The organism is [Borrelia] finlandensis, assembly GCF_000181875.2.
Taxonomy (GTDB): domain Bacteria; phylum Spirochaetota; class Spirochaetia; order Borreliales; family Borreliaceae; genus Borreliella; species Borreliella finlandensis.
Genome location: NZ_ABJZ02000006.1, coordinates 1 through 47,744 on the forward strand (window position 1 = coordinate 1; position 47,744 = coordinate 47,744).

Genomic DNA, 47,744 nt, shown 5'->3' on the forward strand with positions numbered 1-47,744 from the left:
ATGCATGCTATTGGAAAAGCTTTTATTAAATACTATGAGAATTATGTGCTATCGGGTCAAGTTGTGCCGGGCTTAAAGGATAGTACAATTAAAAGCAAATTAAAAAAAGGTAGCGGTACTGCATCAACCCCACTTGTTGATACATCCAAAATGCTATCAGAACTCACTTATAAGGTGCTTAAATGATTGTAACTTTAGATTCAATTTTAAATCATTTAATCCAAATATTTAGGGGGTTTAAGGCCTATGCAATTGCAAATAATTTTAAATGCGATATCATAAATACTTACAATCATCCCTATCTTTCAAAAATTACAACTGCTAGCCCTAATATAATAGCATTGAAGTTTGATGGTACTCAGCATTTATTTGATCATAACTGCAAAACTGGTGCATTTTATGAAAATACTTTGGAATTTAGTGTGAATTTCCAAATATATATTATTTCAATAGTGTTAAATGCTAAAGATTTTGATGCCAATTCTCGGATGCTAATACTTTATGATATGCTTAGCGAGTTTCTACATAATAGAGCCCATAAGTATACTTTAGAAAATCAATCCCAACCCGAATATATCAATAAAATTAACTTTTACATTTACCCAATATCTAATATGCAAACAATTGGACTAATTAATTTAGGTACAAAATATAGCAACCATGCATACAGTGCCTCTATAGCATTCAATGCTAGTGTAAAAGCAATCGAAATTTTAAAGGAGGAATACGAAATTGCCGCAAGATACAATTAGTGTAAGTTTAATTGACTCTAGAATTCAAGCAAGCAAGCCCAATTATTATAATCCACTTTTGGTCTATAAAACGGCCAAAATCAAAGTTAATAAAGATAATACTAACTTTAAAATATTGAATTTAACCGTTAATAACTATGAACAACAAATTGAAAATTTAGAAAAAGATAATGGAAATGGAGACGATCAGTTTGGAAAAGAAAAAACACTGCTAAAAACCGCAATGTCGGATTTTTTCAATTCAAGTGAAGAGTCGTTAAAGGTTGCTGTTCTTTTCATTTATAAGGATAAGCCTGAAGAGTTAAAAAAATATCTTAAAATACATAGACACTCCTTTGTTGTGCTTATTAATACTGAGGGGAATAATTCAGAAGATGGGCTTAAGGTTTATAAAGATGACTATGCTAAGTTTAAAATGCCCTCAACTTTTTTTGTATTCTCAACTAAAGAACAAGAAATAAAAGAACCTTTTAATGATAAGGGGAATACTGAAAAAGCAAGAAATATTGTTGTTTACAGCAACAATAAGGATAATTTACACCTCAAATTTGTAAGTGGATATTTATATCAAGCAAGTATTTTCCATTCTGTAAATCCTTATGGTATGCCACTTTCTGCTTTACCACTTGTTGACGATACTGTAATTGGAAAGTTAAGAACTGCAAATATCAACTTTTATTCACTTCTTAATGAAACTGGTCTTGATGGTATGCCTGCTTTTAAAGAGGGTGTTGATCTTGCTGGAAATCCAATAGACACGCTTTTTACTTATCATTATATAAAAAACGAGGCAATTGTTGAGCTTATTAGAATTTGGAATAAAAACAATAGACAAAACAGTAAATTATCTGAACTTCAACTTAATGGAGCTAGAGATAATGCTTATACTTCAGCGATAGAATGCCTGCTTAAAAGATTCATCGATAGAGGACTGATTATAGAGTATAAAAACTTAAAACTTGTTCTATCAGCGTCTTCGCAGCTTAAATTAGAACTTAGTGTGAATATTACTTATAACTTTAGTATTAATGCTGTTGCTTTAGTAATTACTACTCAAGATATAGTTGATTATCAAAACAGTTTAAGCGTATAAGGAGTTAAAAATTATGCAATTTTATGATTTAAGAGAAGTTTATTTCTCAATAGGCGGTAGACAACTGCACAGTGGTAAGTTAGAGCTTACAAGCGAGCCTACAACACGAGCGGTGGTTAGTGCTGAAGATAGGGGGCTACCCGTAATAAGCTTAAGAGATCCTAAAACTATAACTTATATTTTTAATATTGAAGTCACTCTAGGTAGTCATGACTATATTTTACTAACCGAAATTTCAGATGATCAATTTTATAACATGGATGTTAGCAAATATGAAAAAATGCTTGATTTAGTATTTAATGATAGAATTGCTACTAAAATTATTACTAACTATGCAATTTTTACTGAAGAGCCCTCAAGAAGTTATTCAGCAGAGGCTGAAAAAGTTACTTTTGAAATTAGGGCTATTAATTGCCAAAAAACACACCCAAACAAAAACTAAAAGGAAATTCTTATTATGATAATGCGATATAAAATGAAAATTTTAACTAAAAACAAAACCTATGAATACCCACTAAAAGTATTACCAGTCTATGAATGGGATAGAGTACTAGGATTTAATCAAAGTGACGCTGTTTTTAAACTTAATGAAGTGAAATATCTAAAAGAAATTACAAACTTAATGATAAGTCCAAAATTTTTAGACGAGTTCTATGTAATTCTAGATGCAAATAGAGAATTTATTTCTTACTATAAAGACTATCTTGTTGCTATTATTTACACCGCGCAATTCAATACTTTTCATATAGATAATGATCTAAAAAAACCCGCTTTAGTATATTTGAGTGAATATGAAAATAACGTTGGTGATTTTGTTACTTTTGACTATATCGATGATAATTTTGACTATGAAAAAATAACCGTCTCACTTACATCAAATTCTAATGAATTGGTTGCTAAATGAGCAAAAGAAATAAGGAGATTGATAAAACTATTGCAAATCTTAATGAGACTAGAAAAAAGTATTTTAACTTGCTTGACGAGATAAAAAACGATAAATACTATTTTCCAGTAATTATGAATATTTGCTCATACAACACGGTTAAAAAATTGCCTTATGACGAGCTTTTAGAGGTCAATCGAATTGCTGATCTTAAATTAGAAAAAGAATTGTATGAATTAATTTTAAGCAAATGAGGGCTTAATGAGCGACAAATTCACCATTAAATTTAAAGGCATTCTTGATCATGCAGCAACAAAAAAGGCTATCGAACAAGATATTACCAAAATGGAAAAATATCTTAAACCTAAAAAATCTAGTTTAGGTAGTACTAAAGATATTGTAAAAAATAATTTGTCGGATAAGAAAAAAGAATTAAGCAGACAATCTAAGTTTGAAAACTTACGAGAACGTGTTGAGAAATATAGGCTAACACAAACTAAAAAGCTGATGAAACAAGGCATGGGTTTTGAAAAAGCTAGAAAAGAGGCTTTTAAAAGATCCTTAATGTCGGATAGAGATAAAAGGCGCCTTGGGTATAAAGAACTTGTAAAAGAATCAAAAGCAAAAAGTAAAATGCTAGCGGCCTCTCAAGGAAAAAGACTTGTTGCCAAAATTGCTATAGGTAGCGCCCTAGGAAATATCATTAGCAACGCTATAAGTAAAATTGGGGGCGGAATTTTAGGATTTGCCAAAAAAGCGGTTGAAGAAACATCTAAAACTAATAAAAAGAAACTTCTCAATAGTGCATTTTATACAGGAAAAGAACGAGATATGCTGATTAAGGGAACTGAAAAGGAGAAGGGAATTTTTAGCGGATTGAAAGGATTTGAGCGCAACTTAGAAAAAGAAGAGTTTTTAAATCAAGCAAGTGTTTTTAAAGGGACTCTAAGAGACTTGGGGAAGTTAAATTTTCATAATTTGAAAAAATCAATGGAGTTTGCAGCCGTGCTTAAATCCAGCGGTGCTATGAGCAGTGAGGATGCTGTAAAAGCCGTTAATAGTCTTCTTAGTGGAGATGGAAGTGAACTTTATGATATATTAAAAAATACATGGGGCGAGGAAATTGCCAATAAATATACAGAAGATGCTAAAAAAGCTTGGCAAAGTGGAGCTGAAGTAGATCTAGAATCCAGAATTAGTAAGATGCTTGAAATGTTAGGCGATTATAAAAGCTACGGTCTTACAAAAAAAGCGGATACAAAAGAAGAGATTGATAGCAATTTAGCCTCAGCTGAACAAACTCTTTCAAACTTGACAACTAATGTTTTAGAGCCGATACTTGATTTAGTTAAAAAAATCACTGAGTACTTAAAAGGTTTTACTTTTCAAACACATGTTATTGAGCCTTTTTTTAAAGGTCTGAAGAGTCTTTTTGCCAATATTCCTGTGATTAAAAATTTTTTTAAGGATCCCGAAACTATCCCTAATCCACCTAACTCAGGCCCAAAACGTAAAGAAAATGAAGATAATAATAACAATACTCCATAAATTTTGGTGAAAAGGTAATTACTTATGGCTATTAACAGTGAAAAAATTATTAAAAATGAAACTATTAATAATGAAAAGAAAATGTCTCAGGAAGAGATTTTCCAAATAATAAAAGATGTCACAACTCAAATATTTGCTCTTTTTGGAGCAGATAACTTTTTAGTACTATTTCCAAGACCAGATTTTAGAGGTTTTGGCTATGTGCCACAATTATTTTTTATAAAACCCAAAACCCAGCTAATATCGCGGACCTACAATACTACTTGCTCTAAAAGACCGGTTATCAACTATTATGATAGAAAAGCGGAATACGTAAGCTACAACCCCGTAATGACGGGAGAACATATCTCATTAAACGGAGGAGTATTAACATCTCTATATAAAGAAATGCTTTCCCCACTCAAAATGACTGTTTTTGGAAATTCTCTGCTGCGCTTTGACGTGCATCTTGTAAAAGAACAACTAGCTAATAGACTACAAGCCCAAGTTCCTTTTACTATCTACAGTCCAACTTTTGGCCTTAAAGAATTAGCTATAATTACAAGTCTTACATTTACAGATACTCCCTTTATTGATGAGGTTGAAGTTAGCCTATCAATAGAAGTAGTAAAAACATTTTCATTTGCATTGGGAAAATATAAAGGATAATCAATGTTACTAAGTTATGATTTTAAAATTGAATTTTACAATGTAGATAAATCAAAAAAATCAATTGATGGAATTCCTTTTCCAGAAGAAACTCCTAAAATTATAATAAATACACAAGATGGAATTCATGTTGATATTTCTATATCCAACGTGTATTCAAATATTCTTACTATAAGTTCCAAACAAGCTAAAATTGTACTTTGGAACTTACCTCTAGACTTCACCGACCGCATTAAATTTGGAGATATAGTAAAGATATATTATAAGAAATTTGCTCATGAAAAAAATTTTGATTTCATAATGGCGGGAACTTTAGGGCCCCCAATGAGCACTGATTATCCCGGTGGAGATTTTAGTGTAGAGCTTGATGTTCGTTTATTAACTAAAAGCAACTTCTTCAATCGCAAATTAGAGGGCGAAAAGGGAAAAAGCTTTAAAGGAAAGACGGTGCAAGAAGCAATAGAATCTGTATTTCCTAATCGCAATATCATTCGTATGGATGAAAAAGATAAACTTAAAGTGATTGACAAAAATATTTATGCCTCAACACCAAAAGAGTTTATTGATAAAATAAAAGGAGTATATGTTCATAGCGTAATAGCTGATATTGGTACCGGGTTAAAGGGGATTGAATGCAATATTATATTTACCAATTATAAAAAGGCGGGGGGAAATGCACACTATAAGGCACTAGAAGATTATGGGCTTGAATTTATTCCACAACAAGAAATTACTTTAGGCACCACACTTAAAATAAATCTTATATTTTGGAACGCCAAAACATTTTACACACATAAGCTAAATGTCGGCGATAAAGTTTCATTTATTGATGGACTAGGAAAAATGATAAAAACCACCATAAAAGAAACAAGTGCCATACTTAGCAATGTAGGAGAGTGTTCATTGATACTTAAATTATATGACGATTCTAATAGTATAAGTATTAGATAAAGGAACTTAAAATGAGTCAAGACTATGAAATTTATAGAATGCAACAGCGTCTTTATGGCCATGCATTAACACAAGAAGACATAAAAAATTGGATTTATTCAAATATTTTCATAACTCGAATTGGCACTATAAAAGAATTTAAAAAACAAACACAAGAGGCTGTTGTTACAATACCCGAATTTGAAGATCTAGAAATTCAAACAAGAAATATATCCAATATCAATTTTGAACTATCAAAAGGTGATACCGTTTTACTACTTCAATCAAACATTAATATTTTTGATAAAAATGACAATATTCATTTTGACAAGCACCATTTTTACATACTTAGTGTAATTGGCCCAAAAACTTTAAATTTAATTTCTGATACTGTTAAGATCAAAACAAATAGTACCATTGAAATAGCTAACCAAACAACTAGCTTAAAAAAAATTCTAGATAATATCGTAAATGCTATTAACGGCATAACTATCATAGGAGACTCAACTATTAACTATGCAAGCCTAAGAGCTGTAACTTCTAGAATTACCTCCGATATCAACAGTTTGTTTAACTAATTTTTGCTAAATATGATATAATTACTAGTATGGATTTAAGAATTGGCAATAATTTTGAATTGGTATTTAATAATGATGTATCGCTTGTTGATGGAATTGATGAGCCAAAACAAAGGTTATTCATATTCTTAAAAACCTTAAAGGGTAGTCTAAGTTATGCCCCTAATTGGGGACTGGACTACTTCTTGCTTTTGAAACTTTTAAAAATTAATAATCTTCAAGCTGTAAAAAACTATTTTCATGAAATATCTAAAGAACTTAACTTAGATTTAAGTAATATTTCAACTACTATAAAAGACCACAAAGTACATATATCATTTTTTTTCTCAGGCGACGTTTTGAATATGGAGTTTGATTTATGAGCATAGTTTTTGATTCTGATTTTGGCATTCTAAAACGTACAATTAAGGATATAGTAAAATCTAAAAGAGAATATTTGCGCGCAAATTATGGAATTAATATAGATGATAATAACAGTTCAATTTATAACATTATTGCATCTTCTTTAGCATTAATTGAAGAAGAAATAATTAATGAACTTAATCTGTTTTTTTCTAAAATGCGACCGGGCGGTACTTATTGGACCACTATTGAAGAACACATTTCTTCTAAAAGCACAACTTACAGCGCAGTTAAATCCGCTTTACTTAATCTTGATGGGGTTGAGTACACTAATATTAAAAGTTCAGCTGGAAAAGCCAATATATATCTAATTCTAAAAGAAGATTTATTAGACACTAGTAAAACTAATATTAGTAATTCTGAATTTAAGGCAAAACTTTGGGAGACATTATATCTAACAACTCCTAGTGGCACTTTGCTTGAAGGAAATATAGAAATTGATGGATTTAACTCAACTGGACAACGTAAATCCTATAAAATATCACTAGGAAAAAGAAAATATGTTTATATGAAAGTAAAGTACAAACTTGACCTTAAAAACTATCTCTACTTAAACATAGACTCTCAAATTAGAAACATATATTCTAGGATTATTTCAAATAACTATTCTGATATGGGAATTAGTTTTGAATATCAAGACTTTTTTGCTCCCGTTAATGAAGTAAAAGGTATTAGGTCTATAGAAATTAAAACTTGTGTTAAAGATACAGACACAAACAGTATTTCAAGCATTACTGAAAGCGATTTTAAAAAAAATGAAGACATTACCATTGATGATGATACGCTCCTGCTTTTCAATATAGCGGATCGATTGCTTATTGACATTGATAGTTGATAAATATGGAAATACCTAATTTTTTTAAAGGCACTGAAATTCATAAGTTTATACTTACAGAAACTGAATATGCACAAAAACTGCTTAATGAGCTTAAGTCCCTCAATTCTAACTTTATTTCCATTGATGTAAAAGAAAATATAAAATCAAGATATATTGCTATATGGCTATCTCAAGTCTTATCCATTTTTTATGCACAAACTCAAACTTTACAAAGTATTACAAACAATATTAATAGCGTTATTTTTGCTTTACGGCATATTGGTACTGATGAGTCATTTAGACTGATTTTTAAAGCGTTTTTGACCGTGGATATTTTAGTTACCACACCTCAAGCGGGTGTTATTGATATCTCTTTAAAAGGAGTAATAAAAACAAACTTTACTACATTTATTTCCCCTAGCACCGCAAAAGGCAAAAGGCCTAAAAAGATACTAATTAGAGAAAAGAAAGCTGGGTATACTACATCTAAAAAGGCTTTGGTATTCAATTCACTTCCTAAGGGATATGACCATTCAATTTATGCTTTTATCAAAAGGATTATTCCCATAGGTAGAGTACTAAAAATCAATGATAAAGATAGCAAAAATATTATCACTTTTAACAATTAGGAGGCTTAATGTCTGAAGAAGAGAAAGAAAAATTACTAATTGATGAGGAAGAAACAGTTCAAATTAAAGACTTAAATAGAGTTAAGGATGTAAAAAATACTGATCTTTTGCTGCTTGATGATGGAGTGGCAAACAGCAACGCTATTACTTATGAAAACTTTTTAAAAACCACTAAAGATAAGACATTTAAAGGAGAAGGACTAAGCTATTTTAAAGAGATAATTAAATCTACAATTGCCGAAGAGCTTGCAGCTGATACAAGTTTTGTAGAAAAAATTTACAATAAAATAATAAACAAGCTAATTAATAATGACCCAAATAATATTTCTAACCTTTTTAGTAAAATTAAATCACGCCTTACAAATAGCATATCATCAGCTACTCTATCTAAATATGATAATCTTTTAATAATGCCTAATTCAAGCACTATTCAAAAAACACCCGTTCCCAAACAACTACTCGGAGTACCGGCAGATTATGAGTACAGTGGTACAACCTATGGCAATACGCTTTATCCATATGAATACAAAAATAAATCAATATATATTGATTTAGAGTACGGTGGTGATATAACTCTTATTTTTTATAAAAATAATGATGATGACCCCATTTACCTTGATATTCAGATTCACGCAGAACACCATGCGCATCTTATTCCGAAAATGATATATCTAAGGTATTCCGATGAATCTAAAAAAACCATACTATATGAACACACGGGGGTTAATGGATCATCTACCATATTTCCTTTGCTCCAAGGATGGTATGTCCAAAAAAGAAGAAACAGATCAGGGGGCGCAGTCCCCAATCTTTTAAAACTGTGAACTTTTTTAGCAAAAATTATAATTTTGGTATATAATATAAATATAAAAATTAAAATCGAGGATTAAAAAATGGATACTATTAAAATAACAGAACTTCTAATTAATTTAAACGAAATAAAACTTATAGCCGTAATGATTTTTGTAACAGTACTAGTTCTAGGAGGGTTGATTCTTCTAAAACCACTACTAAAAGACATATTATCTATAGTAATAGGTAAGATTTTTAGAAATGGAAATGGCAATAATCATATTAAAAAAAGAGATTAATTCGTGAAATTATCTAAAGACAATCTTGAGATTGGACTTACATCCATATCAACCCTTATTGACGTATTCTCTAAATTTGAAGATGAATTTGACGAAATTGCACATAAAGGATTTTTTTTGGTTTATGAATTGTATTCTCATTATAAATTAATCTATAAAGCAAATATGGAAAGACTTGAGAATACATTAACTCCAACAATAGCTGAAACACTAGCTCCAGTGAATGACAAAATCAATCAATGTATCGATCTAGTTAATTCTGATGAGAAAAACCTAAAAATATCTAATCAGCTCAAATTCAACCAGGAAGGAAAACCTATCTATCAAGAAGGAATAAATAATGCAAAATAACACTATTAGTTTAGGCCTTAATTTACTATCCAACTTAACCAACATAGCTAAAGCTAATACAAACATAAATCATAATTACATCAATACTTTTGGTAGAGTAATAGATTTTTTCTACAAAACATATATTGAGACACTAAAATCCATAGAAACAGCTGAATCAATGAAAATATTTGAAGAAATACAAGACATTTTAAAATACAATATTGAAATAATAGAGGCTACTTCGAGTGACAAAAATAAAAGAATTATCTCCTCAATTAAAGCAAAACGTAACAAAATCATGAAAGAATATATCAATACTCTTAAAAGAGGTGAAAATGCTTAAGAAAACAAAGTGTCTACTAATTGCTGTACTACTATGTTGCACTACTATTGCTAGCCTACCAGAAGAACCAAAACCGCCAATTATTCAAACACTAAAATCTTTAACCAAATATGAAGCACAACTTTCAGAGTATGTTATGTACCTAGTAACATTTTTAGCTAAAACAAAAGTTAAAGTTAATGACCCAAATTATCCAGAATATACTTATCCAGACTTATCAACACTAAAAGACGAACACTCCATAACTGCGGTAAAATATAATATCAACATACTTTTAGAGTATATTAAAAAAACACAACCCATAGCAAAAAAAGTCTATAATCAATATTCAAAGTTAAAAATGTGAATTACAAAAAGGTTTTTCTTGCAAGAAATTCTATTTTACATATAAAAATCTCTAAAGCCAATTAATCTAAAATAGTGTATAATATGACTATAAGGGAAAATTTTATGGAAACAGTGTCAACAAATATTGCAAGTGTAACTCAAGAACAAATATATAAAGAATTTATTAGACTGGGCATGGAACAACTAATAGCACAAGATTTATCTAAAAGATATTATCACAATGAGCTAACATATAGAGATTTAGAAAATTTAGAAAAACAATTTGATATAAAATTTGATAATCTTGTTTCTAAAATAGATAATGCCAAAAGTGAACTTAATACCAAGATAGATAATGTAGAGAAGAATTTACAAAAGGATATATCTAATTTAGACATCAAGATTGATGCCGTAGAGAAGAATTTACAAAAGGATATATCTAATTTAGACATCAAGATTGATGCCGTAGAGAAGAATTTACAAAAGGATATATCTAATTTAGACATCAAGATTGATGCCGTAGAGAAGAATTTACAAAAGGATATATCTAATTTAGACATCAAGATTGATGCCGTAGAGAAGAATTTACAAAAGGATATATCTAATTTAGACATCAAGATTGATGCCGTAGAGAAGAATTTAAATGCCAAAATAGATACTGTAGAAAAGAATTTAAACACTAAAATAGACAATGTTGAAAAGAATTTAATGTCTCTTTCAGAAATGCTTAAATGGGTATTGGGAATCATGGGAGCAATGTCTATCACAATGATAGCGGGGCTAATATTTGCTTTCATTTCTAAATAGCTACTACCTCACTTAAAGAATATCAATTCAAATAATAATTGTTTATCCAATATTTAATATTAATAATTGATTAAGTGAATATTAATAATAAAAAAAGGAATAACAATGAAAATTATCAACATATTATTTTGTTTATTTTTACTAATGCTAAACGGCTGTAATTCTAATGATACTAATACTAGCCAAACAAAAAGTAGACAAAAACGTGATTTAACCCAAAAAGAAGAAGTACAACAAGAAAAACCAAAATCTAAAGAAGACCTGCTTAGAGAAAAGCTATTTGAAGACCAAAAAACACATCTTGACTGGTTAAAAGCCGCTTTAACTGATGCTGGAGAATTTGATAAATTTTTAGGATATGGTGAAGATAAAATAAAATCTGCACTTGATCATATAAAAAGTGAGCTTACTAGCTGTACTGGAGATAATGCAGAAAATCAAAAAACCACTTTCAAAGAGATAGTTAAAGGTGCCCTTAAAGGGGGTATAGATAATTTTGAAAATACTGCAAGTAGTACGTGCAAAAATTCATAATATATAGCAGCCCCCAAATAGGGGGCTTTAATATTGCTATGCTGCAAATATCTCATCAAACCGTTCATATTCTTTTAAGACACTAAAGAATATTAATGGACTAGGACCATAAGCAGTCCTCTTAAACGCCACAAACTTTTCAAAATCTTGTAAATCCTTTAATTTATTGTTTTTCTTGAAATAGTTTTTTATAATCTCCGCCCAATAGTTTATACTCTTAAAATCACTGTTTTTCTCAAAATACGAGATTAAATCAGATTCAATTTTCTTGATATCATCAACATTATTGGGGTCTATATTCTGAATAAAGCTTATTTTTTGAATAATTGAGTTTATATTATCTTTTGTTGTAGGGCTATTTACCCAATCTTTTATATTAGACAACGCTTCTTTAAAAACACTGTAATAATAAAACCTATCTTTTTTTTGTTCTTGATTAATGCCTCTTTTCTGGTTTTGAATAGTGTTATTTTTCTGAATTTGATTAATCTCTTGTTTTTGTTCCCTTTTTTGTTCTTGCTTTTGATTAACACTAACTTGCTTGCTAGGCATAGAATTTTCGTTTTCGTGATTATTGTAAATAGGTGCTGCATCAGTATCAAATTCACTTTTTATGTCAAGATACGCAACTAAAGCATACCTTTTAAAATAAGTAATAGCTGCACCAACAAGTTGTGGCATTGTATTCAAATTTTTAGACCCATTTTCACCGTTCCATTGTAATTTATCTGTATGAATTAATGTATCAAGCGACTCTTTGTATCCAGTACTTTTACTGTAAAATGTAGTCCTAACAACAGGAACTTCACCATTTTTACCATACACAAAAGTTGGAAATTGCCAAAAACCAAGCTTTAAATTGTGATTTTTTATAACATTTTGAATTACTTCTACTATGACATTGAAATCTTGATACTTATATCCGTATCCTTTAAGACTTTTGTCAATACGTGGCAAGTTCATTCTTAAAGTATCCATATCATTTAAAAAGTCTATTTCTGCTTGAATATTATTTTGTATTTCTTGATTATTATTGTTTGATATGTTTGTCATTTTTTTTACTCCTTTTATGATAATAAATATTATTTTATAGCAAAAACTATTTTTGCCAACTTTTTTACAAAAATTTTTACAAAAAATTAGGGCTTAGCTAAATTCTCTTGCTAAAGAACTTCGCTAAACCCTTATATTATTTTTTGCAAATTATCATAAAAGGTAGGTAAAAACATGAAAATATTTTCCTACACTGTTTGTAGTGTAGCCCAATTTAGAATTAAAATCAATTTGTATTTTTACCAAATTACAAAAAGTGTATTAATTTAACAAAATTAATAATTAAAAATTAATATTTTTTTAGAAAAGTATTTACTTTTAAATCAAAATTTTGCATTATAATAGTAATTATTAATAATCATAAAAGGAGTAAAAAATGAAAGGTTTTTTAAACACCCCAAAAGGGCCAGTTTGCCATAACAAACACCAACATAAATTAATATCTCTTACTTCAACACTAGATTTTCTAAACAAAAAAGATAAAAAATATAACCAAAAAAACATACTCTATTACTATAATAAAAATCTAAAAAGAAATGGTTTGGCTCCCACTACTTTAAGAACAATGCAAAATTATCTTTATAAATTAGAAAAAGTATTAAAAGTCACAACGAATTACTACCAACACATGGGTGTAAATTGTGGAACTGAAATTTATTATAAACTAAAGTATCCTAAAAAAGAATGTTACCAGAAAATCAACAAGTACTTTAAAGAACAAAAAAACTCTAGATTTAAATCTAGAGTCAATAACCATTTTAAAGATAATGTTTCCAAAAATAGTAGTGTAAATTCAGTGGAGTGTTTAAGTAATAAAAATAATATAAAAGAAGAAAGAAAGATTAAAGAAATAGAAAAATATCAACTAAGAAATTATTTCAATAATTGTAACTTTAAAACAGAAGAAGCTCTTTCTATTTTGTATTTAAATATTGATAAAGATACTAAGATTGAGGCAATAAATATCTTAAAACAAAATGAAATTGCCCTAATAAAAAAATTCAATATAAAAAAATCTTGCATGAAAGAAAAACAAAAAAAATTAAAAGAAATTCTATACAACACTAGGAAAGAATTAGAAGAAAACGGGTACAATCCCAAACAATTAGAAATAAATTTACAAAAAGTATACGAAAATTACAAATATAAGCCCCACTTTATTATTAAAAATCATAAATATAGCGATTTAAACAATATAAAGCGTAAATTAGAAAAGTCGATTGAAAGAAAAAAAGAAAATTCTCAACAAGATTATGAGAACTTAAAAACAAACATTTTCAATATCCTTATTGAACAACTAAAAAAAGAAACAAATATTGAAATTCTAAAGCCAATTATCAAAAAATATTTGAATAACCAAAAGAAAATAGAATACAATAAAGTATTTGGTATATATCATCTTGAATTATTAGAAATAATAAAAAATGAAAAAAATTCTTTAACCACAGAAGAATTTAGCATAAAGGCCGTATGAGGATTTAACATGGAAAATGCACTAGAACCTATTGAAACTGTAAAAAAAGGTAAATGTAAAGTTGAATGCCAAAATAAAGAACGTTTTATTTTGATTGAAAAAGAAAATGGTAAAGCAATGTACCATACAAAAATAATGATGGACATTTACAAATTTGGAGTGTATGAGAAAAAACACGAATTTAGATTATCATTGAGGGCCTTATTTAACGGGGAAAGAATTGTTGAAGAAACTCATTTATACCCAATTAAAGAAGGAGATAAGTTCATTGGTATTTTTTATGGTTATAGAAAGCCGATTAAAAAGCCGTTAATAAAGTATCAAATAAACGGGGCTAGAAAAGCATATGCATTAGCAAGGGCATATTATATGGAATTTAGATTTAAAGCCGGAAGTGTCTTTTGCTATTTCAAGGGATTATATCGATTATTAGATAAAAAAAGAACAAATAATCATTACAACAAAGTTTTATTTAGTATGTTTACAGATTTAGAACAACAAGTATATAAATTTTATGGGAAAAAATACCCGGAACAAGGACCACTAATAAAATGGATAATAAAAAACCTAAAATAATAACAATAGCGTCAATCAAGGGCGGTGTTGGTAAAAGCACAAGTGCAATTATATTTGCAACCTTATTGGCTCAAAAATATAAGGTATTATTAATAGATATAGATACTCAAGCATCCACCACTAGTTATTATTATGATGATATACAAAAATCCAGTATAGATTTAAGAAAAAATAATATATATGAAGTTTTAATAGAAAAATTAGATATTAATCGATCAATCGTTAATGTAGCGAATAATTTAGATTTAATACCTAGTTATTTGACTTTACATAGTATAAATGCTTTTGGTTATAAGCACACTTTTGATGAATTTAGATTAAAAAAAGAGCTTAAACATATAGATGTTGGATATAATTTTATTATAATTGATACTCCCCCAAGTTTGGATTTTACTTTAACTAATGCTTTAGTTTGTTGTAACAATGTAATTGTCCCCTTGACAGCAGAAAAATGGACAATTGAAAGTTTTGACCTTTTGAAATTTTTTATGAAAAAAATAGGTGTAGAATTGCCTACTTATTTTATAATAACGAGATTTAAAAAAAATAATACACATAAGCAATTGTTGGAAATGCTAAACTCCAAAGAAAATTTTTTAGGAATGATATCAGAAAGAGAAGATTTAAATAGAAGAATTGCTAGTAATTCTTCTTTTGATTTTCAAATGGATTATATAAAAGAGTATAAAAATTCATTAATGAATTTTTATGCAAAATTAAAATAATTATAATTATAAGTTCGACGCGTTGAACTTATAATTAAGGAGGCTTGTTATGAAAAATAATACAAAATTAATAATCAATAAAAGGGATATTGATTCTGAGGGGAATGCATTACTTGTAGATTCTTCTAATGTTAGTAAAAATGGTGTTGAAACAGATCGTTATAATACTTTGAAAAAGAAATTGTATGTAAACCTTAGAGAAGGAGTTTCTAATAGAGTAGAATGTATGAAAATCTTAAAAGAAATTAAAGATAATGAATACTATAAGCTTGATGGATACAAAAGTTTCGATGCTTTTATAAAGGATTATGATGTTGCAAAAACTCAAGCGTATAACTATTTAAAAATTGCCAATGCAATAGAAGCAGGAGTTATTGAGGAACAATATGTATTAGATAATGGATTTAGATTAATATTAAGTGTATTGAAAGATAAAGAAAGTCCAGTATTGAAAAAATCTAAACAAAACTCAATAAAACCATTGAGATTTCAACTTAAAACTCAAGAAAGTTATGATTTTTACAAAAGCAATGCTAAATTTACAAGTTTTATGATGCAAGAGATTTTTGAAAATCAAAAAGATTTGATTAGTAAACTTTTAAAAATGTATAAACAATTAAAAGGATAACCTATGAACAATTTAGCATACAAAACATATAACATAGAAAGTATAAAAAACGAATTTTTAAATATAGGGTTTAGCAAGGAAGCAATAGATTTTGTTTTTCTGCATAATGATAATTACAACTTTGAATTTTTAAAAGAGAAAATAATTGATATAGAGAAGAATTTGCAAAAAGACATATCTAATTTAGATGCCAAAATAGACAATGTGGAAAAGAATTTAAATTTAAAAATAGATGGTTTGAATATCAAAATAGACAATGTAGAAAAGAGCTTAAATGCCAAAATAGATAGTTTAGACACTAAGATAGATAATGTAGAGAAGAATTTAAATATTAAAATAGATAGTGTTAAAAATGAACTTAATTCTAAAATAGATAGTTTAGACGCCAAAATAGACAATGTAGAAAAGAGCTTAAATGCCAAAATAGATAGTTTAGATACTAAGATAGATAATGTAGAAAAAACTTTGCAAAAAGATATATCTAGCTTGAATACTAAAATAGATAGTGTAGAAAAAACCTTACAAAAGGATCTATTTAACCTAGATAATAAAATAAATGTTTTAAAAAACGAACTTACTGCAAGTAATAGAACAATACAAGTAATTTTAATAATGGGAATAACACTTGCTCCAATTATTTATTCTATATTCAATAAGTATTTTTTAAATTAAGAATGATTAAAATTTTATAAAGTAATAAGTTAGTATATAGCTTTAAAGTAGAACTTATTTGAATTTTTTAACAAGATAATTTAAATAGGTTCTTTTATTTTAACAAATACAAAATAATTTTAATTCTAAATTGAACTGAATTTAATCGTTTAGTGAGTTTATCTAAAATAAATTGAGCTAAGCCCGCGGCTTTATTGAGCTCTTTAACATGAGAATTTAATAAAGCTTTTATTTATTATAATAATTTCTGTAAAAAGCCTGACAAAAATAGTTTTTGTTATACATATGTATATGTATAGCTAAAAAAATATATTGCTATCAAAAAAATCCAATTAAGTTGGGTTTAGCTAAGTTCTTTAACAAGAGAATTTAAATAAGCCCAACTATTTTTTTGTAAAAATTTTTGTAAAAAAGCCTGACAAAAATAGTTTTTGCTATAAAATAATATTTATTATCATAAAAGGAGTAAAAAAAATGACAAACATATCAAACAATAATAATCCACAAGAAAATATTCAAGGAGAGCTCAAAATGATAAGTGTTAATCAACAAAGTTTTACTGGTTGTGAAATATTTGAGGAAAAATCTTCTCCCATTAAAGAAAAAAGTAAATTAAGTAAGATAGGCAAGAAATTGCCAGGAATAAGTAGTCAAGAGTGTTTTAGATTTAATCGTAATATTGATTTTAGTTTGCAAAGAAGCAAGCTAGATAAATATGGAGCTAGTGAAGTGGGGACTGTTGTAATTGGTGGCGCTGGTCTTAAAGACGTAATGATAAATAGTGTGCTTAAATATTTTGGCATGAGTTTGCCTTTTAAAGAGAATTTATACATGTTAAAAGGTAAAGAGTTGGAAAATTTAGGATTTAGAGAATTTGTTAAGGCGTATGGTGATAATATTGCCGTTTTGTATAAAAATAAATATGCCAACGGCGTTGACAAATATAATTATTTCAAAAAAATAGACAATTGTTGAGCCTTTAGTAGGCTCAACAATTGATGGATGGTTTATGAATATTTATGGTGATATAGAGCTTTTAGAGATTAAGAGTAGTGATTCTACTTATATAAGTAGTGCTATTGAAGAGTACAATAAAAATGGCAATTTTTTAAGTAGTAAGTATTTTTTCAAATACTATGTTCAGGCGCAAATGCAACTAGCATGTACTGGACTTGAGTATTGTAATTTATTCTTTTTAATAGACGCTGCACCAGTTAATTGTAAGATAAAGAGAAATGATTCTTTAATATCAAAAGTTCTTAATTTTGTTCTTAAATGTGAACGTGAAGTTTTTAATATAAGAGCCGAAATTGTTAAAAACAATCAGGTTAAGTTATTAATATCCAATAATATTGATAATGATACGTTTAATAAGCTTGTTGAAGAGATTGAAGAGTTGGTAGTAAAGAGTGATTTTTATCAATCTGGAGTTGAGTTTGATTGGATAAATGAATTTGTAGAGTATGTTGAGTGTGTAAATTTTGAGATTAAAACCGAGCAGTCTGCTATAAATCTTGAACACAATCTTATTGAGATTAATAACTTAAAAGTAGAACTAAATAAAATTCAAAATGAAAACAAAAAAAGAGAAAAACCTATAAAAGATTTGCTCAAAATTAAAATTGATAAGATTATGGATGAGTATCCACTAATAAATCATAGGAATTACAGATTCAAACAATTTGTATTCACTTATGATCCTAAAAAAAGAGCAATAGCAGATAGATTTAAAGAACTTACACCAATAAATAATAAAGTCTTTGTGCCGAGCAATATGAGTAATATAGCATATGCAAATAGTGTCCCCTTTTGAATGGGGCACTAAAAATAAAAAAATTAAAAAAATTATTTAACATAGGAGGTTTAAAAAATGCTTATTAGTAAAATAAAACAAAACAATAGGAGTTTACTCGGAGAAATACAGAGATGGGGATGCTATTTTTTATGCTTACATTATTATACAAGTGTGTTTAAGAATATTGAATTTAATGCTTTTGGCATAAATGTGGCTTATCGCAGATTTTTAGGACTTGGGTACATTAAAAGCAATTGTTTTATTATAAATCCATGTATGATACTAAATTACTACGGAATTAGAACTAGTGTGAGATATGAATCTTTTGGTTACTTTGCAGCTGCAAATGAATTTGAAATAAGTGAAGTTAAAATCACGGGGGTTAATGGATCTCACTTTATTGCTACAAAAGAGCAAGAAATATTATATGATTCACTTGATTTAAGGACTCGTGGAAAAATATTTAAAGTAACTTCAAAGCGAATATTTAAGCTTAAGTAGTTATACTACAGCTTTAAGCTATTTTTGGCGTATTTATAAGCTTGAATTTTGTTAGCAGAAGAGAGTCCGTAGATATTATCAATTTCATGGGTTGAAGAGTATTTCATAAGTTCTTTAATTTGAAAAGAATTATAACCATTGGCTTTTAAATTTGAAATAAATAAATTTCTGCATAAATGAAGTGATTTATTTACTTTAAATCCTGATTTTTTAAGAAGATTTTTGAATTTTCTAGAAATATTGATAATGCTAATTTGATTATCTTTAAACCTATGTTTGGTTTTTTAAAAAAGATAAGTACGCCGTGTATCGATATTTTTTTCTTCAAAATGATTCTTATGAGCTATTTGAATAGCGTCGTACTCTTTAGAGCTAATGACAATTTCTCTAATGCACGCGACACTTCTTTTTTTTGCCACATTCACTTTTATATTATAAAGAATTTCTCCAGTTTCGCTGGTTAGAGTAGTAATATTTTGCAATTTTACTTTTTGAATTTCAGTACCCCTACATCCACTTATTGAGAGTAGATGTACGAACCAGCCAGATATTGGATCAATTTGTTTTAATTGTTTTATACATTTTTCAATTAGTTTGCTAGTTTTTGGAGTTATATAAAACTTAGGGCTAGGTTTTAGATTTTCTTTTTTTGTTTTAGTTGAATTTTTTAGAGTATTTTTAAGAATTTTATTTTCATCTATAACTTTTAGATAATCTTTAAATATTTTGAGGAAAAAATCTGTATCACCTTTATTTAAATTAAGATAATTATTAATGTCCATAAAATCCTCTCCTTATAAGTGTTACTTTTAAATTAAGTAAAAGTAATAAAAATGTATAAAAATTGCAATTTATATTTTACCAAAAACTTAAAATTTTAGTCAAATTACAGTGCTTCTCATTGCATGCGGAATTTGGGATGTAGAGTGGCTGTAAAGAGTAGAAGTGGTAATTTTTAAGGGGGTCGGATAAGAAAGATAATATGCTTTAACTGATATATAGCAAAGACTATGAAATTTGATTTGTATGTGTTTTGTAATCTTTTGCAATGAGCTTGCCATTTGCAATGGAGGGATTTTCGAGAGTTGATTAAAATTACATTTGAGTTTTGTTACTATGTAATCCTAAATGTAACAAAATTAATTATTTAAATTTGTAAAAAATTGTATTTATTAGAGATTGTGTTATGCTTAGCCTTACGGAGTAGCTTATGAATAAAAAAATGTTTATTATTTGTGCTGTTTTTGCATTAATAATTTCGTGTAAGAATTATGTAAGTAGTAAAGATTTGGGAAATCTAGAACAAAATGTAGAAGGAAAAGTTAAGGGATTTTTAGATACAAAAAAAGAAGAATTGACCGAAGGCATTAAAAAGCTCGGATCAGAAGTTTCTTCAAAAGTTAAAGAAGAATTAATGCAAGCTGATGGACAACCACAGGGCCAAGTTGAAGAGCAGGTATTTCAAGGGGCTGATGAGGATTTGAAATTAAAAGAAGAAATTGAAAAAAAAATAAAAGAATTGAAGGAAAAATTAAAAGATAAACTAAAAGGTAAAGAAGAAGACAAGAAAAAACTTGAAGACGAATTAGAAACCCTTGAGAAAACTTTAAAGGAAATAAGAGAAAAAAGAAAAAAAGAATTAGAAGAGGCTCAAAAGGAATTTGCAAAGTTAAAAGAACAGGCTGAATCTACAACAGGGGTAACTCAAGGTGATCAAGCCAAGGGTAAAGGCATTGTTGGAGCACAAGCTTGGTCAAAAGCTAAAAAATTAGGTTTAAATGTAAGTTATTCTAGTGATAATGGGACTGATAGTAATGATTTTGCAAAAAAAGTTATAGGTGATTCGCTTAAAAGGATTGATGAAGAACTGAATAATAGTATAGAAGATGGTGGGGAAGTTTAAAAAAAAAGGAATAAAAAAATGGTTTTTAAAAACACAAATTATGAAGAACAAGACTAATAATCAGCCTTGTTCTTTTATTTTAGTCAAAATATGAGCCGTATTTTTTGTATAATCTTTGGAAACCATCAAGATCAAAAGTTATAGATGAAGTTTGTTTGTTAGGATCTTCACTTTCAGGAACTTCAATTGTTATTGTCATAGTCTTATGTTTTAATAATTTTGGAAGCAAATTTTCTATGCCTGGGTCAGAAGTTTTTAAATGAATCCTAAAAAACTCTTCACGGCTATAGAAATGTGTTTTATGAAGTTCCCACATATTTCTTCCATCTATAAATCCTTCATTTAATTCTCTTATAATTTCTTGTGGTTCATCATCAAAAGAAAATTTAATTTTTATTTGGTTAATATATTTATCCCTTAACATAGGGTATCTATAATCATCATTTTCATTTTCTCTGTAAAAGTATCTTACAGTAAACATTTTATAATAATTTTTTTTACCGTATTTAATATACCTTGAATTGATAAAACCAAGACCACTAAACTTTTCATCTTCTCCTGTATAGATAGTAGATAAAGTTCCTTTGCCCCAATATGGACTTTCTTTTACTATCCTTGAAGTATGAAAATAGGAAAGCTCTACAGCTGTTTTTCCTTTCTTATGAAAATATTTTTCCATATACCCATCGTCTTTAGATTGATTATATGAAAACCCCCCGGGTCCTTTTGAAAGCAATAAAAATAATATAAATAATAAAAATATTATAAATATTTGTTTTTGAAACATATAAATTCTCCTTTTATATATTTTGAATGTTTGATTTTTATAATAATAAGCATTTTAAATATAGATCAGCAGTTAATAGATGTAAATAATTTAACGGGTTGTATTAACAATTTATTAAATTGGTTTATTATTTAGAGTAATAATTTGTTAACTTTGTTACTTTGGAGAAATTCTTTTGAAAAAAGTTAAAAGATCTTTTGATGATTATGTTGCATATTTTAGAGAAGGATCATTAAGTGATAAAGAAATAGCAACTAGACTGGGAGTTTCTAGAGTAAATGTGTGGAGAATGAGACAAAAATGGGAAAGTGGGGAGATTTCAGTTAATGAGGACTCTAGAGTAACAATTAGTGAAGATACTTTTGAACACCTTGTAGCACAAACTTTTAAATCTGAAGTTAAAGCTAAAAAAGTTAAAGGCGAATTAGATTTAGAGCGCTCTAATTTAGAATTAGGATTTATACGTGCATTCAAGCAATATTCTAGCATTGAGCTTGCTAGTATGATTTCAAAAATAGAAAATTTAAGATTCAAAATTGATTCTTTATCTAAAGAGTGTAACAAACAAAATGCAAAAGGTGTTAATGAAAATATTAATTCTTTGAAAGTTGAGCTTAATGAACTTATAAAAGAGTGTTCAATAAGAGAAATGGAGCTTTACTATGAATGTATGAAAAGACTTGCTGCTGCTCATGAAGTTGATAGTAAAAGTAACTATAAAAGTAATAAAGGACACAAGTGAACTTATATCAAACTAAACTTTTTACAACACTTCAAAAACAATACAAAAATCAGTTTGGAATTGATATATCACAATTTGTTAAGCCAATAAACTCTTTAATCAATTTTGATCAGCTTGAAGAGAAACATTTAACCCTAAAGCAAAAGAATGTGATTAAAAGCATTCAAAAGAACAATGAAAAGAAAATTATACTCAGTGGTGGTATAGCTAGCGGCAAAACATATCTTGCATGTTATTTATTTATTAAAAGTTTACTTGAAAATAAAAATTTATATTCTAGTGATACCAATAATTTCATTATTGGCAATTCTCAACGTTCAGTTGAGGTTAATGTTTTGGGTCAATTTGAAAAGCTATGTAAACTTCTTGATATTTCTTATATGCCAAGACATACAAACAATTCGTATATAATGATTGATTCACCTCGTATTAATTTATATGGAGGGGATAAGGCAAGTGATTTTGAAAGGTTTAGAGGTAGTAATTCGGCACTTATTTTTGTTAATAAGGCTACTACTTTACACAAACAAACTTTAGAGGAAGTATTAAAAAGACTTAGATGTGGGCAAGAAACTATTATTTTTGATACCAATCCGGACCATCCAGAACATTATTTTAAAACTGATTACATTGATAATGTAGCAACTTTTAAGACATATAATTTTACAACTTATGATAATGTGCTACTTAGCAAAGGATTTATCGAAACACAAGAAAAACTCTATAAAGATATACCATCATATAAAGCAAGAGTTTTGCTAGGAGAATGGATAGCAAGCACCGACTCAATTTTTACACAAATTAATATTACTCAAAATTATGTGTTTACTAGTCCAATAGCATATTTGGATCCAGCATTCAGCATTGGGGGCGACAATACTGCTTTATGTGTTATGGAGCGGGTTGATGACAAATATTATGCTTTTGTATTTCAAGACCAACGACCAGTCAATGATCCTTATATTATGAATATGGTCAAGACTGTTTTAGGAAATTTCAATGCACACACACTTTACTTGGAGGATAGAGATAATACTAAGGGTGCTGGTGCATTGACGCGTGAATATATGGCTCTTAGAAACAACATGAGCCAATATTTTAGAATTGTGCCGGTTAAACCCAAATCTAATAAGTTTGGTAGAATAGCATCGTTAATTACACCGTTTACTTACAAGAAACTTTATATTGCAAAATACAGTAGTTCTTCTGTATTTAATGATATTTACGCTTATAAAGGGAATAACAAAACTCATGATGATGCACTTGACGCAATATCTGCGGCATATTTAATTTTGTCTTTAGGATATAAAGAGAGAAGTATCCATTTTGGTAATCAAATATTTTTGTAAATTTTATTGACAAAAATATTAGTTTTTGCTATTATACACGTAATTTAATTAAGAAAATTAAGAATAAGAAATAAAAAAGTGTGTAATTTAAGAAAAGCAAAACTAGTAGATAAAGTAAGTGCATTAGAATTATATCGATATTCGATATTTTTTAGAAATTACATTGAAAATGTAGCAGAAGACTGCCTCAAGAACGGACTTGTTCTTGAGAGCACTGGTCGCAATGTTAGTAAGGCAGGACTTTCTAGATTAAAGGTGCAACTTAAGAATGCGCTTTTAAATTGTATTATAAGCTTCCGTTTTCATGGAATTGGATATGTTTTAGTAAAAACTAAAGATACACTACTAGACCTTGAAGAACCTGTCAATATAGAGCTACCTATTGGATTTGAATACCTTGATCATGAATCTGTAAGAGATTTAGGGGTTGATTTTGATCATATAACTTATAAAGTAAAAGCCAATAATAATGGCAATTCTTTAGATGCAGTTAAAATACACAAAAGCCGACTCATAATATATGAAAATTTCGATTATATCTTAAAAAGATATGTTCTGTGTTATATCTGGATTTTTAAGAAAACAGAATTCAAACAATTATAGTAAAGATATTTCTAATTTACGCAGCCTTAATGACTCGTTAGCTAACGAACTTGCTAGGTTTAAAAGCAATCTTAACAATGAGGGGATGTTTTATACAGCAACTCCTAGCGCCAGTTTGGAGATTATTAAGTATGATCTTAGCTATCTAAAAGAAGCCCTAGCATTAATTAAAGCAAAAATTGGTGCTGATACTAAAGAACCACTAACTAGAAGTTTCAATGAGCAGGCTAAAGGACTCGGAAATGATGGTAAAGGTGATAGGAGCAATTATTATGATTTTCTAAAAGGCGTACAAGAACAAGTTGAGAATTCTTGTAATTTGAAACTTGCTAAATATTTTGGCCTTGATATGAGATTTAATTCACCGATTATGTTAAGTGAAGATCAAAATGTGGAAAGAGACATAAAGCTAATTGAGCTTTATAGCAAATATAACGAGCTTATACAAAGCAGTTCTTTTAATAACGAGGAGCTAGCTATTTTAAAAGAAAAATTATTCTCATTTTGAGAAAAGGAGTTAAAAAGTGATTGAAAATGAAGAAAAAGAAGACTTGCAGGTACAAGTTAAAGAAGAGCAGCAAGTTAAAAAATCTGATACTAAGATTATAAGTTCTGGTGAATATGAAGAATATATGCGCCTTAAAGAACAAGCAAATAATGTAAAACCTAAAGAGATAAACCGTGATTTAAGTATAAATGAGCGAATAACAAAATAACTTGCAGAAGTTGAAGAGAGAGAACGCGTTGAAAAGCAATTATTACTGGAGGCAGATCGTATAAATGAAATTGATACGCTAGCAAAAGCACATCTTAGCAACCATTTTAATAAAGAAGTTCTTTTAGCAAAAGGATACACTCTAAGAGACATTATGCAAGCACAACGAAGAGAACTTGTTCGCAAATTTGTTCCAATTGAGCAAATTAAAGCTATTTCTAAAGTAGCAGACATAACCCATATTGATGGGGAGATACTAGAACAACTTGTTTCTTTAGCTAAAGTCAATATCAAATTAAGAAAAAACGCCAATGGGAATTCTTCATCTATTGAGTCTATAAAAGGGAATATTATTGCTAAATCAGAAGAAAGAGTAAGCTTGCTTGATTCTAATTTTGTTCCAATTAATTTTACAGAATTTGTACAAGCTATTAGTAATACGTATAAACAAAGATGATTGCAGTTTTATGAAAATCTAAAAAGAAACAAAAAGAACAAGTATTGCTTAAAGGACTTTTAAATGAGCGATATTACAAAAATTAAACAAGAGTTTGATAAAAAAGTTGCCGAAATACGTGCATTAATGAAAAATCCTCAACAAGATGCTGGTTTATTTGGTAATTCTATTGAATTTAGAGACAAAAACCTGATTTTTTCAAATTCTGATGGCGTTTGTACTAGTAGTAAAGACAAAATAGAAAATTATCCTGCTAAGGGTTATCCATACAAGCGTGGAGTAAAGCTTAGTTTTAGTGCTGATGGTACAACAAAGCTTGAAGTTGAGGCTGGTGGTGGTGAAGACTTATATGGAATATGCACTAATATATATGAATATACTGGTATGGCAACTGTAATTCCAATTACAAACAATTTTACCGGGTATTTAACTTTTAAGAAAAATGGAAACGGTGTAAACCCCGGGGGACAAGCTGCATTTTAATCAACATGGTGAGCTTGAAAAGACTACTAGAGCTGATAAAACTATTAATGCCATAGCGCTGTCAAAAGTACAGAAATTAACCGAAGAGTTATACATAGTACTTGCTAGTGTTTTTGGAAATAGAGCTATAAAGGGGTAGTAAATTATGGTAGCAAAAGGTAAGGGGCAAGGGAAAAGTCTTGAGATTGATGATATTTCACAATTGAGTTTAGAACCAGAAGTTTCATCGGCTGCTCCCAGGGCTAAACGCCAAGCAAGACAAGCTGAAGATGAACAAGCAAAAGATCCTTATCTGGATTCAGGTAAAGAACTTGATGATATCCTTTTGAAATTCAAAAAATATGCAAAATCAATGAGTTTGATTGAAAATAAAGTTTTTAGCAGTTCTAATGGTTGTTTTCAGTCAAAAAATGAGCGAGCCGATGCTTATTCATTTTCATGTTTAAGTTTTACAGACAAAATAGAGAAATACTTTCACGATCTAAAAAATAGTTTTCCATACAAGCGCGGGGTCAAGCTTGTTCCAAAAGAAAATTCTTTATATGTTGAGATTGGTGCTGATACTGATCTATATGGCATATGTGTTGATGTATGTGAGTTTAGTTGCATAGCATATGTTTTACCAATTACCATGTAAGACGTGATTTTATTTTACTAAAAAGGTTAGAAATATTAGTAGAATCATTGTTAATTAGTTTGTTTGTTATTTTATCATAAATTTTTTCTACAAAACTTGTGTCAGCTGCAGGCTCTTCTGCAATTGTAGACTTAATTATCTCTTTAAAATAGCTTAGCCCTTTTCCTTTAAATGTCTTATCTTTAGTGGTTTTCAAAAAATTTTCATAAGTAATAGCGTTGCTACTTGCAACTCCATCATCAAGTAGTAAAAGATTAGTGTTATTAACGGTTGTTACTTTATTATTTCCAATTCTTAAATCCATACTAATAATTATACCATATTTAGCAAAAATTACTTAAACAAGCTGTTGATATTAGCAGAAATTCTAGAGGTTGTTATTCTTAAGCTCGCCTCGTCAATTACTGAATCTCCTATGATAGTTATACCGTTGATAGCACTTATAATACTATCTAGAATTTCTTTCAAGCTAGTTGTTTGGTTGGCTATTTCAATTCTACTATTTGCTTTTATTTTAACAGTATCAGAAATTAAATTTAAAGTTTTTGGACTAATTACACCAAGTATATAAAAATGATGTTTGTCAAAATAAATATCATCATTTTTATCAAAAATATTAATGCTCGATTGAAGCCCTTAAAGACACTTGCTTGATTTAAAAACTCTTCTTTTTCTAAGTCGCGCTCAAATCCTTTCATCCCCTTTACTTCGAGTTCATCATCAAGGAGATATGCTTTGTGCACCAAACTCAAATATACATAAAGAAAATAAAAAAGAAACCACAATTAATACTCTAAGACCGGACTTAAGATTTTTAGTTAAGCTAAAAGCATTAGAAAAAAGAATACTAATATTTGCAAATAGCTTTAGAGAATTCAAGGGAAAATTTTGTTTATACAAGGTACCACCTATTGCACATAAATTGATTGATGCATATTTTAGTATCACTAAAGCAGACTTAGTTAAAAAAGTAAAGGATGAAAAAGATACTTTAAGGAAAAAGAAAGAATCTTTTAAGCCTAAAAATATCACTAAAAATATTGCTGTATGTAATAAACAAGACATAAATATATAGAATAAGAATTCTATAGAAAACTCTTTCTTTAAAGAGATTAAATCAATAATCTCTAATACCCAAAAACCAATTAAACCACTAAAAATTACTTTATTAAACTATAAAGATTTTAAAAATTATCTAAAATATAATTATCAAGTAAAAGATATTAAAGAATTTTTCTTATTCAAGCTAAACGTTTATAAATTCAAAATTCATTTTATGAGAAAAACGGCACCTTGTAAAACCAATTTTTACGCTTTAGCAGGAGAATTTAAAGATACTTATACTGCTAAATGGAAGTCAAGGAAAATGACACGCTTTTCTAGACATACTGGAACAATAGCTAATAGTATTTTATCTAACATTTTAATAAAGGGATTATAATTTGAGTAGTTTGCTTGAAAAACTCATAAACAAAAAAAACAATATAGAAAAAAGAATTATATTCAATAAAATTGAAGAAATAGATAGTAGAAAAATATACTGCACAAAAATATTTAAACACTTAATTGGTTTTAAAATTACAAACAAAGGAAAAAGACTAAGGCTTACTTTTCAAAAATTTAACAACAATGAAGATTTTCTTTTTTTTAATCTTTTTCCCTTAAAAGAAGTCGACAAGTTTTTAGAAATAAAATATAGGCATGATAGACTCGATAAACCCTTTTTTCTTAAAAAAGAAAATAATAAAATTTATGCAATAAAAAAACTCTATTATATAGAATTTGTTTTTAAACATGGCTCTATTAAAGCATATGTTCAATCTTTAAGAACGCTTCTAAGAAAAAGCAAAGAAAACACCGAGTATTATCAATTCAATTTATCACACTTGAAAAAACTGGAAAGAAAAGTATATGAATTTTATAATAAGAAATTAAAAGATGAGGGAGTTATAAAAATATATTTTTTTTAATTCTCATTTAGAGCTTCTATAAAAAATATAAAAAAAATAATTCGAATCTAAAAAAATCTAATCTTAGACTTAGTTTTAATATTGCTAAAAAAGAAATAGAATGCCAAAGATTGCTAAAAATATCCTGGTTTCTTAAATCAAAGTACTACTAGAATACATCCAAAAAAAACTAAAAATGCATCAACTTATAGACTTAAGTATTTGGTATTAATTAGGTTTTAATGAAAGGCAATAAGCCAGGCATTAAAAGAATAATGCAAAAAGGCATTAAAAAACTTATAAAAATTAATTTAATTGTTACATTTTTTAAAAATTTAGGCAAAGATAATGGAGTTTTTAATTTTATAAAACAAGTATCAATATTTGGAAAAATAGAATAGTACTTGTAAGAAACTTTATTGAAAATGAAATTAAAGAATATTCACAAGATAAAATAATAGCGGCTATTCTTAAGGAAGATATTGATAACCTTACTTTTTAAAGCTTTTATTTATCAAATTCATCCCCATCAAATTTCACACCTATATATAACTATAGAAGGTAACGATAATATAAATAAGAATTCTGTATAAATTTTCCCAAACAAAACAAAAAAATACTTCAAATAACGCAAAACAATCAAAAAAAATAACAATTATAAAATTAGATTCAATAAAGCAGAAACTGAAAAAGAAAAGTTAAGATTTAGCTACAAAAAAAGTTTTTTAATAATATTAGGAAAATAAGCTAGCTATTAAATACAAAATTTCATTAAGATATCTAAGAATTAAAAAACCATTCAAATAACCCAATTGCTTATAAAAACACCAATTAATCTTGTATGCTATATCGCACATATCATAAAGCAATATATTAAAAAGACATATTGAAATTTTACCTATCTAAATTCAAATTAAAGTATAAAAACAAAATATGATTTATGGGTTTTAATTTTAAGGGCAACAATTTTCAAGATTGAGTTGTTGGGTTTAGAAATAAATATGAAAGTATTTATGTGAATGAAGAAGTCCTAATGTTGACAAAGTAGCTTTTGTTTTTAATATGGTAAATATTTTGTGTTTTAAGCAAAATTGAAATGTTGTATTTTTTGCATTTAAAATGTCAAGTAAGCCTATTGTAAGAAGGATTATATTACTTAATGCAATATTTATAAGCCTTATAATAACTTAATGAATAGAAACGATCGTATTGTTTATAGCGAATTACTTTATTTATTAATAATTTGTTTCTTTATTAAAGTACACGAGGTATCCAAATATGTGAATTAAAATCTAAGGCCAGATAAATTGGAAGTAGTAATATTTAGATTATTTTTGTTGGTTATATTGGCTTATTATCATTCAGCATAATGATATTCTTTTTTTTGAGCTGCACTATACTCGCAATTGATCTTGAAATTTCAATAATAGTTTTATATCAAGTTGCTATAGGTTTAGGGTAAGGAGCTTAGCTTGGCAACTTTAATAAAATCAATTGCATTGGAGCAGGATGTTAACATTGTGGTTTTTGCAGCAAAATAATCAGGAATATAAAGGAAATAATAATGCTTTAAGTTGTGATGCAGCTAAAGTAAAGGAGGTAATTTTTTAAAATAGAGAACTACTAATACTGTAACTATAGACCTTGTGTCTAAATTTAGAAGGTTTAATATTTGGAGTAAATTTTAGTAGCAAATGAATTTTATTTTTATCATAATTGAATTCATCAAAGATTATTTTCCATAAAGAACATAGATTATAAATATTATTTGGCAAAAACAAAACACAAGTTCATTATTTGTGTCTATATAGTTAATAGCTAATACTGGGCAATCATTAATAGAATATGTAGTATAAAAAGATGATAATAAATATTATGTTTTAGTAATCGTTAAGTTTTTGGAGATTAAAAATAACAATAAAATCAAAGATGATAAAAAAGAAGTAGTTGGTATTGGCATGAGTATTAATCACCTTTTAGAGTAGCAAGGGTGAAAAAATAATCATCCTAAATATTTGCTAAAAAATGAAAATAAACTTAAAAAATGCCAAAGAAAACCAGCAAAAAAACAAAAAGGTTCTATTAATAGAATTGGTCTGGATTAAGAGCTGATAATTTGCATAAGAAAATTTCAAATCAAAGAAAAGGCTTTTTAGATAAATTGTCTTAGTACTTTGTTACTAATTATAAAAACATAGTAATAAAAAATTCATTAATTAAAGGTATGCAAAAATTAATGCTTTGAGAAAAAGTATTAATGATTTAGGATAATATAAGTTTTTAGACAATTATTTTATGAAATTATAATATCTAATTATAATTGTCAGATTTTTCTTTTCCTATTATTTCTTCGTCTAATTCTTTGTCTCTGAAATCTTCTCTGTCTATTATAGTCTGTTCTTTGTCTGTTTTTAATTCTGCTTCTCTTCCTGGCACTGGTCTTCCTAATAATGGTTTTTTCTTGCTTTTTAGTAAATATTTTAAGCTCAGATAATCTAATTATATATATTTTATTATCTTTAAATTCTAATAAAATATGATCTTTATGTTTTATTATAGAATTTAATTTTTTATCATTATTACCAACATTTATAACCTTTAAAGCCGTTTTAACACCAAGAAGCATAGCTTTTTTAAAATTATATCTTCTTTTAGAGTTTGCTTTAAAAATTTCTTAATTATTAATATAATCTTTAACTATAATTTTGCTATCTTCTTATTTTATGCAAAGCATAATATTAGTGCCTTTTCTAGTGTTTATATTTTCTTTATTAGAAGGATTCAAGACCGATTTAGCTTTTACTTTAAAATTGTGCTTTTGGCTTGATCTAGAATCCTTTGAAAAAGGACCGCATGAAAATAATAATAAACACAAACTTAAATTAATAAAAAATTACTCGGAGCGTACTTTTTTGCTGTTAAAAGAAAAGAGGTTTTAATGTCTAGAAAGGAGCGAAAAGAAATCATTTTAATGGTAGAAAAACCAGTATTAATCAATAAAAAATAGTTGCTATAAAGATGATGAAATAGAATACGAAAGCTATAAAAATTAAAAAAGAAGAATTGCTACAAGCGAAATAGACAATAAAATTGAATTAATAAAAATTTTATATAAAATAAGGACTAAAAAACTTTATGCATTTGATGGATACAAAAAATTTGAAGATTTTCTTAAAAAATTTGCCATATCAAGGAGTCAATCATTCTTATGTTTAAGGTTTTACAGGCTTGTATTATCGGGTGATTAAAAATAGATGAAATTAAGCAACTAGGATTTGCAGAGACTTGTAGTAGACTTAAGAAGTTAAACATAGATAAGGGCATTACAAAAAGGAAATCAATAGGGATATTAAGATTTAAGCTTAAAAATCAGTAAAGTTGTGATTTTTATGGCAAAAGCACCTAATTTACTGGTTACTTTTTAGATAGGGTTTTTGCAGAGAAAAAAGATTTGCTCGAAAAGTTTATGAAAGAATTTGAAAGCTTTAAAAGTTGAACACTTATGAATAATTTGGTATATAAAGACATAAGATAAGAACTATTATTTCTATAATCTTTGATTTAAAAACAGTAGTGTGCAATAGAATTAAAAAATTTGTAAAAATAAAGGTTGGTCTTATTTAAAATTTGATGTTTATTGCTTATAAATGGTGGTTCTATTTATTTAGATCTTCCTATTTATTGTGGTTAATTATAAAGACCTGTCTTTATTTTGCCCTTCTTATTTAAAAATCAATGTTTTTATTTAATTTACAAAAGAAATATTAAGTTAAATTCCAATAAAATCTGACAAGCTAAAAGACCATATTTAGTATATTTATTTTCTTGTTTTATCTTTTATATATAAAAAATATAATGAGGACTTATGATTTCATCGAAAAGGTTAAGAGAGTATAAAGATAAGTATAGGGATAAAGAAGTTAAATTGAGTGCAGAAATAAATAGTTTTTTAAATATTAGCAATGTTTTTAATATGACAATAGATCATTCTTATTCTGTATTTGGAATGATTTATTCTATTTCTATGGACTCTATTAAGATTATTTTTAAAGAAAATAATATATTGTCCGTTTTGGCTAAAAATAAAAATTTATGTTCTATATAAGTTAAGAAAAATTCAGATTCTAATAATAGTGTGGATTTTTTCCAGATTTGTCTGTTAATCTATTAAGTGTTTCTACTTATTCTCATCAAAATAAAAAATGCAATTTATTAAAATTTGAATTTTCAACTTCTATGCCCGAGGAGATTCTTATTAAAGTGGAAAAACTTCTTGAATTAAAATTTGGACAAAATCAGAGAATTCATGAGGGGATTATTGTTGATAAAAATTCTATTAGAAGACTGAAAATTGATTTTAATAAAGTTTTTATCAAATTTAATGTTAAGAAGTATAAATGCACAATCAAAGATTTGTCTTATAGGGGAGCATTAGTGATTGTTGCTTTTGATGGAGATGTTAATGAAGATATGATTGTCGATTTAATTTTTAATTTATGGATAAGGAGATTTTTATTAGAGGCAAATTAAGAAATTCAGGTTCTATTCAGACGTCTAGTGGAAAGGTTTTTGTGCTTGGTATTGCTTTTGATGAGGATAATATACCACTTGAGTATATTATGTTAATCCACAATTATTTAAATTGTTTTGAAGATTGAAATTTTTTTTATGTGAAAATTGGCTAGCAATGCTTAGTTTATATTTGTTGGTTTTTATTGAAGTTGGGGAAGTTTTTTATTTTAAAATAATTTATTTATTAGGCATTGTATTGGCCTTTTTATAAGCCAAAGGAATAAATTATGATGAATAAAAAAATATTTATTATTTTATTATTCATGTTGTTTCTCTACTTATAATTGCTTTTAATTTTTCTTGTAAAAGATATGCTAAGTATTTTTATAAAACAAGACATTTTGGGGACATGGCATTAAAGGAAGTTTATGAAGAATGTTCTTAATAATATTTAAGAAGAGCTTAAAAAGTTAGAAAGTTTGTAAGAATAAAGTATATAAAATATAAAATACAAGTTACTATTTAAAGTCAAATATTTACTATGTAAATAATAGTTTGCAATAGGCGGAAAAAATTTTTCAATGTTGAGGTTCTATTGGAAATTTGGTCTACACTAATTATTAGTATTTCTATATTATTAGAGCTTTTTTAATTAAATTTATTTGGTTATAAATCCTTATAGTCTTGTCTAAAAATTCCTTAGAAAGAATTTTTTTATCTCATTCACACTGAAGAAGAGCTTAAAACAAGAAAGTAAACAAAGTTGCTACATATCTTAAAGGCGATATTTATCTTACATCTAGATAGCTTGATAGAAAAAAAAGCGGGGCATATTATACTCCAGATGACTTAACTGATTTTATGGTCATATTATCAATTGAAGAGCAGCTTAAAGCCAAGTTCCCCTTAGATATAAGAATCATTGACAATTCTTGTGGCTCAGGGTATTTTTTAATTTCTTGTCTAGATTACTTAACAGAAAAAGTATGGTATCAGCTAGATAAATTTGAAGATGTAAAAAAAGAGCTTGATAAAGAATATGGGATTATTCTTAAAGAAAGTGAAGAATATGATGTTCAAGATAGTATAAGTAAAGAATTGGTGCTTAAAAGAATGCTGCTAAAGAGGTGTATTTATGGTATCGATATTAATCCTATTTCGGTTGAAATTACCATGCTAAGTTTATGGATAAATACCTTTGTTTTTGGAACACCACTAGGCTTTATTGAGCATCATATAAAAGTGGGAAATGCTCTCTTAGGATATACTAAAGATGAATTTTTTGATATTGCAAAAAAGAAATTTGAAAGTGGATTTTCTTTATTTAAAAAAAGAATTAAGGAAATTACAACTATTTTAGAAGATAGTTATCAAAAAATTAAAGGTATTAACGATACTACTAAGGAAGATATCGAAAGATCTAAAAAGATATACAAAGAATATGAGAAAAGTGAATATATAGATAATTTAAGAATAATATTTTCTTTAATTAAACTTTATTCATTATCTTTTGGCAAATCTTTAAATATATAATTTAGTGATATTACAGCTGTAATTAGTTTAATTGAAAATATTTTGAGTAATAAAACTTCTAATGAAGATAATGAAAAAATGGAGAAAATTAGAAAATTAAGTAGCCACTATAAATTTTTCCACTATGGAGTTGATTTTTTAGATATTAGGAAAGGATTTGATATTGTAATTGGAAATCCGCCATGGGAGAAAACCAAGTTTAATGAAGCAGAGTTTTTCTCAAAACATATTCCCAATTACAGAAAGCTAAGCATAAAAGAACAAAACAAAATAAAACAAGAAATGCTTAGTAAAGATAATCATCCTTTGAGCATTAAATACATTGAAGAAAAAATAGTATGAGTACTATTAATAATATTTATAAAAGTGATTTTAAAGATTTTACCAGTGGTGGTGATCCTAATCTTTTTAGATATTTTATAGCATTTAATTTAAAATTAATAAAAGAAAACGGAAATTTAACTTATTTAGTTCCTTCAGCTCTTTGGAGTGAATCTAGTTCTAGATCGCTAAGAAGACATATATTTGCTAACTATAAACTTAATTATATTTATCAATTTCAAAATCAAAAAAGATTTAAAGATGTGGTATCATTTTTTAAATTTGCAATATTTCAGCTTAGTAATACTAAAGTTCCCACATCGAATTTTAAAGCAAAATTCATGATTCAAAGTAGTGATGATATTTTAAAAGAAATAACTAGGGATTTAAAAAACAGTAAAGATGATGCTTATAAAGGAATTGAACTAAATATAAACCAAATCAAGAAACTATCTCCTATTCAAGAATCAATTATTGAATTTAAAGATAGTAAAGAACTTATCTTAATTAACAAAATGTTTAGTAAATTTAGTACTCTTAGTGAAGAATATATTAATTTTAAAAAAGGGCTAGTTCTAAGCATAAAGAATCGTAAATCTTTATTGAAAGAATATAATAATGTAAACTTTATATTTCTTTATTCTAGGGCCAATATCTATAGTTTAATTCAAGATTTTTTTGAAGATAAAAATTCAAAGGAAAGTTCTAAAAATTACTATGGATCGATAAAGATGACTTAGAAAAAGTATTGGCTAAAGATAATCAACATCACTCTGAAAGATCTGCTATAGAGATATTGTAAGAAGCATAAATGAAAGAGCCATGATTAGTACTTTGTCTCCTAGAAATTGTTATTGTATGAATTCACTGTATATAGATTGTGAAAAAATACTAATATTTATTTATAAAAAATTATTTATTATGTCTATTTTTAATTCATTTGTATTTGACTATTTAATAAGAAGATTTGCTTTAAGCACTGATATTGTAAAATCATGTTTATATCAATGCCCTATGCCTCAACCCTAAGAAAAAGAAATTTTAAGTAATTCTTTATATTTAAATTTTGCAAAAAATACTTCTTTACTGATAGCTAAAAATGATCCTTTAAATTTCTCTAATTTACTTTACTTAGAGCACTTTGAATTTAGTAAAGAAAAAGTTAATAAAATTCTAAAATTAGATACTAAAGATGAATTTTTCAAAGAAAAATAAAATGAAAATGACTTTATTGTAGCTAGTCTTTATTCGCTAGCCAAAGAAGATTTTATCATTTTGCTTGGTGATTTTAGGGTATTAAAAAATAAAAAAGGATAAGAACATCTTATATCTTTAATAAAAGGATATGAGAATTATTGTAAAACTAAATTAAGTAGCGAGGTATATCGAAATAAAAGTTGCTTAGTGGCCCGAATCATTTTTACTTATTATACAACAATGAAAGCATTTTTATTAGAATTTTAGTAAAGGATAGAGAATTGTATAATTTTTGCAAACAAGATTCTAAAAGATTGTATTTTATTATTGAAAAAATTTATAAAGACAAAAAGGATATTTTATTTGAGCTAATAATTGAGTATAAAAAAATAAAAGACATAAAAAAACAAAGCCATTGATTTAAAATATATATTATGATATTATTCAATTAGGTTAGGAATTTAATTCCAACACCTATTTATTTGCTGTAAACGGAATAGCCCATATAGGGCCTTTTTGCTATATACAATTTAAATCTAAAATATTATTAATAAAACTAAAAAATTATTAGGAGATGCTATTTTATAAAAAAAATAATTTAAAGTGAAAAAAACTTATATTTAATGTATCTGATTTAGAAATGGCAGCTCAAATATCAAGATTAATGAATATAAAAGTTTTTAATCTTAAACAATAAAAAATAATTAATTTAAGTTGCTAAAAAAATCTCAAATATTTTAAACCAATTGAAAATTAAGACTATAAGCTACTTTTAAGTCCAGGGGCTGGCATTTAAATCAAAAGGGGGCATTCTTATCTTATGAAAAATTTTGTAAAAACTATGAAAAATAAAGGAATCTATTTTGTTTAAGAGCTTGAAATTTATTTATGTAAAAAACTCACTGATAGAATAGTGAATAATAATAAAAGTGTCAATAATCAAAAAAAATATATTTTTTAAAATACCCATTTAGAAATTCTAGAAAGAATATAGTAAAAAACAATTTAAATCCAAAACAAGTTTTTAATTGTAGACTTAGTTTTAATATTGCAAAAAAAAGAAATAGAATGCCAAAGATTGCTAAAAGCAGTATGTTTTCTAAAAGCAAAATATGATGACTGTGCAAAATCAAAAGACCAAAAACATATCAACTTAGAGATATACTGGCTGGTATAAATATCAGGGCATATTTTTCTATTGTATTGATACTTAAAATCTTTGGATGCTAATTTTTCTAAATTAATAGCCATAAAAGGCTCATTATCTAGTGAATTATCTTTATATTAACAGTAAGCATAAAATATATATTCTAATCCCTTCCCAAGAATCAAAATTTTTACCTTATATCATAAAAAGTTTTCTAGAAATTCTTTAAATATTGAAGAGTTTAGACCTTTTGCAGTAACAAAAAAGTATACAGACAAATTTTTAGTTTAACTAAAAAAAGAAATAAAAAAATACTAGCAATGATTTTCTTGAATTTTTTAAAGCTTAAATTGTTTTTATATACCTTCTTATACCGTTATTAAAAAATATCAAGATTCTTTTTATTGATTTTATAAAATTCTTACTTATAAAAAAATAGGGAATATAATTAAGGTAATTCACCCAAATTATTTTTTTCGATAGCTATTTTATGGAAAAGTCCACTAGGAAATATAATTTTAGCCTTGTTTAAATACATTTTATATTCTTTTTCTCTTTTAAGTTGGAAATATCCCTGACTTAACCATACATTTGTTAAATATTTTTCTAAATTTCTTTTACTATATTTGAGAGCCTTTTGTAAAAATTCTATTGCTTTCTTTGAACTGCCCCCTGCAATTCTTGGAGAATATAAATACCACGTTGCTAAAGAAATATTGGCAAATACATTCTCATTATCAATTTCTAAAGATTTAATTAGTGCATTTTTAGCTTCATTTGAGATTTTAACTAATTTCATGCCTCTCGTATATTTTAGAATAGATAAATTTAAATCGCCCAATACCCTGTATGCATCGCTTCTAACTAATTTTTGACAACCTTTAAAGAATTGAGAAGAAATAAAATCTAAAAGATCACTTTTGGCACTTAAAAATATAGAATAACTATCAGAAAAATTTTTAATATTTAAGCTTTGAGACAAAGACGCAATCTGAAAATTAACAATGCTGGCAAGATAATTTTTTCTAATATCCTTAAATGATTCTAACTTCTTATCTAAGGCTTTAAATTTATCTATATAAAAATTTATATAATCAGATTGATCTTTTAAGACAAGCCCAAGCCTATTGTTAATATCACCAGAATAATAATTTTCTAAAATATTATTATACTCCACATTTAAAGTTTCAAAAGAATTCGAATATAGAAAATTAAAATTTAAAATTAGAAAAAAGAAATAATAAAGATAAACTTTCACAACCTTCTACCACCTTATAATTAAAGATAATTCAATAAATAAATTTATCTATATTTGGTTTTTAAAAAATAAAATTATTCCAAAAATTAATGACAATTGGATTCATCGAGTTATATTTTCAATATTATAAATTAAATATAAAATTATAAGAAAAATTAAGGGCAAAATTACGGACTTTTAAAATAAAAAATTACATATAATATACACGTTTAAACTGTGCAAATTTATCAAGGAAACATTTTTTCCCTTGATAAATTCTCTATATCTATAAAAACAAATAAATTACTTATTACTTATTTAAAATTTTTGTTATTTCAGAAGATAAAGTTTCGGTTTTAAGTATTTCATATTTAAGAAAATATTCATACATTAACTTAATGTATTCAATAAATCCTGTCGTTTCTTCTAAAGGATCTTTAATGTTATTTGAATTGGTGTCATTTTCACAATAGTTAATAATTTGATTTACAATGTCAATCCATCTCCTCTTAAAGGCCACCAACTCTTTAAGCTTGCTTAAAACAAGGCTTAATTCTTCTTTATTTAAGCTTATTAATCTATCTATTTGATCGTTTATTTTTTTAGTTGAAAATTCTAACTCATATTGAGAATAATATTGTCCAGCTCTAACCATAATAAAATCTAAATTTTGATTATCAGCAAGGCTTGATATTTTATTAAGAATTTTCCCAAAAGTTCTTATTAATTCCTCATTATAATTTAAAGATGAATAAAACTTTCTTCGTATATCACTGTTTTCATTATGCGAATATTTCTCTCGATTAGAATCTAATATAAGATTATTAAATAGAGAATCCTTCATGCCAAACTGATCTAAGGGTTCGATTTTTGCTTTATCCAAGATTATCTGAGCTTTAACAAACTTGGCAATTTTAATTATTTCAATTATCAAATCTTCTTGGGTCACTTCGCTTTTGAAGTCATTTTCTTTTGGTTTTAAATTTTTTCCAAGTATCTTTTTGCTTTTATTAAATTCAAAATCCTTATTTTCTAATACTGAATTTTCAGAATTACATGACAAAAAGCCTAAAAAATAGATTATTATAATTAAATTATTCTTTTTCAAAATATTCTCCTCATTGATATATTAATTAAATTAATATATCAATGTATTTTAATTTCAAATTTCTTTTAATGAATTATTGAATAAAAAGCGATATTCAAAAAGTATAATTAACAGTATATTAAGTCCAATAAAAATTATTAAATATCCTTAAAATTAGAAAAAATTAGAGCTTAATTCTGCTTTCACAGAAAGTGAAAGCAGAATTAAGCTCTAATGGCGGTCACAAATTAAGGCAAATTTTAAATGGAAAACTTAGCCTTGTTTTAAGGGTACACCAATTTAAAAATAAAATCAATAATTATACAATAAATTAATAAATTTTTTCTTTGAATTCTTTCATAACTTGCTCAATCCAATCTTTTTTATCTGAAAAAACCTTATCCAAAAAAAACTCTGTAAACAATAAAAAAAGCTCTAAAAGTTCATAGCTCTAAAATGTCCACTTCCCAGCTGTCATTGGTATTGCTATATAATGTGTAGCATTTAAAGCACATCTTAATGTTAAATCTAGACTAGGATTTGTATCAATCAAGATATAATCATAATTGATTTTCAATCTTTTTATTTCTAAAGGATTTTTTAGCTTCAAATCAATAGCTTTGTGTTTATTTAGGCAATGAAAATCTCCATTTAAACTATGCAATGTTAAATAGCCGGGAATTAAGTTCAAATTGTTTTCCAAGTTAATAATTGTGTCATTAATGCCTAAATTATCCTTTAAAACCTCACAAATGTTTTTTTCTAAATCTATATTATTTTCCTTTATTTTTTCATAAAAATAACTAGTAGTTGATGCTTGTGTGTCTATGTCTATTAACAATACCTTATATTCTTTTGATAAAAGAGTAGCAAAAATTATAGCACTTGTGCTTTTTCCAACTCCTCCCTTTATGCTAGTAATTGTTATTATTTTTGTTCTTTTTCTATCTATTTGGTTATAAGACCTCCATTTGATAATTTTTTTTTGTCATAAAATTGATATATTTCCTTTTCTAAAGTTAGAAGTATCTTAATCAGAGATTTATAATATTTTTTTTAATTTTGTCTTTTCTTAATAAATAGGAAATTCCTACAATATAGCAAAATATACTTCCTGTTTTGAATTTAAATTGTATATAGTATATTTTTAAAAATGTAGCTGTTTTTAACTTACTATTTTCCTCGTATATTCTTGAAACATTCTTTATTGGTTTTCTACATCCATAGCTAATTCCTAAAAATTTGTCTTCATCTTTTAAAGAAAAAAGGCCAAATGTTTCTGTTTTTTTCCTGTCAAGTAAATTCCTAAATGAAATGAAAAATCTGTAATTTTGATTTTTCTTAGTTCCAAATGCACGAAAATCTAAAAATATTTTAGTATGGTATATATTTTTGTTATCTTTTTTTATTTTTGTTTTTTTATAAGGTTTTCCATAATCTATCTTTAAATGATGAATTTTCTGGTGATTAAGGATTTTTCTTTATCCTTAATTAATTTTAGTAAATCGTAATAGTATTTATTGTTGAACGAATCAGAATATTTTGGTTGTTCTATTTGATTTAAATAGCTTTTTATTATTTTTATTAAAACTTCATTTTCAATTTTGGATTTTATTTTTAATTGTTCAAATAATATGTTAAGTATATTGTTTTTGGTATTTTCTTATGTTGTCTTTATATTTGGTTTATCTATATTTTTTATTTATTATTTGTTTTAAGTAATCATATTTATTTTGATATAGTATAAAATGAGGTTTATTTTTGTATTTTAAATATACATTTTGAAAATGTATATTTAATTCTTTTCATTTAATCCTTCTTTTTCCAAAATTCTTTTAGTTTTTTTAATAACATTTTTAGTTCTTTTTTCTTTATTTTTGCGGTTTTCTTATTTTTTTTAGTTCTTTCATTATTTCTATTTTCATGTTCTTTTTTATATCGAAATTTAAAATCTTTGAAAATGATTTTGTTATAAATTTGCATTTTTTTGCATAATTTTTTATTTGTAAATTTTCAATTCTTTTAATTGTTTCTTTTTCTTTATTAATGTTATTATTACATTCCTTTAATTCTACACCCCTTTTTTTTTGAAAATTCTTTTTTAATGTATTTATTCTTAAGTTAAATCTAATTTCTTTCTTTTCTTTAAAATATTGGTTTATTTTCTGGTAGCATTCTTTTTTGGGATAATTAAGTTTATAATAAATTTCTGTCCCACAATTTATCCCATATGACGATAGTAGTTTGTTGTGACTTTTATTTCGTTATTTAATTTGTAAAGATAGTTTTGTAATGTTTTTATTTTAATAGGTTCTTGATCATTTCTTTTTTAGATTTTCATTAAAGTAATATAATATGTTGCTTTGGGTGTATTTTTAATTTTTATTATTTAAATAGTCTAGTGTTGAGATAAGAACTATCAATTTATGTTGAACTTTGTTTTTAAATTTTTTTGCTTTTCCCATTTTACTTCTCCTTAATTTGTGCATATCTAATATAGATATTATATCAAGATGAATTTAAAAGCAAATTAAAATTAATTTAATAAATATTTGTTTCTAAATCTAAAAGAGTATCAACAGCAAACTTTCCATTCTTAGCCATTCCCCGCAGCACAATAGCAGCAGCAACCTTACTATTCTGATCCATACTACCACCACCATTAGCAGCAAAAGCAGCACCACCTCGCTCAGCCGCCCCAATAGCAGCCGAAATCGGATTATTAGCCGCACCAGCCCGCTGACCAGCCCCAGCCGCACCACCACCAGCCCCACCATTCTTAGCAGCATCAACATTCTCTTTCAATATCTGCTCACCACTAACCGCATTTATAGCCCCAGCCGCTTTCTGTGCTTGCGCATCACTAGCACCCTGACCAGCACCATTAGCCCCAGAGAACAAATGCCCCGCATCCGCATTACCAGTCCTAGTAGCATCACCATCACCAGCAGCTTTTAACAACTCTTTTTTTTCTTCCTTACCAGCCCCAGCTGCCTTCTCAGCAGCATCAACAATCGCCTTCATCCCATTAGCAATCCCTTTAACACTGTTTGTATCAGCTGCACCACCAGCAGCACCATCAGCATTCACAACATTCCCAATCGAAGTCGCAGCATCACTACCAGCCGCTTCAGCAGCCTTCTTAGCAGCATCGGCAATTGCTTTTAACTTTTCGCTAATTTCTTTGACACCACTTTCAACAGCACTTTTCACCCCATCCTTATGATTGGCAAAATTGGCACTATTAACAGCAAACTTTCCATTCTTAGCCATTCCCCGCAGCACAATAGCAGCAGCAACCTTACTATTCTGATCCATACTACCACCACCATTACCACCAAAATCAGCACCTCGCTCAGCCGCCCCAATAGCAGCCGAAATCGGATTAGTAGCAGCACCAGCCCGCTGACCAGCCCCAGCCGCACCACCACCAGCCCCACCATTCTTAGCAGCATCAACAATCTCTTTCAATATCTGCTCACCACTAACCGCATTTATAGCCCCAGCCGCTTTCTGTGTTTGCGCATCATCAGCACCCTCATCATTAGCCCCAGAGAACAAATGCCCCGCATCCGCATTATCAGTCCTAGCAGCAGCAGCACCACCAACAGCTTTTAACAACTTTTTTCCTTCCTTACCAGCCGCAGCTGCCTTCTCAGCAGCATCAACAATCGCCTTCATCCCATTAGCAATCCCTTTAACACTGTTTGTATCAGCTGCACCGCCAGCAGCACCATTAACATTCACAACATTCCCAATCGAAGTCGCAGCACCACTATCAGCCTCTTCAGCAGCCTTCTTAGCAGCTTCGGCAATTGCTTTTAACTTTTCGCTAATTTCTTTGATAGCACTTTCAACAGCACTTTTCACCCCATCCTTTTGATTGTCAAAATTGGCATTATCAACAGCAAACTTTCCATCCTTAGCCATTCCCCGCAGCACAATAGCAGCAGCAACCTTACTATTCTGATCCATACCAGCAGCAAAAGCAGCACCTCGCTCAGCCGCCCCAATAGCAGCCGAAATCGGATTATTAGCCTGACCAGCACCAGCACTAGCCGCACCACCACCAGCCCCACCATTCTTAGCAGCATCAACAATCTCTTTCAATATCTGCTCACCACTAACCGCATTTATAGCCCCAGCCGCTTTCTGTGCTTGCGCATCACTAGCACCAGCATTAGCAGCCCCAGAGAACAAATGCCCCGCATCCGCATTACCAGTCTTAGCAGCATCACCACCACCAACAGCTTTTAACAACTCTTTTTTTCCTTCCTTACCAGCCGCAGCTGCCTTCTCAGCAGCATCAACAATCGCCTTCATCCCATTAGCAATCCCTTTAACACTGTTTGTATCAGCTGCACCACCAGCAGCACCAGCACCATCAGCATTCACAACATTCCCAATCGAAGTCGCAGCATCACTACCAGCCGCTTCAGCAGCATTCTTAGCAGCATCGGCAATTGCTTTTAACTTTTCGCTAATTTCTTTGACACCACTTTCAACAGCACTTTTCACCCCATCCTTTTGATTGTCATTATTAACAGCAAACTTTCCATCCTTAGCCATTCCCCGCAGCACAATAGCAGCAGCAACCTTACTATTCTGATCCATACCACCAGCAGCAAAAGCACCACCTTGCGCAGCCGCCCCAATAGCAGCCGAAATCGGATTATTAGCCTCATCAGCAGCAGCACCAGCACCAGCCCCACCATTCTTAGCAGCATCAACAATCTCTTTCAATATCTGCTCACCACTAACCGCATTTATAGCCCCAGCCGCTTTCTGTGCTTGCGCATTATTAGCACCCGCACCAGCACCATTAGTCCCAGAGAACAAATGCCCCGCATTCGCATTATCAGTCCCAGCATCACCAGCAGCTTTTAACAACTTTTTTCCTTCCTTACCAGCCGCACCAGCAGCAGCCCCGCCAGCCCCACCATTCTCAGCAGCAGCATCAACAATCTCTTTCAATATCTGCTCACCACTAACCGCATTTATAGCCCCAGCTGCTTTCTGTGCTTGCGCATTATCAGCACCATCACCATCATTAGCAGTCCCAGAGAACAAACGCCCCGCACCCGCATTATCAGTCCCAGTAGCATCACCACCACCAACAGCTTTTAACAACTCTTTTTTTCCTTCCTTACCAGCCGCAGCTGCCTTCTCAGCAGCATCAACAATCTCTTTCAATATCTGCTCACCACTAACCGCATTTATAGCCCCAGCTGCTTTCTGTGCTTGCGCAGCATCAGCACCATCACCATCATTAGCAGTCCCAGAGAACAAACGCCCCGCACCCGCATTACCAGTCCCAGTAGCATCACCACCACCAACAGCTTTTAACAACTCTTTTCCTTCCTTACCAGCCGCACCAGCCGCAGCTGCCTTCTCAGCAGCACCAGCACCAGCCTTCTCAGCAGCATCAACAATCGCCTTCATCCCATTAGCAATCCCTTTAACACTGCTTGCATCAGCTGTACCCGCACCAGCACCAGCAGCATTCACAACATTCCCAATCGAAGCAGCATCACTACCAGCCGCTCCAGCTGCCGTCTTAGCAGCTTCGGCAATTGCTTTTAACTTTTCGCTAATTTCTTTGACACCACTTTCAACAGCACTTTTCACCCCATCCTTATAATTGGCAAAATTGTCATTATTAACAGCAAACTTTCCATTCTTAGCCATTCCCCGCAGCACAATAGCAGCAGCAACCTTACTATTCTGATCCATACCATTACCAAAAGCAGCACCTCGCGCAGCCGTCCCAATAGCAGCCGAAATCGGATTATTAGCCGCAGCAGCCCCAGCCCCAGCAGCTGCCTTCTCAGCAGCATCAACAATCTCTTTCAATATCTGCTCACCACTAACCGCATTTATAGCCCCAGCCGCTTTCTGTGCTTGCGCATCACTAGCACCCTGACCAGCAGCCCCAGAGAACAAATGCCCCGCACCCGCATTACCAGCACCAGCATCACCAACAGCTTTTAACAACTTTTTTTCTTCCTTACCAGCCCCAGCTGCCTTCTCAGCAGCATCAACAATCTCTTTCAATATCTGCTCACCACTAACCGCATTTATAGCCCCAGCCGCTTTCTGTGCTTGCGCATCACCCGCACCAGCACCATTAGCCCCAGAGAACAAATGCCCCGCACCCGCATTACCAGCACCAGCATCACCAGCAGCTTTTAACAACTCTTTTTTTTCTTCCTTACCAGCCCCAGCTGCCTTCTCAGCAGCATCAACAATCGCCTTCATCCCATTAGCAATCCCTTTAACACTGCTTGCATCAGCTGGACCAGCACCATCAGCATTCACAACATTCCCAATCGAAGTAGCATCACTACCAGCCGCTTCAGCAGCCTTCTTAGCAGCATCGGCAATCGCCTTCATCCCATTAGCAATCCCTTTAACACTGCTTGTATCAGCTGCACCAGCACCACCATCACCAGCATTCACAACATTCCCAATCGAAGCAGCATCACTACCAGTCGCTCCAGCTGCCGTCTTAGCAGCTTCGGCAATTGCTTTTAACTTTTCGCTAATTTCTTTGACACCACTTTCAACAGCACTTTTCACCCCATCCTTATAATTGGCACCATTAACAGCAAACTTTCCATTCTTAGCCATTCCCCGCAGCACAATAGCAGCAGCAACCTTACTATTCTGATCCATACCACCATTAGCAAAAGCACCACCTCGCTCAGCCGCCCCAATAGCAGCCGAAATCGGATTAGTAGCCTGATCAGCAGCCGCACCAGCACCATCACCACCATTCTTAGCAGCATCAACAATCTCTTTCAATATCTGCTCACCACTAACCGCATTTATAGCCCCAGCCGCTTTCTGTGCTTGCTCAGCACCAGCACCCTGACCAGCATCAGCAGCCCCAGAGAACAAATGCCCCGCATCCGCATTACCAGTCCTAGTAGCATCACCATCACCAGCAGCTTTTAACAACTCTTTTTTTCCTTCCTTACCAGCCCCAGCTGCCTTCTCAGCAGCATCAACAATCTCTTTCAATATCTGCTCACCACTAACCGCATTTATAGCCCCAGCCGCTTTCTGTGCTTGCGCATCACTAGCACCCTGACCAGCACCATTAGCCCCAGAGAACAAATGCCCCGCATCCGCATTACCAGTCCTAGTAGCAGCACCATCACCAGCAGCTTTTAACAACTCTTTTTTTTCTTCCTTACCAGCCCCAGCTGCCTTCTCAGCAGCATCAACAATCGCCTTCATCCCATTAGCAATCCCTTTAACACTGTTTGTATCAGCTGCACCGCCAGCAGCACCAGCCCCACCAGCATTCACAACATTCCCAATCGAAGTCTCATCACTACCAGCCGCTCCAGCCGCTTTCTGTGCTTGCTCAGCATTAGCACCATCACCATCATTAGCAGCCCCAGAGAACAAATGCCCCGCACCCGCATTATCAGTCCCAGTAGCATCACCACCACCAGCAGCTTTTAACAACTCTTTTCCTTCCTTACCAGCCGCAGCTGCCTTCTCAGCAGCATCAACAATCGCCTTCATCCCATTAGCAATCCCTTTAACACTGCTTGCATCAGCTGCACCAGCACCAGCCCCACCAGCATTCACAACATTCCCAATCGAAGTCTCATCACTACCAGCCGCTCCAGCCGCTTTCTGTGCTTGCGCATTATCAGCACCCTGACCATCATTAGCAGTCCCAGAGAACAAACGCCCCGCACCCGCATTACCAGTCCCAGTAGCATCACCACCACCAGCAGCTTTTAACAACTCTTTTTTTCCTTCCTTACCAGCCTCACCAGCACCAGCACCAGCCCGCTGACCAGCCCCAGCACCATCACCACCATTCTCAGCAGCATCAACAATCTCTTTCAATATCTGCTCACCACTAACCGCATTTATAGCCCCAGCCGCTTTCTGTGCTTGCGCAGCACCAGCACCCTGACCATTAG

The 47,744-nt window shown here is 29.3% G+C and carries 37 protein-coding genes and 24 pseudogenes; 43 read left to right on the top strand and 18 right to left on the bottom strand.

From position 1 onward, the window contains the following. The 20 genes and pseudogenes from BSV1_RS04290 to BSV1_RS04385 form a co-directional block, all read left to right on the top strand. A pseudogene (locus BSV1_RS04290) lies at nucleotides 1–186 on the top strand (hypothetical protein); the annotation flags it as partial. Beyond that, nucleotides 183–752, top strand: a complete 570-nt coding sequence (locus tag BSV1_RS04295) for a DUF764 family protein (protein WP_008882855.1) — start codon at nucleotides 183–185, stop codon at nucleotides 750–752. The pseudogene BSV1_RS04290 and the gene BSV1_RS04295, both read left to right, overlap by 4 nt. Continuing rightward, nucleotides 733–1,845: a DUF787 family protein gene (locus tag BSV1_RS04300; RefSeq protein ID WP_008882852.1), complete on the top strand. Its 1,113-nt coding sequence runs from the start codon at nucleotides 733–735 to the stop codon at nucleotides 1,843–1,845. Before BSV1_RS04295 ends, BSV1_RS04300 begins: the two co-directional genes overlap by 20 nt. 13 nt (nucleotides 1,846–1,858) lie before the next feature. Beyond that, nucleotides 1,859–2,287, top strand: a complete 429-nt coding sequence (locus BSV1_RS04305) for a DUF1463 family protein (RefSeq protein ID WP_008882888.1) — start codon at nucleotides 1,859–1,861, stop codon at nucleotides 2,285–2,287. A 15-nt stretch (nucleotides 2,288–2,302) separates the two neighbouring features. After that, entirely contained in the window at nucleotides 2,303–2,749 is a 447-nt protein-coding gene (locus tag BSV1_RS04310; protein WP_008882874.1) for a DUF1473 family protein, read from the top strand. Then, a complete protein-coding gene (locus BSV1_RS04315; protein WP_008882866.1) occupies nucleotides 2,746–2,982 on the top strand; it encodes a DUF1322 family protein in 237 nt (78 codons plus the stop codon). The genes BSV1_RS04310 and BSV1_RS04315 overlap by 4 nt, the downstream gene beginning before the upstream one ends. A 7-nt stretch (nucleotides 2,983–2,989) precedes the next feature. Next, nucleotides 2,990–4,276: a DUF759 family protein gene (locus BSV1_RS04320; protein WP_008882900.1), complete on the top strand. Its 1,287-nt coding sequence runs from the start codon at nucleotides 2,990–2,992 to the stop codon at nucleotides 4,274–4,276. A 24-nt stretch (nucleotides 4,277–4,300) separates the two neighbouring features. After that, nucleotides 4,301–4,924 carry a DUF792 family protein gene (locus BSV1_RS04325; protein WP_008882877.1) on the top strand — a complete coding sequence of 208 codons (624 nt, stop codon included), beginning with the start codon at nucleotides 4,301–4,303 and terminating at the stop codon, nucleotides 4,922–4,924. A 3-nt stretch (nucleotides 4,925–4,927) separates the two neighbouring features. Next, nucleotides 4,928–5,875, top strand: a complete 948-nt coding sequence (locus tag BSV1_RS04330; RefSeq protein ID WP_008882858.1) for a DUF693 family protein — start codon at nucleotides 4,928–4,930, stop codon at nucleotides 5,873–5,875. An 11-nt stretch (nucleotides 5,876–5,886) separates the two neighbouring features. Beyond that, the gene (locus tag BSV1_RS04335; RefSeq protein ID WP_008882889.1) at nucleotides 5,887–6,432 is read left to right on the top strand and encodes a DUF777 family protein; all 546 of its coding nucleotides are present in this window, start codon (nucleotides 5,887–5,889) and stop codon (nucleotides 6,430–6,432) included. Nucleotides 6,433–6,461: 29 nt separating this feature from the next. Then, entirely contained in the window at nucleotides 6,462–6,794 is a 333-nt protein-coding gene (locus BSV1_RS04340; RefSeq protein WP_008882883.1) for a contractile injection system sheath initiator, read from the top strand. Beyond that, on the top strand, nucleotides 6,791–7,669 hold the full coding sequence (locus BSV1_RS04345) for a DUF276 domain-containing protein (protein WP_008882864.1): 879 nt from the start codon (nucleotides 6,791–6,793) through the stop codon (nucleotides 7,667–7,669). Before BSV1_RS04340 ends, BSV1_RS04345 begins: the two co-directional genes overlap by 4 nt. A gap of 5 nt (nucleotides 7,670–7,674) precedes the next feature. Then, complete coding sequence (locus BSV1_RS04350; RefSeq protein WP_008882867.1) at nucleotides 7,675–8,280, top strand: DUF735 family protein; 606 nt, start codon at nucleotides 7,675–7,677, stop codon at nucleotides 8,278–8,280. An 8-nt stretch (nucleotides 8,281–8,288) separates the two neighbouring features. Next, entirely contained in the window at nucleotides 8,289–9,104 is an 816-nt protein-coding gene (locus tag BSV1_RS04355; RefSeq protein ID WP_008882903.1) for a DUF685 domain-containing protein, read from the top strand. A 69-nt stretch (nucleotides 9,105–9,173) separates the two neighbouring features. Then, nucleotides 9,174–9,371 carry a BlyA family holin gene (locus tag BSV1_RS04360; protein WP_008882860.1) on the top strand — a complete coding sequence of 66 codons (198 nt, stop codon included), beginning with the start codon at nucleotides 9,174–9,176 and terminating at the stop codon, nucleotides 9,369–9,371. 3 nt (nucleotides 9,372–9,374) lie between these two features. Further along, nucleotides 9,375–9,722, top strand: coding sequence for a BlyB family putative holin accessory protein (locus tag BSV1_RS04365; RefSeq protein WP_008882891.1), 348 nt, complete (start codon nucleotides 9,375–9,377; stop codon nucleotides 9,720–9,722). Further along, nucleotides 9,712–10,047 (top strand): BlyB family putative holin accessory protein, encoded by a 336-nt coding sequence (locus tag BSV1_RS04370; protein WP_008882901.1) that lies wholly within the window; start codon nucleotides 9,712–9,714, stop codon nucleotides 10,045–10,047. Before BSV1_RS04365 ends, BSV1_RS04370 begins: the two co-directional genes overlap by 11 nt. Continuing rightward, nucleotides 10,040–10,393 (top strand): BBA14 family lipoprotein, encoded by a 354-nt coding sequence (locus tag BSV1_RS04375; protein ID WP_008882878.1) that lies wholly within the window; start codon nucleotides 10,040–10,042, stop codon nucleotides 10,391–10,393. The genes BSV1_RS04370 and BSV1_RS04375 overlap by 8 nt, the downstream gene beginning before the upstream one ends. 83 nt (nucleotides 10,394–10,476) lie before the next feature. Next, nucleotides 10,477–11,181, top strand: coding sequence for a Bdr family repetitive protein (gene bdr / locus BSV1_RS04380; protein ID WP_162470431.1), 705 nt, complete (start codon nucleotides 10,477–10,479; stop codon nucleotides 11,179–11,181). 105 nt (nucleotides 11,182–11,286) lie between these two features. Next, nucleotides 11,287–11,715 carry an Mlp family lipoprotein gene (locus tag BSV1_RS04385; RefSeq protein ID WP_008882885.1) on the top strand — a complete coding sequence of 143 codons (429 nt, stop codon included), beginning with the start codon at nucleotides 11,287–11,289 and terminating at the stop codon, nucleotides 11,713–11,715. Between the two features lie 36 nt (nucleotides 11,716–11,751). Here BSV1_RS04385 and BSV1_RS04390 read toward each other — a convergent pair whose 3' ends face one another. Further along, nucleotides 11,752–12,768 carry an ERF family protein gene (locus BSV1_RS04390; protein WP_008882892.1) on the bottom strand — a complete coding sequence of 339 codons (1,017 nt, stop codon included), beginning with the start codon at nucleotides 12,766–12,768 and terminating at the stop codon, nucleotides 11,752–11,754. Nucleotides 12,769–13,144: 376 nt separating this feature from the next. Between BSV1_RS04390 and BSV1_RS04395 the strand changes: the two genes are divergently transcribed. The 7 genes and pseudogenes from BSV1_RS04395 (at nucleotide 13,145) to BSV1_RS04425 (ending at nucleotide 19,139) form a co-directional block, all read left to right on the top strand. Then, nucleotides 13,145–14,242, top strand: coding sequence for a plasmid maintenance protein (locus BSV1_RS04395; protein WP_008882850.1), 1,098 nt, complete (start codon nucleotides 13,145–13,147; stop codon nucleotides 14,240–14,242). Between the two features lie 9 nt (nucleotides 14,243–14,251). Continuing rightward, the gene (locus tag BSV1_RS04400; RefSeq protein ID WP_008882862.1) at nucleotides 14,252–14,818 is read left to right on the top strand and encodes a DUF226 domain-containing protein; all 567 of its coding nucleotides are present in this window, start codon (nucleotides 14,252–14,254) and stop codon (nucleotides 14,816–14,818) included. Continuing rightward, complete coding sequence (locus BSV1_RS04405) at nucleotides 14,794–15,543, top strand: ParA family protein (RefSeq protein WP_008882910.1); 750 nt, start codon at nucleotides 14,794–14,796, stop codon at nucleotides 15,541–15,543. The genes BSV1_RS04400 and BSV1_RS04405 overlap by 25 nt, the downstream gene beginning before the upstream one ends. Nucleotides 15,544–15,592: 49 nt before the next feature. Continuing rightward, nucleotides 15,593–16,171 carry a chromosome replication/partitioning protein gene (locus BSV1_RS04410; protein ID WP_008882906.1) on the top strand — a complete coding sequence of 193 codons (579 nt, stop codon included), beginning with the start codon at nucleotides 15,593–15,595 and terminating at the stop codon, nucleotides 16,169–16,171. Nucleotides 16,172–16,174: 3 nt separating this feature from the next. Then, nucleotides 16,175–16,843 (top strand): Bdr family repetitive protein, encoded by a 669-nt coding sequence (gene bdr / locus BSV1_RS04415; protein ID WP_008882907.1) that lies wholly within the window; start codon nucleotides 16,175–16,177, stop codon nucleotides 16,841–16,843. A gap of 474 nt (nucleotides 16,844–17,317) precedes the next feature. Beyond that, nucleotides 17,318–18,656 (top strand): annotated as a pseudogene (locus BSV1_RS06835) (DUF244 domain-containing protein). Nucleotides 18,657–18,713: 57 nt separating this feature from the next. Continuing rightward, nucleotides 18,714–19,139 (top strand): DUF261 domain-containing protein, encoded by a 426-nt coding sequence (locus BSV1_RS04425; RefSeq protein WP_008882869.1) that lies wholly within the window; start codon nucleotides 18,714–18,716, stop codon nucleotides 19,137–19,139. A 5-nt stretch (nucleotides 19,140–19,144) separates the two neighbouring features. On the opposite strand, the pseudogene BSV1_RS04430 reads toward BSV1_RS04425, so the two are convergent. Then, nucleotides 19,145–19,921, bottom strand: a pseudogene (locus tag BSV1_RS04430) (tyrosine-type recombinase/integrase). A gap of 428 nt (nucleotides 19,922–20,349) precedes the next feature. On the opposite strand from BSV1_RS04430, the gene BSV1_RS04435 reads away from it, so the two are divergent. After that, nucleotides 20,350–21,042 (top strand): hypothetical protein, encoded by a 693-nt coding sequence (locus BSV1_RS04435; protein ID WP_008882868.1) that lies wholly within the window; start codon nucleotides 20,350–20,352, stop codon nucleotides 21,040–21,042. A 79-nt stretch (nucleotides 21,043–21,121) separates the two neighbouring features. Here BSV1_RS04435 and BSV1_RS04440 read toward each other — a convergent pair whose 3' ends face one another. Then, nucleotides 21,122–21,829, bottom strand: coding sequence for a hypothetical protein (locus BSV1_RS04440; RefSeq protein WP_008882872.1), 708 nt, complete (start codon nucleotides 21,827–21,829; stop codon nucleotides 21,122–21,124). 175 nt (nucleotides 21,830–22,004) lie between these two features. Between BSV1_RS04440 and BSV1_RS04445 the strand changes: the two genes are divergently transcribed. The 6 genes and pseudogenes from BSV1_RS04445 to BSV1_RS04470 all read left to right on the top strand — a co-directional run. Beyond that, a complete protein-coding gene (locus BSV1_RS04445) occupies nucleotides 22,005–22,571 on the top strand; it encodes a DUF603 domain-containing protein (RefSeq protein ID WP_008882873.1) in 567 nt (188 codons plus the stop codon). Beyond that, the gene (locus BSV1_RS04450; protein ID WP_008882897.1) at nucleotides 22,568–23,920 is read left to right on the top strand and encodes a PBSX family phage terminase large subunit; all 1,353 of its coding nucleotides are present in this window, start codon (nucleotides 22,568–22,570) and stop codon (nucleotides 23,918–23,920) included. Before BSV1_RS04445 ends, BSV1_RS04450 begins: the two co-directional genes overlap by 4 nt. Nucleotides 23,921–24,088: 168 nt before the next feature. Beyond that, nucleotides 24,089–25,031, top strand: a pseudogene (locus BSV1_RS04455) (anti-CBASS protein Acb1 family protein); the annotation flags it as partial. 16 nt (nucleotides 25,032–25,047) lie between these two features. Further along, a pseudogene (locus BSV1_RS06840) lies at nucleotides 25,048–25,695 on the top strand (DUF1357 family protein). 63 nt (nucleotides 25,696–25,758) lie between these two features. Continuing rightward, nucleotides 25,759–26,317 (top strand): annotated as a pseudogene (locus tag BSV1_RS04465) (DUF228 domain-containing protein). Nucleotides 26,318–26,323: 6 nt separating this feature from the next. Next, nucleotides 26,324–26,809, top strand: a pseudogene (locus BSV1_RS04470) (DUF228 domain-containing protein); the annotation flags it as partial. A gap of 1 nt (nucleotide 26,810) precedes the next feature. On the opposite strand, the pseudogene BSV1_RS04475 reads toward BSV1_RS04470, so the two are convergent. The 3 pseudogenes from BSV1_RS04475 to BSV1_RS06940 all read right to left on the bottom strand — a co-directional run. After that, nucleotides 26,811–27,098, bottom strand: a pseudogene (locus tag BSV1_RS04475) (DUF685 domain-containing protein); the annotation flags it as partial. Nucleotides 27,099–27,148: 50 nt separating this feature from the next. Continuing rightward, nucleotides 27,149–27,448: pseudogene (locus BSV1_RS06560) on the bottom strand (DUF777 family protein); the annotation flags it as partial. Beyond that, nucleotides 27,424–27,522 (bottom strand): annotated as a pseudogene (locus BSV1_RS06940) (DUF759 family protein); the annotation flags it as partial. The pseudogenes BSV1_RS06940 and BSV1_RS06560, both read right to left, overlap by 25 nt. Between BSV1_RS06940 and BSV1_RS07460 the strand changes: the two are divergent. The 4 genes and pseudogenes from BSV1_RS07460 to BSV1_RS07210 all read left to right on the top strand — a co-directional run. Then, nucleotides 27,522–28,256: pseudogene (locus BSV1_RS07460) on the top strand (plasmid maintenance protein); the annotation flags it as partial. The pseudogenes BSV1_RS06940 and BSV1_RS07460 sit on opposite strands and share 1 nt — an antisense overlap. 1 nt (nucleotide 28,257) lies before the next feature. Beyond that, entirely contained in the window at nucleotides 28,258–28,785 is a 528-nt protein-coding gene (locus tag BSV1_RS04490; RefSeq protein ID WP_008882861.1) for a DUF226 domain-containing protein, read from the top strand. A 221-nt stretch (nucleotides 28,786–29,006) separates the two neighbouring features. Further along, nucleotides 29,007–29,165, top strand: coding sequence for a hypothetical protein (locus BSV1_RS07045; protein ID WP_008882857.1), 159 nt, complete (start codon nucleotides 29,007–29,009; stop codon nucleotides 29,163–29,165). A 1,461-nt stretch (nucleotides 29,166–30,626) separates the two neighbouring features. Further along, nucleotides 30,627–31,032: pseudogene (locus BSV1_RS07210) on the top strand (transposase); the annotation flags it as partial. Between the two features lie 42 nt (nucleotides 31,033–31,074). On the opposite strand, the gene BSV1_RS07395 reads toward BSV1_RS07210, so the two are convergent. After that, nucleotides 31,075–31,200 carry a hypothetical protein gene (locus tag BSV1_RS07395; protein WP_008882882.1) on the bottom strand — a complete coding sequence of 42 codons (126 nt, stop codon included), beginning with the start codon at nucleotides 31,198–31,200 and terminating at the stop codon, nucleotides 31,075–31,077. A gap of 680 nt (nucleotides 31,201–31,880) precedes the next feature. On the opposite strand from BSV1_RS07395, the gene BSV1_RS07215 reads away from it, so the two are divergent. From BSV1_RS07215 to BSV1_RS04520, 5 genes and pseudogenes are all read left to right on the top strand, one after another. Next, nucleotides 31,881–32,012 (top strand): plasmid partition family protein, encoded by a 132-nt coding sequence (locus BSV1_RS07215; RefSeq protein WP_245532220.1) that lies wholly within the window; start codon nucleotides 31,881–31,883, stop codon nucleotides 32,010–32,012. A gap of 167 nt (nucleotides 32,013–32,179) precedes the next feature. Beyond that, nucleotides 32,180–32,260 (top strand): annotated as a pseudogene (locus tag BSV1_RS07660) (chromosome replication/partitioning protein); the annotation flags it as partial. 369 nt (nucleotides 32,261–32,629) lie between these two features. Further along, nucleotides 32,630–33,422: pseudogene (locus tag BSV1_RS07560) on the top strand (PilZN3 domain-containing protein). Nucleotides 33,423–33,991: 569 nt separating this feature from the next. Continuing rightward, nucleotides 33,992–36,444, top strand: a pseudogene (locus BSV1_RS06955) (Eco57I restriction-modification methylase domain-containing protein); the annotation flags it as partial. Between the two features lie 164 nt (nucleotides 36,445–36,608). Then, the gene (locus BSV1_RS04520) at nucleotides 36,609–36,746 is read left to right on the top strand and encodes a plasmid partition family protein (protein ID WP_008882886.1); all 138 of its coding nucleotides are present in this window, start codon (nucleotides 36,609–36,611) and stop codon (nucleotides 36,744–36,746) included. Between the two features lie 1,176 nt (nucleotides 36,747–37,922). Here BSV1_RS04520 and BSV1_RS04530 read toward each other — a convergent pair. From BSV1_RS04530 to BSV1_RS07575, 11 genes and pseudogenes are all read right to left on the bottom strand, one after another. Beyond that, complete coding sequence (locus tag BSV1_RS04530) at nucleotides 37,923–38,732, bottom strand: tetratricopeptide repeat protein (protein WP_008882893.1); 810 nt, start codon at nucleotides 38,730–38,732, stop codon at nucleotides 37,923–37,925. Nucleotides 38,733–39,021: 289 nt separating this feature from the next. Next, entirely contained in the window at nucleotides 39,022–39,819 is a 798-nt protein-coding gene (locus BSV1_RS04535) for a complement regulator-acquiring protein (RefSeq protein ID WP_008882863.1), read from the bottom strand. Nucleotides 39,820–40,138: 319 nt separating this feature from the next. Continuing rightward, nucleotides 40,139–40,750 (bottom strand): annotated as a pseudogene (locus BSV1_RS04540) (ParA family protein); the annotation flags it as partial. Further along, a pseudogene (locus BSV1_RS06590) lies at nucleotides 40,747–41,255 on the bottom strand (DUF226 domain-containing protein). The pseudogenes BSV1_RS06590 and BSV1_RS04540, both read right to left, overlap by 4 nt. Before the next feature lie 228 nt (nucleotides 41,256–41,483). Further along, a pseudogene (locus tag BSV1_RS07220) lies at nucleotides 41,484–42,106 on the bottom strand (plasmid maintenance protein). Nucleotides 42,107–42,372: 266 nt separating this feature from the next. Continuing rightward, nucleotides 42,373–43,008: pseudogene (locus BSV1_RS07230) on the bottom strand (variable large family protein); the annotation flags it as partial. Between the two features lie 33 nt (nucleotides 43,009–43,041). Next, nucleotides 43,042–44,412 (bottom strand): annotated as a pseudogene (locus tag BSV1_RS07565) (variable large family protein); the annotation flags it as partial. A gap of 225 nt (nucleotides 44,413–44,637) precedes the next feature. Then, nucleotides 44,638–45,426 (bottom strand): annotated as a pseudogene (locus tag BSV1_RS07245) (variable large family protein); the annotation flags it as partial. 30 nt (nucleotides 45,427–45,456) lie between these two features. Further along, nucleotides 45,457–46,344: pseudogene (locus BSV1_RS07570) on the bottom strand (variable large family protein); the annotation flags it as partial. Nucleotides 46,345–46,346: 2 nt separating this feature from the next. After that, nucleotides 46,347–47,334, bottom strand: a pseudogene (locus tag BSV1_RS07155) (variable large family protein); the annotation flags it as partial. A gap of 114 nt (nucleotides 47,335–47,448) precedes the next feature. Continuing rightward, nucleotides 47,449–47,744, bottom strand: a pseudogene (locus BSV1_RS07575) (variable large family protein); the annotation flags it as partial.

What these genes read in the sequence shown, in the direction of transcription:
- BSV1_RS04410 (WP_008882906.1), top strand. Translation starts at nt 15,593, where the DNA reads ATGAAAAATAATACAAAATTAATAATCAATAAAAGGGATATTGATTCT.
- BSV1_RS04325 (WP_008882877.1), top strand. Translation starts at nt 4,301, where the DNA reads ATGGCTATTAACAGTGAAAAAATTATTAAAAATGAAACTATTAATAAT.
- BSV1_RS04435 (WP_008882868.1), top strand. Translation starts at nt 20,350, where the DNA reads ATGAATAAAAAAATGTTTATTATTTGTGCTGTTTTTGCATTAATAATT.
- BSV1_RS04305 (WP_008882888.1), top strand. Translation starts at nt 1,859, where the DNA reads ATGCAATTTTATGATTTAAGAGAAGTTTATTTCTCAATAGGCGGTAGA.
- BSV1_RS04440 (WP_008882872.1), bottom strand. Translation starts at nt 21,829, where the DNA reads ATGTTTCAAAAACAAATATTTATAATATTTTTATTATTTATATTATTT.
- BSV1_RS04335 (WP_008882889.1), top strand. Translation starts at nt 5,887, where the DNA reads ATGAGTCAAGACTATGAAATTTATAGAATGCAACAGCGTCTTTATGGC.
- BSV1_RS04340 (WP_008882883.1), top strand. Translation starts at nt 6,462, where the DNA reads ATGGATTTAAGAATTGGCAATAATTTTGAATTGGTATTTAATAATGAT.
- BSV1_RS04370 (WP_008882901.1), top strand. Translation starts at nt 9,712, where the DNA reads ATGCAAAATAACACTATTAGTTTAGGCCTTAATTTACTATCCAACTTA.
- bdr (WP_008882907.1), top strand. Translation starts at nt 16,175, where the DNA reads ATGAACAATTTAGCATACAAAACATATAACATAGAAAGTATAAAAAAC.
- BSV1_RS04395 (WP_008882850.1), top strand. Translation starts at nt 13,145, where the DNA reads ATGAAAGGTTTTTTAAACACCCCAAAAGGGCCAGTTTGCCATAACAAA.
- BSV1_RS04425 (WP_008882869.1), top strand. Translation starts at nt 18,714, where the DNA reads ATGCTTATTAGTAAAATAAAACAAAACAATAGGAGTTTACTCGGAGAA.
- BSV1_RS07045 (WP_008882857.1), top strand. Translation starts at nt 29,007, where the DNA reads ATGAAAGGCAATAAGCCAGGCATTAAAAGAATAATGCAAAAAGGCATT.
- BSV1_RS04320 (WP_008882900.1), top strand. Translation starts at nt 2,990, where the DNA reads ATGAGCGACAAATTCACCATTAAATTTAAAGGCATTCTTGATCATGCA.
- BSV1_RS04345 (WP_008882864.1), top strand. Translation starts at nt 6,791, where the DNA reads ATGAGCATAGTTTTTGATTCTGATTTTGGCATTCTAAAACGTACAATT.
- BSV1_RS04355 (WP_008882903.1), top strand. Translation starts at nt 8,289, where the DNA reads ATGTCTGAAGAAGAGAAAGAAAAATTACTAATTGATGAGGAAGAAACA.
- BSV1_RS04330 (WP_008882858.1), top strand. Translation starts at nt 4,928, where the DNA reads ATGTTACTAAGTTATGATTTTAAAATTGAATTTTACAATGTAGATAAA.
- BSV1_RS04315 (WP_008882866.1), top strand. Translation starts at nt 2,746, where the DNA reads ATGAGCAAAAGAAATAAGGAGATTGATAAAACTATTGCAAATCTTAAT.
- BSV1_RS04390 (WP_008882892.1), bottom strand. Translation starts at nt 12,768, where the DNA reads ATGACAAACATATCAAACAATAATAATCAAGAAATACAAAATAATATT.
- BSV1_RS04295 (WP_008882855.1), top strand. Translation starts at nt 183, where the DNA reads ATGATTGTAACTTTAGATTCAATTTTAAATCATTTAATCCAAATATTT.
- BSV1_RS04400 (WP_008882862.1), top strand. Translation starts at nt 14,252, where the DNA reads ATGGAAAATGCACTAGAACCTATTGAAACTGTAAAAAAAGGTAAATGT.
- BSV1_RS04350 (WP_008882867.1), top strand. Translation starts at nt 7,675, where the DNA reads ATGGAAATACCTAATTTTTTTAAAGGCACTGAAATTCATAAGTTTATA.
- BSV1_RS04375 (WP_008882878.1), top strand. Translation starts at nt 10,040, where the DNA reads ATGCTTAAGAAAACAAAGTGTCTACTAATTGCTGTACTACTATGTTGC.
- BSV1_RS04310 (WP_008882874.1), top strand. Translation starts at nt 2,303, where the DNA reads ATGATAATGCGATATAAAATGAAAATTTTAACTAAAAACAAAACCTAT.
- BSV1_RS04405 (WP_008882910.1), top strand. Translation starts at nt 14,794, where the DNA reads ATGGATAATAAAAAACCTAAAATAATAACAATAGCGTCAATCAAGGGC.
- BSV1_RS04360 (WP_008882860.1), top strand. Translation starts at nt 9,174, where the DNA reads ATGGATACTATTAAAATAACAGAACTTCTAATTAATTTAAACGAAATA.
- BSV1_RS04385 (WP_008882885.1), top strand. Translation starts at nt 11,287, where the DNA reads ATGAAAATTATCAACATATTATTTTGTTTATTTTTACTAATGCTAAAC.
- bdr (WP_162470431.1), top strand. Translation starts at nt 10,477, where the DNA reads ATGACTATAAGGGAAAATTTTATGGAAACAGTGTCAACAAATATTGCA.